The sequence below is a fragment of the Sporosarcina sp. FSL K6-1508 genome (assembly GCF_038007465.1).
Classification (GTDB): domain Bacteria; phylum Bacillota; class Bacilli; order Bacillales_A; family Planococcaceae; genus Sporosarcina; species Sporosarcina psychrophila_B.
Genome location: NZ_JBBOXF010000001.1, coordinates 3777123 through 3828544, shown reverse-complemented (window position 1 = coordinate 3828544; position 51422 = coordinate 3777123). Strand labels below are relative to the sequence as shown.

General features: G+C 42.2%; 90 protein-coding genes, 1 riboswitch and 1 other annotated feature (2 of these 92 cut by a window edge). Of the genes, 84 read left to right on the top strand and 6 right to left on the bottom strand.

Annotated elements, in window-relative coordinates:
• The 3 genes from MKZ11_RS19720 to MKZ11_RS19710 all read right to left on the bottom strand — a co-directional run.
• Window positions 1–287, bottom strand: the 5' portion of a protein-coding gene (locus tag MKZ11_RS19720; protein WP_340796058.1) for an ImmA/IrrE family metallo-endopeptidase. Its footprint begins 211 nt before the window's first position; only the first 287 of its 498 coding nucleotides appear in the window; its start codon is at window positions 285–287; its stop codon lies beyond the left edge, outside the window.
• Window positions 288–353: 66 nt separating this feature from the next.
• Window positions 354–1079, bottom strand: a complete 726-nt coding sequence (locus MKZ11_RS19715) for a hypothetical protein (RefSeq protein ID WP_340796057.1) — start codon at window positions 1077–1079, stop codon at window positions 354–356.
• 32 nt (window positions 1080–1111) lie between these two features.
• Window positions 1112–1525, bottom strand: a complete 414-nt coding sequence (locus MKZ11_RS19710; protein WP_340796056.1) for a helix-turn-helix domain-containing protein — start codon at window positions 1523–1525, stop codon at window positions 1112–1114.
• Window positions 1526–1697: 172 nt separating this feature from the next.
• Between MKZ11_RS19710 and MKZ11_RS19705 the strand changes: the two genes are divergently transcribed.
• The 4 genes from MKZ11_RS19705 (at window position 1698) to MKZ11_RS19690 (ending at window position 2806) form a co-directional block, all read left to right on the top strand.
• Window positions 1698–1937 (top strand): helix-turn-helix transcriptional regulator, encoded by a 240-nt coding sequence (locus tag MKZ11_RS19705; RefSeq protein WP_340796055.1) that lies wholly within the window; start codon window positions 1698–1700, stop codon window positions 1935–1937.
• A gap of 142 nt (window positions 1938–2079) precedes the next feature.
• Entirely contained in the window at window positions 2080–2385 is a 306-nt protein-coding gene (locus MKZ11_RS19700) for a DNA-binding protein (RefSeq protein ID WP_340796054.1), read from the top strand.
• Between the two features lie 84 nt (window positions 2386–2469).
• Window positions 2470–2613 carry a hypothetical protein gene (locus MKZ11_RS19695; RefSeq protein ID WP_340796053.1) on the top strand — a complete coding sequence of 48 codons (144 nt, stop codon included), beginning with the start codon at window positions 2470–2472 and terminating at the stop codon, window positions 2611–2613.
• Between the two features lie 16 nt (window positions 2614–2629).
• The gene (locus MKZ11_RS19690; RefSeq protein ID WP_340796052.1) at window positions 2630–2806 is read left to right on the top strand and encodes a hypothetical protein; all 177 of its coding nucleotides are present in this window, start codon (window positions 2630–2632) and stop codon (window positions 2804–2806) included.
• Here the strand turns inward: MKZ11_RS19690 and MKZ11_RS19685 are convergent.
• Window positions 2772–3026, bottom strand: a complete 255-nt coding sequence (locus MKZ11_RS19685; protein WP_340796051.1) for a hypothetical protein — start codon at window positions 3024–3026, stop codon at window positions 2772–2774. The two genes, MKZ11_RS19690 and MKZ11_RS19685, sit on opposite strands and share 35 nt — an antisense overlap.
• Before the next feature lie 69 nt (window positions 3027–3095).
• On the opposite strand from MKZ11_RS19685, the gene MKZ11_RS19680 reads away from it, so the two are divergent.
• The 74 genes from MKZ11_RS19680 (at window position 3096) to MKZ11_RS19315 (ending at window position 44213) form a co-directional block, all read left to right on the top strand.
• Window positions 3096–3851 (top strand): Rha family transcriptional regulator, encoded by a 756-nt coding sequence (locus tag MKZ11_RS19680; protein ID WP_340796050.1) that lies wholly within the window; start codon window positions 3096–3098, stop codon window positions 3849–3851.
• 5 nt (window positions 3852–3856) lie between these two features.
• On the top strand, window positions 3857–4048 hold the full coding sequence (locus MKZ11_RS19675; RefSeq protein WP_340796049.1) for a hypothetical protein: 192 nt from the start codon (window positions 3857–3859) through the stop codon (window positions 4046–4048).
• Between the two features lie 152 nt (window positions 4049–4200).
• Window positions 4201–4479 (top strand): helix-turn-helix domain-containing protein, encoded by a 279-nt coding sequence (locus MKZ11_RS19670; RefSeq protein WP_340796048.1) that lies wholly within the window; start codon window positions 4201–4203, stop codon window positions 4477–4479.
• A gap of 10 nt (window positions 4480–4489) precedes the next feature.
• Window positions 4490–4666, top strand: a complete 177-nt coding sequence (locus tag MKZ11_RS19665; RefSeq protein ID WP_340796047.1) for a hypothetical protein — start codon at window positions 4490–4492, stop codon at window positions 4664–4666.
• A gap of 48 nt (window positions 4667–4714) precedes the next feature.
• On the top strand, window positions 4715–4918 hold the full coding sequence (locus MKZ11_RS19660; protein ID WP_340796046.1) for a hypothetical protein: 204 nt from the start codon (window positions 4715–4717) through the stop codon (window positions 4916–4918).
• A 45-nt stretch (window positions 4919–4963) separates the two neighbouring features.
• Entirely contained in the window at window positions 4964–5173 is a 210-nt protein-coding gene (locus MKZ11_RS19655) for a hypothetical protein (RefSeq protein WP_340796045.1), read from the top strand.
• Between the two features lie 169 nt (window positions 5174–5342).
• Complete coding sequence (locus MKZ11_RS19650) at window positions 5343–5594, top strand: YqaI family protein (RefSeq protein ID WP_340796044.1); 252 nt, start codon at window positions 5343–5345, stop codon at window positions 5592–5594.
• Window positions 5595–5694: 100 nt separating this feature from the next.
• Complete coding sequence (locus MKZ11_RS19645) at window positions 5695–6630, top strand: YqaJ viral recombinase family nuclease (RefSeq protein ID WP_340796043.1); 936 nt, start codon at window positions 5695–5697, stop codon at window positions 6628–6630.
• 13 nt (window positions 6631–6643) lie between these two features.
• Complete coding sequence (locus MKZ11_RS19640; RefSeq protein ID WP_340796042.1) at window positions 6644–7510, top strand: recombinase RecT; 867 nt, start codon at window positions 6644–6646, stop codon at window positions 7508–7510.
• 52 nt (window positions 7511–7562) lie between these two features.
• Window positions 7563–8384 (top strand): phage replisome organizer N-terminal domain-containing protein, encoded by an 822-nt coding sequence (locus tag MKZ11_RS19635; RefSeq protein WP_340796041.1) that lies wholly within the window; start codon window positions 7563–7565, stop codon window positions 8382–8384.
• A gap of 17 nt (window positions 8385–8401) precedes the next feature.
• Entirely contained in the window at window positions 8402–9256 is an 855-nt protein-coding gene (locus tag MKZ11_RS19630) for an ATP-binding protein (RefSeq protein WP_340796040.1), read from the top strand.
• A gap of 11 nt (window positions 9257–9267) precedes the next feature.
• Complete coding sequence (locus MKZ11_RS19625; protein WP_340796039.1) at window positions 9268–9876, top strand: hypothetical protein; 609 nt, start codon at window positions 9268–9270, stop codon at window positions 9874–9876.
• A complete protein-coding gene (locus tag MKZ11_RS19620) occupies window positions 9869–10063 on the top strand; it encodes a hypothetical protein (protein ID WP_340796038.1) in 195 nt (64 codons plus the stop codon). Before MKZ11_RS19625 ends, MKZ11_RS19620 begins: the two co-directional genes overlap by 8 nt.
• A complete protein-coding gene (locus MKZ11_RS19615) occupies window positions 10060–10200 on the top strand; it encodes a hypothetical protein (RefSeq protein WP_340796037.1) in 141 nt (46 codons plus the stop codon). Before MKZ11_RS19620 ends, MKZ11_RS19615 begins: the two co-directional genes overlap by 4 nt.
• Window positions 10197–10373: a hypothetical protein gene (locus MKZ11_RS19610; protein ID WP_340796036.1), complete on the top strand. Its 177-nt coding sequence runs from the start codon at window positions 10197–10199 to the stop codon at window positions 10371–10373. Before MKZ11_RS19615 ends, MKZ11_RS19610 begins: the two co-directional genes overlap by 4 nt.
• The gene (locus MKZ11_RS19605) at window positions 10370–10834 is read left to right on the top strand and encodes a single-stranded DNA-binding protein (protein ID WP_340796035.1); all 465 of its coding nucleotides are present in this window, start codon (window positions 10370–10372) and stop codon (window positions 10832–10834) included. The genes MKZ11_RS19610 and MKZ11_RS19605 overlap by 4 nt, the downstream gene beginning before the upstream one ends.
• A gap of 60 nt (window positions 10835–10894) precedes the next feature.
• A complete protein-coding gene (locus MKZ11_RS19600) occupies window positions 10895–11482 on the top strand; it encodes a hypothetical protein (RefSeq protein WP_340796034.1) in 588 nt (195 codons plus the stop codon).
• Between the two features lie 37 nt (window positions 11483–11519).
• Complete coding sequence (locus tag MKZ11_RS19595; RefSeq protein WP_340796033.1) at window positions 11520–12038, top strand: hypothetical protein; 519 nt, start codon at window positions 11520–11522, stop codon at window positions 12036–12038.
• Window positions 12016–12657 carry a dUTP diphosphatase gene (locus MKZ11_RS19590; protein WP_340796032.1) on the top strand — a complete coding sequence of 214 codons (642 nt, stop codon included), beginning with the start codon at window positions 12016–12018 and terminating at the stop codon, window positions 12655–12657. The genes MKZ11_RS19595 and MKZ11_RS19590 overlap by 23 nt, the downstream gene beginning before the upstream one ends.
• Window positions 12657–12818: a DUF6011 domain-containing protein gene (locus MKZ11_RS19585; protein WP_340796031.1), complete on the top strand. Its 162-nt coding sequence runs from the start codon at window positions 12657–12659 to the stop codon at window positions 12816–12818. The genes MKZ11_RS19590 and MKZ11_RS19585 overlap by 1 nt, the downstream gene beginning before the upstream one ends.
• Complete coding sequence (locus MKZ11_RS19580; RefSeq protein WP_340796030.1) at window positions 12815–13297, top strand: DUF1064 domain-containing protein; 483 nt, start codon at window positions 12815–12817, stop codon at window positions 13295–13297. Before MKZ11_RS19585 ends, MKZ11_RS19580 begins: the two co-directional genes overlap by 4 nt.
• Window positions 13294–13584: a hypothetical protein gene (locus MKZ11_RS19575; protein WP_340796029.1), complete on the top strand. Its 291-nt coding sequence runs from the start codon at window positions 13294–13296 to the stop codon at window positions 13582–13584. Before MKZ11_RS19580 ends, MKZ11_RS19575 begins: the two co-directional genes overlap by 4 nt.
• Before the next feature lie 14 nt (window positions 13585–13598).
• The gene (locus tag MKZ11_RS19570; protein WP_340796028.1) at window positions 13599–13727 is read left to right on the top strand and encodes a hypothetical protein; all 129 of its coding nucleotides are present in this window, start codon (window positions 13599–13601) and stop codon (window positions 13725–13727) included.
• A gap of 140 nt (window positions 13728–13867) precedes the next feature.
• Window positions 13868–14158, top strand: coding sequence for a hypothetical protein (locus MKZ11_RS19565; protein ID WP_340796027.1), 291 nt, complete (start codon window positions 13868–13870; stop codon window positions 14156–14158).
• 36 nt (window positions 14159–14194) lie between these two features.
• Window positions 14195–14359 carry a DUF6877 family protein gene (locus MKZ11_RS19560; protein ID WP_340796026.1) on the top strand — a complete coding sequence of 55 codons (165 nt, stop codon included), beginning with the start codon at window positions 14195–14197 and terminating at the stop codon, window positions 14357–14359.
• Window positions 14360–14604: 245 nt separating this feature from the next.
• On the top strand, window positions 14605–14856 hold the full coding sequence (locus MKZ11_RS19555; protein ID WP_340796025.1) for a hypothetical protein: 252 nt from the start codon (window positions 14605–14607) through the stop codon (window positions 14854–14856).
• Window positions 14849–15145 carry an IDEAL domain-containing protein gene (locus MKZ11_RS19550; RefSeq protein WP_340796024.1) on the top strand — a complete coding sequence of 99 codons (297 nt, stop codon included), beginning with the start codon at window positions 14849–14851 and terminating at the stop codon, window positions 15143–15145. Before MKZ11_RS19555 ends, MKZ11_RS19550 begins: the two co-directional genes overlap by 8 nt.
• Window positions 15142–15372, top strand: coding sequence for a helix-turn-helix domain containing protein (locus MKZ11_RS19545; protein WP_340796023.1), 231 nt, complete (start codon window positions 15142–15144; stop codon window positions 15370–15372). The genes MKZ11_RS19550 and MKZ11_RS19545 overlap by 4 nt, the downstream gene beginning before the upstream one ends.
• 56 nt (window positions 15373–15428) lie before the next feature.
• Window positions 15429–15629: an XtrA/YqaO family protein gene (locus tag MKZ11_RS19540; protein ID WP_370570015.1), complete on the top strand. Its 201-nt coding sequence runs from the start codon at window positions 15429–15431 to the stop codon at window positions 15627–15629.
• A 173-nt stretch (window positions 15630–15802) separates the two neighbouring features.
• Window positions 15803–16246, top strand: coding sequence for a hypothetical protein (locus MKZ11_RS19535; protein ID WP_340796022.1), 444 nt, complete (start codon window positions 15803–15805; stop codon window positions 16244–16246).
• Between the two features lie 140 nt (window positions 16247–16386).
• Window positions 16387–17700 (top strand): hypothetical protein, encoded by a 1314-nt coding sequence (locus MKZ11_RS19530; RefSeq protein WP_340796021.1) that lies wholly within the window; start codon window positions 16387–16389, stop codon window positions 17698–17700.
• Window positions 17701–17837: 137 nt separating this feature from the next.
• Window positions 17838–18356, top strand: coding sequence for a sigma-70 family RNA polymerase sigma factor (locus tag MKZ11_RS19525; RefSeq protein WP_340796020.1), 519 nt, complete (start codon window positions 17838–17840; stop codon window positions 18354–18356).
• Between the two features lie 146 nt (window positions 18357–18502).
• Complete coding sequence (locus tag MKZ11_RS19520; protein WP_340796019.1) at window positions 18503–18715, top strand: hypothetical protein; 213 nt, start codon at window positions 18503–18505, stop codon at window positions 18713–18715.
• A gap of 83 nt (window positions 18716–18798) precedes the next feature.
• Window positions 18799–19026, top strand: coding sequence for a hypothetical protein (locus MKZ11_RS19515; RefSeq protein ID WP_340796018.1), 228 nt, complete (start codon window positions 18799–18801; stop codon window positions 19024–19026).
• A 202-nt stretch (window positions 19027–19228) separates the two neighbouring features.
• Window positions 19229–19990: a terminase small subunit gene (locus MKZ11_RS19510; RefSeq protein ID WP_340796017.1), complete on the top strand. Its 762-nt coding sequence runs from the start codon at window positions 19229–19231 to the stop codon at window positions 19988–19990.
• Window positions 19990–21270 carry a PBSX family phage terminase large subunit gene (locus MKZ11_RS19505; RefSeq protein WP_340796016.1) on the top strand — a complete coding sequence of 427 codons (1281 nt, stop codon included), beginning with the start codon at window positions 19990–19992 and terminating at the stop codon, window positions 21268–21270. Before MKZ11_RS19510 ends, MKZ11_RS19505 begins: the two co-directional genes overlap by 1 nt.
• Before the next feature lie 4 nt (window positions 21271–21274).
• Window positions 21275–22672: a phage portal protein gene (locus MKZ11_RS19500; RefSeq protein WP_340796015.1), complete on the top strand. Its 1398-nt coding sequence runs from the start codon at window positions 21275–21277 to the stop codon at window positions 22670–22672.
• A gap of 102 nt (window positions 22673–22774) precedes the next feature.
• The gene (locus tag MKZ11_RS19495; RefSeq protein ID WP_340796014.1) at window positions 22775–22912 is read left to right on the top strand and encodes a hypothetical protein; all 138 of its coding nucleotides are present in this window, start codon (window positions 22775–22777) and stop codon (window positions 22910–22912) included.
• Window positions 22913–22917: 5 nt separating this feature from the next.
• Window positions 22918–23088: a hypothetical protein gene (locus MKZ11_RS19490; protein ID WP_340796013.1), complete on the top strand. Its 171-nt coding sequence runs from the start codon at window positions 22918–22920 to the stop codon at window positions 23086–23088.
• Window positions 23089–23149: 61 nt separating this feature from the next.
• Complete coding sequence (locus MKZ11_RS19485) at window positions 23150–23344, top strand: hypothetical protein (protein WP_340796012.1); 195 nt, start codon at window positions 23150–23152, stop codon at window positions 23342–23344.
• On the top strand, window positions 23316–23882 hold the full coding sequence (locus tag MKZ11_RS19480) for a hypothetical protein (RefSeq protein ID WP_340796011.1): 567 nt from the start codon (window positions 23316–23318) through the stop codon (window positions 23880–23882). The genes MKZ11_RS19485 and MKZ11_RS19480 overlap by 29 nt, the downstream gene beginning before the upstream one ends.
• Before the next feature lie 86 nt (window positions 23883–23968).
• A complete protein-coding gene (locus MKZ11_RS19475) occupies window positions 23969–24595 on the top strand; it encodes a DUF4355 domain-containing protein (RefSeq protein ID WP_340796010.1) in 627 nt (208 codons plus the stop codon).
• Between the two features lie 14 nt (window positions 24596–24609).
• Entirely contained in the window at window positions 24610–24966 is a 357-nt protein-coding gene (locus MKZ11_RS19470; RefSeq protein ID WP_340796009.1) for a hypothetical protein, read from the top strand.
• Between the two features lie 17 nt (window positions 24967–24983).
• Window positions 24984–26027 (top strand): major capsid protein, encoded by a 1044-nt coding sequence (locus MKZ11_RS19465; RefSeq protein ID WP_340796008.1) that lies wholly within the window; start codon window positions 24984–24986, stop codon window positions 26025–26027.
• Window positions 26028–26072: 45 nt separating this feature from the next.
• Window positions 26073–26255 (top strand): DUF7210 family protein, encoded by a 183-nt coding sequence (locus MKZ11_RS19460; RefSeq protein WP_340796007.1) that lies wholly within the window; start codon window positions 26073–26075, stop codon window positions 26253–26255.
• Window positions 26256–26257: 2 nt separating this feature from the next.
• Complete coding sequence (locus MKZ11_RS19455) at window positions 26258–27172, top strand: phage minor head protein (protein ID WP_340796006.1); 915 nt, start codon at window positions 26258–26260, stop codon at window positions 27170–27172.
• The gene (locus MKZ11_RS19450; RefSeq protein ID WP_340796005.1) at window positions 27172–27483 is read left to right on the top strand and encodes a phage head-tail connector protein; all 312 of its coding nucleotides are present in this window, start codon (window positions 27172–27174) and stop codon (window positions 27481–27483) included. The genes MKZ11_RS19455 and MKZ11_RS19450 overlap by 1 nt, the downstream gene beginning before the upstream one ends.
• A complete protein-coding gene (locus MKZ11_RS19445) occupies window positions 27480–27914 on the top strand; it encodes a hypothetical protein (RefSeq protein WP_340796004.1) in 435 nt (144 codons plus the stop codon). Before MKZ11_RS19450 ends, MKZ11_RS19445 begins: the two co-directional genes overlap by 4 nt.
• Window positions 27915–28259 carry a hypothetical protein gene (locus MKZ11_RS19440; RefSeq protein WP_340796003.1) on the top strand — a complete coding sequence of 115 codons (345 nt, stop codon included), beginning with the start codon at window positions 27915–27917 and terminating at the stop codon, window positions 28257–28259.
• Window positions 28256–28771: a phage neck terminator protein gene (locus MKZ11_RS19435; protein WP_340796002.1), complete on the top strand. Its 516-nt coding sequence runs from the start codon at window positions 28256–28258 to the stop codon at window positions 28769–28771. Before MKZ11_RS19440 ends, MKZ11_RS19435 begins: the two co-directional genes overlap by 4 nt.
• Window positions 28768–29772, top strand: coding sequence for a DUF3383 family protein (locus MKZ11_RS19430; protein WP_340796001.1), 1005 nt, complete (start codon window positions 28768–28770; stop codon window positions 29770–29772). The genes MKZ11_RS19435 and MKZ11_RS19430 overlap by 4 nt, the downstream gene beginning before the upstream one ends.
• Before the next feature lie 13 nt (window positions 29773–29785).
• The gene (locus tag MKZ11_RS19425) at window positions 29786–30229 is read left to right on the top strand and encodes a phage structural protein (RefSeq protein ID WP_340796000.1); all 444 of its coding nucleotides are present in this window, start codon (window positions 29786–29788) and stop codon (window positions 30227–30229) included.
• 78 nt (window positions 30230–30307) lie between these two features.
• Window positions 30308–30574 (top strand): hypothetical protein, encoded by a 267-nt coding sequence (locus tag MKZ11_RS19420; RefSeq protein WP_340795999.1) that lies wholly within the window; start codon window positions 30308–30310, stop codon window positions 30572–30574.
• Window positions 30575–30779: 205 nt separating this feature from the next.
• Window positions 30780–33320 carry a phage tail protein gene (locus MKZ11_RS19415; RefSeq protein ID WP_340795998.1) on the top strand — a complete coding sequence of 847 codons (2541 nt, stop codon included), beginning with the start codon at window positions 30780–30782 and terminating at the stop codon, window positions 33318–33320.
• Window positions 33321–33333: 13 nt separating this feature from the next.
• On the top strand, window positions 33334–33891 hold the full coding sequence (locus tag MKZ11_RS19410) for a phage baseplate protein (RefSeq protein ID WP_340795997.1): 558 nt from the start codon (window positions 33334–33336) through the stop codon (window positions 33889–33891).
• Window positions 33891–34214 carry a phage baseplate plug family protein gene (locus MKZ11_RS19405; protein ID WP_340795996.1) on the top strand — a complete coding sequence of 108 codons (324 nt, stop codon included), beginning with the start codon at window positions 33891–33893 and terminating at the stop codon, window positions 34212–34214. Before MKZ11_RS19410 ends, MKZ11_RS19405 begins: the two co-directional genes overlap by 1 nt.
• Complete coding sequence (locus MKZ11_RS19400) at window positions 34201–35010, top strand: phage protein (protein ID WP_340795995.1); 810 nt, start codon at window positions 34201–34203, stop codon at window positions 35008–35010. Before MKZ11_RS19405 ends, MKZ11_RS19400 begins: the two co-directional genes overlap by 14 nt.
• Window positions 35010–35558 (top strand): Gp138 family membrane-puncturing spike protein, encoded by a 549-nt coding sequence (locus MKZ11_RS19395; protein WP_340795994.1) that lies wholly within the window; start codon window positions 35010–35012, stop codon window positions 35556–35558. The genes MKZ11_RS19400 and MKZ11_RS19395 overlap by 1 nt, the downstream gene beginning before the upstream one ends.
• Window positions 35555–35905: a hypothetical protein gene (locus MKZ11_RS19390; RefSeq protein WP_340795993.1), complete on the top strand. Its 351-nt coding sequence runs from the start codon at window positions 35555–35557 to the stop codon at window positions 35903–35905. The genes MKZ11_RS19395 and MKZ11_RS19390 overlap by 4 nt, the downstream gene beginning before the upstream one ends.
• Window positions 35883–37058, top strand: a complete 1176-nt coding sequence (locus MKZ11_RS19385; RefSeq protein ID WP_340795992.1) for a baseplate J/gp47 family protein — start codon at window positions 35883–35885, stop codon at window positions 37056–37058. The genes MKZ11_RS19390 and MKZ11_RS19385 overlap by 23 nt, the downstream gene beginning before the upstream one ends.
• On the top strand, window positions 37048–37707 hold the full coding sequence (locus MKZ11_RS19380) for a DUF2612 domain-containing protein (RefSeq protein ID WP_340795991.1): 660 nt from the start codon (window positions 37048–37050) through the stop codon (window positions 37705–37707). Before MKZ11_RS19385 ends, MKZ11_RS19380 begins: the two co-directional genes overlap by 11 nt.
• Window positions 37708–37709: 2 nt before the next feature.
• Entirely contained in the window at window positions 37710–38015 is a 306-nt protein-coding gene (locus MKZ11_RS19375; RefSeq protein WP_340795990.1) for a hypothetical protein, read from the top strand.
• Window positions 38008–38676 (top strand): hypothetical protein, encoded by a 669-nt coding sequence (locus MKZ11_RS19370; RefSeq protein WP_340795989.1) that lies wholly within the window; start codon window positions 38008–38010, stop codon window positions 38674–38676. Before MKZ11_RS19375 ends, MKZ11_RS19370 begins: the two co-directional genes overlap by 8 nt.
• A gap of 1 nt (window position 38677) precedes the next feature.
• A complete protein-coding gene (locus MKZ11_RS19365; RefSeq protein ID WP_340795988.1) occupies window positions 38678–40375 on the top strand; it encodes a glycine-rich protein in 1698 nt (565 codons plus the stop codon).
• Complete coding sequence (locus MKZ11_RS19360; RefSeq protein ID WP_340795987.1) at window positions 40372–40557, top strand: hypothetical protein; 186 nt, start codon at window positions 40372–40374, stop codon at window positions 40555–40557. Before MKZ11_RS19365 ends, MKZ11_RS19360 begins: the two co-directional genes overlap by 4 nt.
• A complete protein-coding gene (locus MKZ11_RS19355) occupies window positions 40557–40685 on the top strand; it encodes a CD1375 family protein (RefSeq protein WP_340795986.1) in 129 nt (42 codons plus the stop codon). Before MKZ11_RS19360 ends, MKZ11_RS19355 begins: the two co-directional genes overlap by 1 nt.
• A gap of 54 nt (window positions 40686–40739) precedes the next feature.
• Entirely contained in the window at window positions 40740–40964 is a 225-nt protein-coding gene (locus MKZ11_RS19350; protein ID WP_340795985.1) for a hypothetical protein, read from the top strand.
• Window positions 40965–41036: 72 nt separating this feature from the next.
• Window positions 41037–41441, top strand: coding sequence for a hypothetical protein (locus MKZ11_RS19345; RefSeq protein ID WP_340795984.1), 405 nt, complete (start codon window positions 41037–41039; stop codon window positions 41439–41441).
• Between the two features lie 16 nt (window positions 41442–41457).
• On the top strand, window positions 41458–41709 hold the full coding sequence (locus MKZ11_RS19340) for a phage holin (protein ID WP_340795983.1): 252 nt from the start codon (window positions 41458–41460) through the stop codon (window positions 41707–41709).
• A gap of 1 nt (window position 41710) precedes the next feature.
• The gene (locus MKZ11_RS19335) at window positions 41711–42418 is read left to right on the top strand and encodes a peptidoglycan recognition protein family protein (RefSeq protein ID WP_340795982.1); all 708 of its coding nucleotides are present in this window, start codon (window positions 41711–41713) and stop codon (window positions 42416–42418) included.
• A 129-nt stretch (window positions 42419–42547) separates the two neighbouring features.
• Window positions 42548–42599, top strand: a sequence feature (23S ribosomal RNA rRNA prediction is too short).
• A 407-nt stretch (window positions 42600–43006) separates the two neighbouring features.
• Entirely contained in the window at window positions 43007–43228 is a 222-nt protein-coding gene (locus MKZ11_RS19330) for a transcriptional regulator (RefSeq protein ID WP_340795981.1), read from the top strand.
• Between the two features lie 71 nt (window positions 43229–43299).
• Complete coding sequence (locus MKZ11_RS19325; protein ID WP_340795980.1) at window positions 43300–43593, top strand: hypothetical protein; 294 nt, start codon at window positions 43300–43302, stop codon at window positions 43591–43593.
• Entirely contained in the window at window positions 43559–43873 is a 315-nt protein-coding gene (locus MKZ11_RS19320; protein ID WP_340795979.1) for a YolD-like family protein, read from the top strand. Before MKZ11_RS19325 ends, MKZ11_RS19320 begins: the two co-directional genes overlap by 35 nt.
• A 1-nt stretch (window position 43874) precedes the next feature.
• Window positions 43875–44213, top strand: coding sequence for a YolD-like family protein (locus MKZ11_RS19315; RefSeq protein WP_340795978.1), 339 nt, complete (start codon window positions 43875–43877; stop codon window positions 44211–44213).
• Between the two features lie 43 nt (window positions 44214–44256).
• Here MKZ11_RS19315 and MKZ11_RS19310 read toward each other — a convergent pair whose 3' ends face one another.
• Window positions 44257–44490: a DNA-directed RNA polymerase subunit alpha C-terminal domain-containing protein gene (locus tag MKZ11_RS19310; protein ID WP_340795977.1), complete on the bottom strand. Its 234-nt coding sequence runs from the start codon at window positions 44488–44490 to the stop codon at window positions 44257–44259.
• A gap of 277 nt (window positions 44491–44767) precedes the next feature.
• Between MKZ11_RS19310 and MKZ11_RS19305 the strand changes: the two genes are divergently transcribed.
• From MKZ11_RS19305 to MKZ11_RS19290, 4 genes are all read left to right on the top strand, one after another.
• Window positions 44768–46552, top strand: coding sequence for an ATP-binding protein (locus tag MKZ11_RS19305; RefSeq protein ID WP_340797060.1), 1785 nt, complete (start codon window positions 44768–44770; stop codon window positions 46550–46552).
• 45 nt (window positions 46553–46597) lie between these two features.
• The gene (locus MKZ11_RS19300) at window positions 46598–47161 is read left to right on the top strand and encodes an RNA polymerase sigma factor SigX (protein ID WP_340795976.1); all 564 of its coding nucleotides are present in this window, start codon (window positions 46598–46600) and stop codon (window positions 47159–47161) included.
• Entirely contained in the window at window positions 47127–48365 is a 1239-nt protein-coding gene (locus tag MKZ11_RS19295; protein WP_340795975.1) for a hypothetical protein, read from the top strand. The genes MKZ11_RS19300 and MKZ11_RS19295 overlap by 35 nt, the downstream gene beginning before the upstream one ends.
• Window positions 48366–48441: 76 nt before the next feature.
• A riboswitch (FMN riboswitch) is annotated at window positions 48442–48574 on the top strand.
• Window positions 48575–48815: 241 nt separating this feature from the next.
• Entirely contained in the window at window positions 48816–49397 is a 582-nt protein-coding gene (locus MKZ11_RS19290; RefSeq protein WP_340795974.1) for an ECF transporter S component, read from the top strand.
• A 64-nt stretch (window positions 49398–49461) separates the two neighbouring features.
• Here MKZ11_RS19290 and MKZ11_RS19285 read toward each other — a convergent pair whose 3' ends face one another.
• Window positions 49462–49713 carry a ferredoxin gene (locus MKZ11_RS19285; protein WP_340795973.1) on the bottom strand — a complete coding sequence of 84 codons (252 nt, stop codon included), beginning with the start codon at window positions 49711–49713 and terminating at the stop codon, window positions 49462–49464.
• Between the two features lie 109 nt (window positions 49714–49822).
• On the opposite strand from MKZ11_RS19285, the gene MKZ11_RS19280 reads away from it, so the two are divergent.
• Entirely contained in the window at window positions 49823–50863 is a 1041-nt protein-coding gene (locus MKZ11_RS19280; RefSeq protein ID WP_340795972.1) for a helix-turn-helix domain-containing protein, read from the top strand.
• Window positions 50863–51422, top strand: partial view of a RecQ family ATP-dependent DNA helicase gene (locus tag MKZ11_RS19275; RefSeq protein WP_340795971.1) — the start only. Its footprint extends 877 nt past the window's final position; the window shows 560 of its 1437 coding nt (coding positions 1–560); the start codon lies at window positions 50863–50865; the stop codon falls past the right edge of the window. Before MKZ11_RS19280 ends, MKZ11_RS19275 begins: the two co-directional genes overlap by 1 nt.

Here is a 51422-nt window from a genome sequence, read left to right as displayed (position 1 = left end):
CACTCTTGATAATCTCGATGTAGAGGCGGCATTACAAGTTGGTTACCGGCATGCCATAAAACGTGACATAGTTCGTGCCCGAAATCCTGCCACTGCTCCATGTCCGAGAGCCGATTATCCAAGTAGATTACACTTCCGTAGTGCGTAGATTCCATCGGTGCATAAATGATCGTTAATCCTAGTCTGTCGGCGATTGTTTTAATAACCAGCTGCCTGGAATGGTAGACCCCGATAGATTTATACATTTTATTTACATAATCTTCGATTGAATTGTATGTGTATCTCATGTTATTACCTCCCACGGGAATGTACGTTTGGTCTAAGGAGTAAAAGAAAAGCCCTGGGCAGGGCGGTTACTTTTTGATGGCTGGATGTTCGAAATACGTTTTTGACACATCTGGGAATTTTTCAACATTGAAGTTTTCCCAATTGATTTTATCCAACGCATCTCTTTCTAGATTGATAGTCATTACCAATCCATCTTTGGTGTTCCCGTAGGAATCAATCAACGGTAGTTGCCACTGGAGGACAACTTTATTCATGTTCTTAATCTTAGAGATAGGTTCAAGTATCTCCTTTGAATCCATTAACATGGAGTGTCTAGTTAAATTGTTTGTTAAGTTTTCATTGGCATTCAGTAAAACTATGAAATATAGTGATTCATCATCTTCAGGTAACTGCTCAACGCTTACGATGCGTTCTTTATCCGTATTTGTCTTATTTTTTAGTTTATCTGTAACAATTTTTTCTATTCGTGATTTCGGGTCCATGCTTTCAAGCTCTTCTTTTGCTTTAGCTTTAGCAGCGGCTTTTTTGGCTGCCTCTTCTTCTTCAGCTTTTTTCATTTCGGTTGCCAATTCATCAATCTCTCTTTGTCGCTCTGCTGCATCAGCTTCAACATCCACTTCTGCTTTAACTGGAGCGGACGTCACGACCTTCGTCGGTTCATCCTTTGGTTCTCCCTTCACTTCGTCACCATCATCTAACTCTGCACCTATAAGTCCGATAACAAAGAGCGCGACAACCACAATAAACCACCACTTTTTATAAAACGGTTTTTGAGATTTCTTTTTTTCCATTCCGATACCACCATCCATACACATACCACCCCTTACTTATCTTTCCTAGCCATTTCGTATTCATAAATAATTTCTAATCTTTCCATCATATCTAGTACATTATCGCTTTGATTCTTAAAGTGGAAGTCATTTTGTGAAACAGCCCAATCTAATACTACGTGTTGGTAGGAAGTAAGTAGATCGTAGTCTTCTTTCGGAATTCCTAACCTCATGTATGTAGATGATTTATCGTCAGCGGGTTCGGTAGCTTCCATTGTTCTACCTAAAAGATCGTCAAGAGGAACGGCGAACATATCCGCTATTTTTACAAGCATAGCTAAAGACGGCTCGCTGTTGTCGTTTTCGTACTTCGCATAACCTTGTCTCGTTATCCCTAAATATTGCGCCATATCTTCTTGGGTGAGTTTCTTATTTTTCCTTAACTGCTTTAGCTTTACAGAAAACACCGCAACCACCTATTTCTATTGATTTATTTATGAATAGTATACCGCAACAAACAGTTGCGTAGGGAGAAAATATCACTAATGCAATTAAAAGTTGCATTTATTACTTGACGCAACTGGCAGTTGCGTGTAATATACAGTTATAAGCAACTTGAGGTTGCGAACGGAGGTGAGAATGATGTCCAAAGACTTACAAGCCACACTTATTGACAAGAGAAATATTCTTGGTTTTTCACACCAAGACGTTGCGGATCACGCAAACATTACTAGACAATTTTACGGCATGATTGAAAATGGGGAGAGAAGGCCATCGGTAGAAGTGGCCAAAAAAATCGGTTCATTTCTAGGGTTGGATTGGACCATTTTTTTTGAGGTAAAATGCAACCTTGAGTTGCAAAAAAGAGCGGTCGTTTAAAAATATATCTCACGTCCAGCAATGAAAGTTCGAACGAGCGGAGTCGGCCATGATCTTCTTATAGAAGGGAGCCACGCCAATTGGTTACGCGAAGACTTCGAACTTTGATTGGTGGACGTGAAGGAGAGAAAGGAGAAAGAACATGCTAACCATGGAATTTGACTACGAAAAACTTGCGGAAGCATTACTTCCAAAGCTTCGTGAAGAAATGCAGCAAATCATGAAAGATGCATCACCGATGCGCAACTTGCCACCATTGCTCACTCGAGCGCAGCTGATGGATTTGTTGCACATTGGTCCAACAACGACTTCGGAGTTACTGAAAAGACCTGGATTCCCTGTTTGTCGAGAAATTGGAGTGTTGGTTCGTACAGACAAACTTTTCGAGTGGATTGATCGCCATACTCAATGGGCGGAAGACAACACGAGTTATTTCAATGTTGGGTGAGGGATTCATAAATCGCAACTATCTTCATTGATAAAGCGATAACTAGGGAGCAATACAAATCATCTATATAGGGGGGGAAAGAAAATGGAGGAGCGTATTGAACAACTTGAAAAGGAAGTTGAAGAGTTGAAATTAGTGGTCGCCGCTGTAACGACGACCGGTGTTGCATCACAGGTAAAAGCAGAATTAGAAAATGCATTTACTCGTTTGAATAAATATCTTTCGTAAAGGAGATGGAATGGAAATGGAAATCACAGTAAGCCACCAAAAAAATCTAATTGCTGCGGCTGATCAGATTATAACAGTACTGGTCAAGCACAACATACGGATTTTCGAAACAGAACAGGTAGTCGAAATTATGAAAGCGAAATTATCTAAAGAAAAGATTACCGGTCTTCGAGATACCATAACCCTTCGTTAGTCAATTTTGGATCTTGAAACGAAACGGTGAGTCCTTCATCAGCGCCGACCAACAACGTGAATCCCGTTGCTAAACGGAAATTCAGAGCGTGTTTCAATACTTCAGTGAAAGCTAATCCTGATAAATCATTGTGCCAGAAATCAATATCTTCGGGCTCGTCGTGAATGCCTTTTAGAGCAACTAGCAAAGCTTGATTGAAATCAATATCGTTTTCAAACATGTTTACACCCCCTTCATTGTCACTGTTCGACAGCGAGGGACAGAATACCTACTAAAAGGAGGAAATTCAATGGATAAATTACTGACAAGCAGCATTGAAATAACAAGTCTGGATATTGCGGAAATCGTAGGTAAGAAACATTTCCACATCATGCGAGATATTCGCAATGAAATTGATGAATTAGGTGATGAAGTGGGTGCATCCATTTTTGGATTGACCTCATACGCCGATTCTCAAAACAAAGAACAGCCCTGCTACACATTCGGTAAAGATGGCGCTATGCAACTAGCTTTAAAATATGACGCTATGACTAGATTCAGAGTTATTAAGCGTATAGAAGAGTTGGAGAATCAGTCAAGTCAACAGACGATACCGCAAGTTTCGTCTGCGGAGTTAATCGCGATGATCGCACAGCAAGGTTTAGAGCAAGAAAGACGAATAACGGTAGTAGAAGAAAAACAAGACAACATTGTAAGCATTCTTTCAATGGATGTTAAGGACTGGAGAAACCAAGCGAATCGGATCATCAATGCAATCGTAATGAAGCTTGGTGGTGGTGAATATTACCGAGAAGTCCGAAACGAAAGCTATCAACTGCTAGAAAGCCGAGGGGCATGTAATTTAGATATTCGACTTGAAAACAGGCACTCGAAAATGGCGTTAAGAGGATCTTCGAAAACGGCAATCAATAAGGTGACTAAATTGGATGTCATTGCAGAGGATAAAAAGCTTATCAGCGTTTATATAACAGTCATCAAGGAATTGGCGGTTAAGTATCAATTGAATCTAGCGAAATACCAACTAACTGAAACGGCGGGTGTGTAAGGATGTTGAAAAAACTAAGCGTAATCTCAGAAGGATACAGCTTCAATGCCGACGTTGAGGGGAACGAGATCGCAATAATTAATCTGCGAAGTTTTATAAGTGAAGACAGAGTGGATGTAGCAGAGATCGTTGCTTCTCGTGAAGCAATTGCCGAAATCATACGGATGTTAGAGCAAGTATCCGATTTGTTGGTGTAAAGCGAAGAGGGGCGGGCAAGCCCCTTGTTACACGGAGTTTTCGAAGCGCAGTATTTAGAGGTTGTAGGAGGGGTCTCACCTACAAGTTAACTATATAACAAGATTAGTTGAATCCATATTCCAATTCGGAATAACTGAACGGGGGAGAAATAGTGAATTACGGATCAATCTTAAAGGCATGCCGAGAACGGTCAGGGTTAAGCCAATCGGAACTGGCTTTCCGGCTGTTCATCAATCAATCGGATGTGTCTAAACTCGAAAACGGTTCAAAGGAACCGTCAATGTCAACCTTTCAGAAGTGGTCAACGGCGACGTCATCACCGGATGTATTAGTAGCATTCATCGCCGGAATGGACGGGTTGACAATACTAGCAAACGTATTAAGCACGATGGGTAGCGCAGTAACAGGATTTATCAATTTATTAATCTAGGAGGTTCATAGTGGACAACATCGAAATCGAACTAAAATTCATCCATCTAAATTTACTACTAGTCGAAAAACATCTGAATAACAACGATGTAGTACTAGCTGCAAATCGATTACAAGCTGCACTGAAACTCTTGAAAGAATTACAAGACACAAAAAAACCGACAGACACGGGAATGTCAATCGGCTGATGAATTAAAACTACTATCGTAATTATACCACAAAAGGGAGCGAATAACATGGCGAACAAACGAAATAGACAAAAGCAAATGAATTCATCTAAAACGATTGAAGGATTTGAAAGACACCTTCTTCAGCAATTGAAAAAATGGAATGATGTCCAAACGGCCGCAGGTTCGGTGAGAAATCAAGAAGCTATAAATAATATCTACTATTACAAACGAGTCCACGAAAACCTAAGGAATTTCTACTTTGATCTATAAACGACTGGAGCCTTGGCTCCTATCAAGAAGCCTGGGAGTCATTGAATGATTTCCTCCCAATCGAGCTGGTTACTCGAACCCGTTCCCGGGCTTCTTGATGGGATTCAACCATCTATTACAGAAAGGAGAATCAATATGCTGACATTAGCGGAAAAAGGTCAAATTGTACTCTACTTTGCACCAGTTCTTGCGTTTGTACTCGGGACGATGTGGCAGTATGCAACATGGCAATTAGAACAGGGTGATAAGGAATGAAGAAATCACTCAGCAAGTATTGCGGCGAATGCGAGAAAGACTTCGTACCCGGCGAAATTGTTTACTTCACTTGGTTAGAGAATCATTCGTTCTGCGGCAATTGCAAACGAAAATTGGTTCTAATCAATGATTGGGAAACAAGGCAGATACCGAAGCGAGGTGAGGAGTAATGGATCATCCAGACATCTTAAGCGCAATGCAATTCGGTTATCCAACAAACGATTACTTGGAACACGAACGTGATTACAACAGCGTCAATCATCCGGTAGTCGACGGTCATCCCAATGAAGATATATTCGGTTCTGAAATCAAGAACACTTCATCATACTTCATGGATGAAAAAGGACAAGCAGTCCACATCGAAAACATCCGGGACTATCTAACAGAAGTGGTCGGGGTTGTATTCTACGAAGCAAAATAAAAAACCCGCTGTTTGCGCAGCGAGTCAAATGTGGTCCCTATGAAATTCTATTACTCACATTGTACATAGGGACCACGAAAATTACAAGGGAGGGGCTAACATGCAAGCGGAAGTTTTGATTAGCACGGTAGACATGAATCGGCAGGAGTGGCTCGATGCACGAAAGAACGGTATTGGCGGTAGTGATGTTTCTGCAATCGCAGGACTGAACAAATGGAAATCTCCAGTCGGTGTTTATTTAGATAAGATTGGCGCATCGCCGGACGAAGATTCAGCTGGAGAAGCCGCATATTGGGGCAACGTTATGGAAGACGTCGTTGCACAAGAATTCAGCATCCGTACAGGGTTAAGAGTCAGGCGTCGAAATGCAATCCTTAAGCATCCTGAATATCCTTTCATGCTCGCCAACGTGGACCGTCTTATCGTCGGGAAGCGTGAAGGACTTGAATGTAAAACAGCGTCAGAGTATCTGAAAGGCAGTTGGGAAGACGAAGAGATCCCTGCAGCTTATCTATTGCAGATACAACACTACATGGCCGTCACTGGTTACGATGCATGGCATATCGCTGTATTAATCGGTGGCAACAAGTTTCTATATAAAAAGGTTGAACGGGATGAAGAGTTAATCAACTACCTAATCACGATTGAAAAGAATTTCTGGAAAGAAAACGTACTAAAACAAATACCTCCAATGTTCGATGGTTCGGATGCTTCGGTTGATTTATTGAAAGCACTGTATCCGGAATCAGTACCAGATTCAGAAGTACAGCTACCGGGTGATGCAGGAACCTTCATTGAAGCACTTGACGAAATTAGCGTCGAATTGAAGTCTATGGAATTACAAAAAAAGGAATACGAAAACCAAATCAAAGACATGATGAAGGACAACGAAAAAGCTTATTCCGGCGAACGTACTATCACATGGAAGTCCTATGACACAAATCGATTTGATTCTAAGCGCTTCAAAGTGGAGGAGCCGGATCTTTACAAAAAATACGTGAACACAACTACAGCTCGAAAATTCGTAATCAAATAGGAGGAAATCAATTATGTCGACAAAAGAAAACGTGAAGAACCAATTAGCTCAACGTGCTGCAGGTGGAGTACAGAAACAAGTTTCCCCAGAACAATCACTGAACTCTCTATTGAAGAGAATGGGACCAGAGATTCAAAGAGCCTTACCAAAACACTTGGATGCGGACCGTATCGCACGAATTGCTATGACAGCTGTTCGGACAACTCCAAAGCTTCTCGAATGTGATCAAATGTCTTTCATTGCAGCTATCATGCAATCGGCTCAACTTGGAGTCGAACCAAATACAGGACTCGGTCAAGCGTATCTGATTCCTTACGGCAAGCAAGTTCAGTTCCAGTTGGGATATAAAGGCCTCATTGATTTAGCGGTCCGTAGCGGTCAATACAAAGCTATCTACGCACATGAAGTTTACGAGGATGACGAATTTGAATTCACTTATGGTTTAACGAAAGACTTGATTCATAAACCGGCATCTGTCCCTACTGGCGAACCGGTCGGCTACTACGCTGTCTATCACCTCCAAAATGGCGGTTACGACTTCGTGTACTGGACAAGAGAGCGTATTGACATGCATGCCAAGAAGTTTAGTATGGCAGTGCAAAAAGGATGGACAAGCCCTTGGAAAACGAACTTTGATGCAATGGCGAAAAAGACTGTTCTGAAAGAAGTTCTGAAATATGCGCCTAAATCGATTGAGTTCCAAAAGTCGGTTGAAGCAGATTCAACGATTAAGAATGAAATTGCGAGAGATATGAGCGACATTATCGACGTTACGGATTATACGGTAATTGATGATGAGCCTGTAGTTGAGCAAGCGACCGAAGTGGAAACGAAGGGTAATAAGAAGTCGGTTGAAGAAGTAGCAAACAGCTTGGTGTGAGGGGGTAACCCCCTTCATGCTTTATGAAAAAATTAAGGAGAAGTGATTAACCATGAGTAATGTTAAATGGATAAAGCTAAGTACGCAGATGTTTGAGGATGAAAAAATAAAACTGATAGAACATATGCCGGACGCTGATACCATCCTCATTATCTGGGTTAAGTTGCTCTCGCAAGCAGGAAAAGCGAATGCGAACGGCTACATTTATTTGAGCGAAAACATCCCTTATACAGAAGAGATGTTAGCAACTATTTTTGGCAGACCGCTCAATACAGTCCGTATGGCTTTAGGTATTTTCAAGCAGTTTGGCATGATCGATATTGATGATAATCACTTTATAAATATAGAAAACTGGGAGAAGCACCAAAACGTTGCGGGGTTGGATAAAATCCGTGAACAAACTAGAAAAAGGGTTGCGAAACATCGTGAAGGTCAGAAATTAGAGTTACCGATACGCAATGTAACGTTACCTGTAACGCCGAGTAACGCAACAGAACTAGAACTAGAACTAGAACTAGATTTAGAACTAGAGAAAGAGAAAGAGATATTGTCCGATTCTCCGAATCAGGACGACGCCCCTCTCCCATATTCTGAAATCATTTCTTACTTGAACACAAAATGCATTACGAGATTCCGAGATACGACTGATAAAACCAGAACGTTGATTAAAGCAAGAATGAAAGAGAAGTTCACTCTTGATGATTTCATGAAAGTCATTGACAACAAATCTGCAGAATGGCTTGCAGACGAAAAGATGAATAAATTTCTTAGACCAGAAACATTGTTCGGGACAAAGTTTGAATCTTACTTGAATGAAAAGTGCGTTAGATCCGAAACGCCTACAACAAATCATCCAGACGGACTTGATTGGTGAAAAAGGAGGAAGGAATAATGCGGGCAGTAGCAGACGTAATGGGCCGTGTAAGTAATGCACGGATTGGAACAACTTCTGAAATTTGTTATGAGCACGAAGTACAGGCGAACGGAAAAGAATACGTGAAAGAGATTAAAAAGATTTCTTTTGACGGCGAAGTCTTCTGTCCTCTGTGCGAGAGGAATCGGACCACGCAAGAGCTAAGCGACCACGAAGACATGAAAATCAAGCAATCCATGAATCGACGTAATTACAATGCATTTCACAATCAAAGCGTGCTGACTGACATCGGGTTGCTTGATGCGTCATTTGGAAGCTATGAAGCTGGCGAACCCGAAACTGAAACAGCAGTAAATAAAAAACGAGCATTGGACGCATTCGACAATTATAAGCAAGGCAAAATGTTTAACACATGGTTCACTGGCGTCCCTGGTGTCGGCAAAAGCCACTTGGCCATGTCGATACTACGAAACTTGAATGAATCTGGTGAAAAGGACAAGAGTTGTTTGTTCGTGAGTGTCGACGAAATGCTTTCACGGATCCGTAACAGTTTCGATGATAAAGAAAGCCGATACACAGAACACTATTTTTCGAACTTGCTTTCTAGCGTCAATTTCCTAGTACTTGATGACTTAGGCGCTGAAACGGGAGCAACAGGAACAGATAAACGAGCATCAGATTTCACGATGCGGGTTCTCTACGCAATAGCTAACGGACGGCGCGATAAGTCAACAATCGTTACTAGTAATCTTTCAAAAGCTGAATTGGTGAAAATGTATGACGGGAAATTGGTATCACGCTTGATGGGTGCCATGTACAAGATCCATTTCAAAAATACCGTGGATAAGCGGATTCGGGAAGTTGAATTTTAGGAGGAATTTGAATGACTGAAAAAGTGAAATTGCCACAAGCGGTGGCTGAAGCGATTACAAGTATGCGAGATAGTGAAATATCGGATTTTGGAATTGTTGCTTTCGTTTCAAGATGGAACGGTGCAGAACCGGATGGAGCGAAAGTGATTCGGGATTGGTCCTTCCAAAATGATAGTGCAGGTAAATTGCTGAGTGCACTTGTGAATGGTTATGAAGTCGATCCGGAGTACAAGGTCGGGGATTGGGTTGCGCGAATAGATGGAAAAAACATTTATCCTAAAGGTGAAATCAAGGTTGTAGAAGTATTTGCGGGAATAGAGCGACTTGGAAAAAGGGAAATGGTAAGGCATGGGACAGATGGAGAATGGGGGATTCCTGTTGCTCAATTACGTCATGCTACTCCGAAAGAAATCAAAGCCGAACAGGAACGTCGAGTGTGGGCGGGGATTGGACGTGAAGTTGGGGAGTTTCGAGATGGGGATTTCGGCGAACACGTTAGCGGCAGGGAACAGTCAGAATCTCAAGAGTATTTAAGTGATTGGTATAAACGTGGAAGATTAAAAGGTTTCTACCCAGCCGAATCATTCATCAGTTTTGAGGAGGTTGAATCCAATGCCTAACCACATCATCAACAAACTAATCCTAACAGCTGGCGCGTGGAACAACACAGGATGCAAGGACAAGCATTTGGAACGACAATTCAACTCATTGCTCAACGAATTGCGGATCACGACAGGAACGACACCGGAGGGCGCAGTGAACATGCTCCTTTCGGAACTTGGCGAAGTGGAGGCGATGACGGCATGAAGATTGAAAGGGAAATCATTATACAGGAACTTCGGGCCATGAATGTGCAGTACGGACCGTTTGGACAAACGTTGCACCAAATGGACTATCGCTCTCTTGTTAGTTTACTAGCGGTGCAAAGGGCGGTGGCGGAATGATCATCCATAAACTCGAATGCACTGGCGGTCACATCTTTTTCCTGCCATTGCTGCCAATCAGTCTGAAACACTTTTCGAAATTAGAAGAAACATTATGCTGTCCACTTTGTGGCAGGCGTAGCGATCAAATTGTATTGCACGCACAAGAAATGAAAGTTGAGGCGACGGAATGAACTCGGTAAATCTAATCGGCAGATGGGTACGCGATAACGAAATGACGACAGTCGGGCAGCAAGGTACGCCGTTAGTTAAAAACACAATCGCAGTGGATCACCCGTTTAAAAAAGACAGCCCAAGCTTTTTGCGGGTTGTTATGTGGGGCAAAACGGGCGAACTTGCTAATCAATACACAGGTAAAGGCTCACAAATAGCGATTGAAGGGCATTTGGAGACAGGCAGCTACGACGATAAGGACGGTAAAAAAGTATTCACTGTCGAAGTCGTAGCAAGTCGCATCAAATTCCTTGATTCGAAAAACGAGTCTAGCAATCAATCTAACGGCTCTAATCAATCGGGACAGACAAATACTCAGAATCAACAACAGGACGCTCAGAATCGACGGGAAACACCACCGAACGACCCGTTTGATGCAGGTGGTGGACCGATAGACCCGTCTGATGATCTTCCTTTCTAGTTGCACGAAGCCATTGTGAACCGTTACGTCGCTATAAATATGCGTAGGAGGGTGATTGCGATGAGACAAAGAACTATTTGGTCGAACGAATTGGTAAGGTCCGAACTACTAAAATCTATAAAAATACTAGGCATAAAAAGAATGCCGAGTGCTGAAGAATTAAAATCTATCGGCAGGAATGACTTACATTGCAAAATTTCTAGGACTAAAAAATACAGTGGGTGGGCTGACAACCTTGGTTTAGAACTAAAAAGCTCTGAAACTAATTTAGGCCAAGAATTTGAAAAAGAAGTATCGAGATTGATTGATAATTTAGGGTTTGATGTCGTGAGAATGAGCACGAAGCACCCTTACGATATTTTGATTGAAAACAGCGTAAAGGTTGATGTGAAAGTAGCAAACCCTTATCTGTTAAGGGGTCAAAGTAGAGTGCACACATTTAATTTATCGAAAGTGAACCCTACGTGTGATATATACATTTGCGTGTTATTGGACGAAGAGGGGGACGACGAAAGAATATTGGTTATTCCGAGTCACCACGTCCGAAAACCGATGTTGAATATGGGTCGAAATAGTAAGTACAACGTGTACAATGGCAAGTTTGATTACATCCGGCAGTATGTCGATTTCTTTAAAGCTATTAGTTAAAGTTCTGAGTCTATGAAACTTTGAAAGGGTGAGTGGATTGGAAAAACGATATCACTACATCACGCCGAATGATTATGAAACAGCTGAGCAAAACGGAATAAATTATGTTGCATTAAGTCAACGGGTGCGGGATTACGGATGGGATATTGATAGAGCGATTACCGAGCCTTTAAAAGTTGGAGTCCCGTTTCAGCCGGTTTGGGAACAGTGGGAGAAAATCGCGACTGAAAACGGCATATCGAAAGACTTGTTTTATCAGCGAATCAAAGTTAATAAATGGGATGAGAAAAGGGCTGCAACTCATTCATTAATGGCAGGCAAGCATTTGCGTATTGGGTGGACGAAAGAAGAACGCGAAATTGCAGAGCGTAACGGTTTATCTGCCAATCATATGAACCTAGTAATCACTCGAATTAACAAGCTTGGATGGTCGAAAGAGCGAGCGTTGAACACTCCCAAAATATCGTTAAAAGAACAGGCTAAACGGATTGCGGAAGGCACTAGGAAATATCACAGGGAACGGGGCGTAAATAGTGAATCTAACAAAACTGTTTGAAATGCAGAAGGTGCTTGATGAACGGATCGTACGTGAAAAAGGGCTAGAAGGACGTGACACGCTTCCCGAGAAGATCCTTGCATTACAGGTTGAATTAGGCGAATGCGCGAATGAATGGCGTGGGTTTAAGTTTTGGAGTGAGGATAGGGAGCCGAGGAAATTCGTTCCTAATCCAGATGATAAGTGTGCATCTTGCGATGGCACAGGTTTATCAAAACCAGAATTAGGTTTCGAAGAACAACCATTCTGCCATGGTTGCGATGGATGCGGGGTTCACTTTCACAATCCACTCCTCGAAGAATACGTTGACTGTCTGCACTTCATCTTGTCGATTGGAAATGATTTGGGGTTAGGTGATAGAGGTTACACACCGAACGAAGGCTATTGTGAAATTATTAAAAGCTTAGGAATTAAGAAGATATTGATTGGTCTAATGTCGACACCCGTGAAATTAGTCAATGGCCTTCATGAGAAAAGAGAGTTCCAATCAATTTATTCAGAGATCATTATAGGATTTCAGATGCTTGGGGAACTGCTCGGCTTCACTCCAGATCAAATCGAACAAGCTTACTACGCAAAGAATGAAATCAATCACGTCAGGCAGCAGGAGGGATACTAATGGACGCATGTAATCGTTGCGGCAGAGAACTTAAAACGCAGAAGTCGATTGATGATGGTTATGGTCCTGTCTGTAAGAAAAAACAGGCTGCAGAAGATGCGGAGTTTGAAAGAATTCAAATCACGCTTGATGAGGTTGTTGAGTCGGGGGTGGCGATTTGAGGAATGTTCAAAGGGTTCCTAGTAGACCAAGGGCGCCGAAACAACCGCGTCAATACAATTCAAAGACTACTGTAATCGACGGCATTACGTTCGATTCATTGACCGAGGGAGCTTATTACGTTCACTTGAAAAAAGATCAGTCTATCAAACTGATTGAGGTTCAACCGGAGTTTCAGATTATCAAGCCGTACAAGGTTGCTTGTAAACGTTGTGCAGGAACTGGTAGGCGTCCGAGTCCTAAAACGGGTAATCCTATCAATTGTGATTTATGCAACGGAAAATGCAAGCGTGTGAAGTCTGGGGCTAAGTATACTGCGGACTTTAGGGTTACTTACTTCGATGGATTTGTTGAGGTGATTGATATTAAAGGTGGTCCTGTTGGGCGGGATTTCCCTTTGCGACAGAAACTGTTCGAACTGAAAACTGGCATGGAATTGATTGTTATACGGTTGAAAAATAAGGAATGGGTGAGGGAATGATAAAGGGTTATGTTGTATCGGAAAATGTGGGTTATGAAACAAGCGTATTGGTATTTGCGGAAACGGCAAATCAAGCCAAAAGCATAGCTAACGCAAGAGAAGAAATGGATTCCTTTGACTATATTGACTTGAGAGCAAATCGAGCGAAATTTGCGGATGGTCACGAAAATGACGACGAAAGTGATTTACAGATGCTGCTTATCAGAAACGGTTGGTGGTTTGAAATAGACGGTCATATTATCGATTCTGAAAATGTTGACGAAATGATTGCGCAAGGGATTATTTAAGGAGGATGAGGGCAATGAATCAACGTCCGTGGTGGTTGTTGACTCGTTTAGAAGGTGTGCAGCGTGCTTGGGTGTATGACCAGTTTTGGGGGAAAGAACTGAATCGGATGTTGAAACAAGGATGGAAGGTTGTGCCGGAATGAGTTTAATTACATTTCCAGAAGGTATCGTGGTCATCGTAACGGGTGTGCTGTTGATGCTGTCGGGTTATGCGTATGGGCGGTTGAGTAAGTGATTGGTAGTAACGAGTTGACACAAACTGTGAAGTGAGAGGGTTGTATTTATGCCGATAATTAAAAACGATGACGGAACAGTATCTGTTGAATTTGGCACAGGTGATATTAAAATCGGTTCTGGGATGATGTTCGATGAAGAACGTGGATTAGTAACTTTCATCGAACAAGAACCTAAGCCTATAGGATATTACGAAAAGCAAGCAGAAAAACAAGTTGATTTGGCTGTATATCCTGTACATTTAGTTTTCAAAAATACTGACAGTTTGGATGTTTTAATTGAACGATTAATTAAAACACGTAAATATATGACTGGAGAATTAGACGTCTGGAATGACTGATACACAGTACGACCATAAGACGAAGGAGATAACCGAATGACTGCATATCAAGAAATAATCAAGCTATTACCCCAGTTACCGTTTGAGGTGCTGAAAGATATTGAAAGGCGTACCGGTGATTGGATGTGGAGCGGTGGCAATGAGGATGATCCGTATATTCATCAGCAGTTAAGGTATGCCAAACGATTTGTTAAGGAGTGACGGAGTAGATACAAAAGGCGAAGCAGGAAGGGGATTATTATGAGTGGTGTAATTAAAGAAGTCGTGCAAACAGCAAGGCGAGATTATATTTGTGACGATTGCCTAAAGCCTATTGTTAAAAGGTCTAAATACAATTATTTGTTTGGCTCAGCTTTCAAAGGAGATAAACCATATAGCATTAGAATCTGTCAAACATGTAAGCCAATTACTTCGTAGTACGGATAAACAGTTAAGGAGTGATAATCATGGTGCAGCAACTTACTATTTTTGATGCGGTGCCAACAATAGCGTTTGAGCTTGGTGACATGGTTGAGGTCGTTGTGAATGTTGAAGAAAAAGAAGTTGAGGATTATTACTATCTCAAATTGTATGAGGGGTCGAAGGGACGAATTGTGAAGTTTTTACCTAAACGGCAGTATGAGGTTTTGTTTGCGAAGTCTAATCAGATTAGGATATTTCGGCATGGTGAATTGAGGAGGAGTGAGTGGGATGAATAATGATCATGAGCGAGAAAAGTTTAAAAGATTGATGGAGGGCTTTTCGTTCGCTGTGTATGCGAATGCTTTAGCGGAAATGGGGAAAATCAACTCTCGAAAAAATATGTCTGAAATGTCTGGAGAATCTAAGATGTCTCGTCAATATTTAGAGCATCATCCGAGCATTGAAACGGATATTACGGACGAGGACATGCTGCTGTTGCAGATTGATATGGCCCTTGATTCGGGGGATATGGAGATGTTCATGCAGTTGACGAATGAGTTGAAAGGTATGGGGGTGCTGGTGTGATTCACGCAAAAGAACAAAAGCGTGTGTTACTTGATGACGTTGATATTGATTGGGTGTTTACTGAGCGAGAAACGGAAGTATTCAAAGCAATGTGGGAAGCGGATATGGGCATGGATAGCATCGCGGAAGAGTTAGGACGCAAGCCTTTGGAAATCGGGTTGCTGATTATTGAACAGGCTGAACTTGGGGAAATACAGATTCGGCAGCAGGGGATATTTGGGCAATAAAAAAAGACAGGATTCCTCCCGTCCTTGGCAGACTGATTATAACACAAGGAGGGGTCCTGGTGAATAAAGACATTACTTTTAATACGGATGCATTATTGTTAGGAATTGGTATAATGGAACTACCAATGAACTGTGTGGTGGTTATTTCGGAGGGGATTGCTAAAGTTAGAGAGCTACCAGAACATGGTGAATATAGGATTGTTACGCATCAAGGGAAGATTAAGAGGATGCGAAGGGAAGAAGGGGAAGAGTTCTGATAAAGGTTTTGATAGCTATTCTATTAGTATATGGAATATTAATATTGCTATCATTTGGCAACAACACTATATCTAAATTTATGTGGATACCTTATCTTATTTTATTTTTCAGAATGATTGAAGTGTCTTCTGGAAAAAGAAAGAAACGTGTGAAGGAAAGAGGGAAAGGAATTTTGAGTTTTTTTAAAACGATGTTTGTGAGAAAGTCTAGCGTGCTTAAAGGTCCATTTTTAATAGGGCACGATAGAGATAAAATAGAACAGATGATAGATATATTAATCCGAGAAATCGACCAAAAAGAAGATCTAACTAAAAAAAGGGTAGCAGATTTTAATGAACTGGATTTAGAAGTTATGATGGCGCATATTACGGCTAAATCAGAATGGATGAAGGCGATACAATTCGCAATTGCATGTATAGCGATCTTGTTTGTTTCTCTGACTGGATTCTTCAGGGTGATTGATGGTGATGTCATTAAAGTGTATATCCTTATCGGTTTTACCGCTATTATAAGTCTCACGTGTATCGAATTCACTTGGAGAAATCGATTGATGAATTACGCATATTTAAAAGAATTATTGTTAATTTATAAGAACGAAAAGTTTAAAGTGAAATAATTAGAACCCCTGGCCAACCAGAGGACAACGATGATTACAGCATTACGTTGTGTCACTTGTTGTCCCCTGAAGCATTGGGAGAAGATTGTGACGCATCAAGGGAGAGTTCGGCGGATGCGGAGGGAAGAAGGGGAAGAGTTTTGAGTAAAATTGAAAACAATACTTCGATAAGTGAGTTAAAAGCACAACTTAGTGAAATGAAAAAATTACTAAGTAACAAAAAATTACTTCAATCACTAGGAGTTAAACCAATTCAAAAAGCGAAACTTACTAGTGATGTAAGAAAGTTCGAAAGGGAATTTGAATCCATTTTCGCTGTACCAGACAATTTCAATAGAGCATTTAAAGATACAGGTTGGATTGCTTATGAGTCTTTGAGCGTTGAAATAATGGAAGAAAGCATAAGAATAGCTGGCGATAGTGGAACTGATAATGCCGAGCAATTTCTAGCTGATTATTATACTGACAAAGAAAAAATAAATTACTTATGTATGAGAGCTAAGAGAAGATTAGGAGAAAGATCAACGTTATTCAAAGATGCATTAAGCGATCATTTTGACAAGAATTATTATTCGTGTATCCCGCTTTTTTTGATGATAATTGATGGATTTGTTAACGAAGAAGAGGCTACAGGATTTTTTGCGGAAAGTACAGATTTTATTGCATGGGATTCGATTGTTGGCCATGAGACTGGACTAAAAGAAGTGTCAAAATTGATGTCCAAAACTAGAAGAAAAACCAATGTTGAGGAAATTAAAATTCCCTATAGAAATGGTATTTTACACGGTAGGGATTTGAATTATGCAAATCCCTTTGTTTCAAGTAAATTATTAGCTGTAATTTTTTCTCTTATGGATTGGATAGAAGCTAAAAAGAAAATGAAATCTGGAGAAACAAAAGAGGCGTATACACCCCCTACTTTTGAAGAAACTTTTTCTTCACTATCGAAGTTTGCTGAAACTAGAGTGAAATTGAACGAGCAGCAAGTCCTAATTGATGAATGGAAGAAAAGAGATATTGAAGTCGGAGTTTCGGTTCCGAAGAACGGGGAAGTTGAAGAATTTGAGGAAGGCACACCCGAAAAATGTTTGATTGAAGTATTCAAATACATTAATGATAACAACTTTGGTTATTTAGTGGATAGAATATTTTATGATTCGAGACAAACGACAAAGGCTAAAAAGGCTGGCGAAATAAAGGAACTGTTAAAAGATATTGTCATTATTAGTTACGAGATACAAGAAATACAGGATGAGGCTCCTGCGGTAACTGAGATTACAGTAAAGGTTAACTTGGAGGTCAACGGCAATATCAAGTCTGTAGATGAGAAGTTCAGACTTATTTACTCAGATAACGAGCAAAATCCTTTTGTTCGGGGGGGAACAGAAGGCACTTGGAGAGTAATTGATAATTTTCCATTTCGATGGGAGCTAATTGAACACGGAATAAAATAGTCCCCCTGGCCAACCAGAGGACAACGATTGATTACAGCATTGCGCTGTGTCATTTGTTGTCCTCTTTTTTGTTGCCTTTTAATGATTACAACTTTTGCACCTGAATAGCGGAAATTTCACAACCAGGAGGGGTTTTCATGTTGAGTTGGGCAGATAAGATGATTCCAGAATATATCAAGGGCAGGCAGGATTTAAAGAAGCGAGCGGATCAAGTAGATAGAGATAATTCGATTGAAATGAATGATTTAAAGCAGCTCAACAGCATGATTGATAGTATGACATATTCGCTTGAATGGATGACTACCGGACGACAGCCGAACACTTATCGAGGGGTCGATGAAAAGGCTGTTTATCAGAGGCGTTCGTATGAGAATATTGATTTGATTCCGGATATAGCAGAGCAGTTGGAAGAGAATGATGTAAATAAAAAGCATCTGTTTATGACTAGGGAAGAGAAGGTTATTTTAGCAGATATTCTTTCTTCTTTTTCGTTGAGAGAACGACAGTGTTACATCCTCCATGTTGGGCAAAAGAAGAGTATGTCAGAAATTGCATACGAGCTAGGAGTTAGCAAAAGCATGGTCCAACAATCCATACGCAGAGCCAAAAGTAAGATTGAAGAAAGAATGGATAAAAAGTCTATGATATACGCTTGATATACGAAGTCTGCATATATGAGGGGGAGAATTAAAGAGGGGGTGCGTGCGAGCGACATAACCCCTCTTACCAGCCCCGATACATACGAGTGATAAAATAGAGGTATATCCCCTTTTATGATGAATAATGTCATAGGAGGTGCATAATGGACGTAATTATTGAACCGTTGAAAGAAGCGTTTACAAAGATGGGTATGCAGATTATCAGTCTCGCATTAATTATCACAGTATCCTATGTTGTTGTGTATTTGCTGTTAAGCGTTATTAAAGCACCGGTGGTACTGAGGAAATCTGTTTCGTTGTTAGTTACAGCTGCAGTGTCGTATTACGCATATGTGGAAATATTTTTAACAGTGTGAGTGCCATCGTTTCGATGGTGCTTTTATTTATTAAAGGATTTATACCTTATTTGGCGAATGTTGTCAGTAGGAGGTGAAGGTTCATGACTAAAGAATTGCATGTAACATATGAATATGCAAACGGTAATGCTGATAGTTTCACCATACAATCCGACAATATAGACGTCGACAAAATGGAGTACTTAATTGCTACGAAAACCAACGAAAATGATTGGACGAAATTCACAAACCATAATGGGGTAGAAGTACACATTCGTAATTCTGCGGTAATCAAAATAGAAATCGAAGTGGTTGATTCTGGTGATGAATAAATACTAATCAGATATTTATTCGGCATCTCTTCGGAGGTGCTTTTTCTATACTTAATCGGTGCAGGCTTGCCAAGGATACTAATTCTGGGTGGAAACATTTGAAACAAATTCCTGGTGGAAACGACAGCGAGGTTCGATTCCTCGGCCGATTATATAAGGTGAACTAAGTAATTAACATAAGCGGGGTGTAGGTGATATGTAGATGCCAAATTGGGAAGAGATTCAGAAAGAATGGGAAACAACAAAAATAACGCTTGCTGCATTAGCTGAAAAGCATGATGTGAAACTTGGTACATTGAAGAGCAGGAAAAGTCGTGAAGCTTGGGTAAGAGGTCCATCTAAGAAAGATGCAACCAAAAAACAAAAGGATGCCAAAAGGATGCAACCGAAAGAGGCCATTGTAGAGTCGGATGATTTAACCGATAAGCAGAGGCTTTTTTGTATTTACTACATTAAGTATTTCAATGCGACTAAAGCTTATCAGAAGGCTTATGAGTGCGACTACATGACAGCTCAATCAATTGCTTACAGGGTGATGGGGAATGATGGAGTGAAAGCGGAAATTCAGAGGTTGAAAGAACACCGATTGAATGAAGCTTACTTCGATAAATATGATGTGCTTCAAAAGTACAAAGACATCGCATTCGCTGACATCGGTGATTATGTTAAATCGGATGATGGTTATCTCGTCTCACTTAAGCCGTTAGAAGAAGTTGATACTTCAATAGTAAGTGAGATTAGTAATACCGAGAATGGCCCGAAATTGAAGTTGGCTGATAAAATGAAGGCTTTGGAGATGTTAGCGAAATACACTGATCTTCTATCTGATAACGATAAGAAGCGATTGCAAGAAGAGAAACTTAAAGCTGATATTGCTAGAACGAAAGCTGAAATCGAGAAGCTAAGTGGCGATAACGACGAAGGTCCAATCGAAATCATGATCAGCCGAAAGGGTGGTCGCTAATGGTTCAAATAGAGAAAGAAGTGAATCCTCATTTCGAGGATTTTTTGTTTGACTGGAATCAAAAGTTTCAGTTCTTGGTTGGCGGTTATGGTTCATCGAAAAGCTATCACGTTGCATTGAAGCTAATCCTAAAGCTATTAAGTGAGAAGCGTACTGCCTTGGTTGTTCGCGAAGTCTATGACACTCACAGGGATTCGACGTTCTCTCTGCTAGAAGAAATCATAAATGATTTGGGATTAGACCATAAAATACGTTGCGTGTCGTCTCCTATGCAAATACGCTTCCCGAATGGCAGCAAGATCATCTTTAAAGGAATGGACAAGCCCGCAAAGCTGAAATCCATTAACAATGTATCTATTGTCTGGATTGAAGAATGTTCAGAGGTTAAGTATGACGGCTTTAAAGAGTTGATAGGCCGCTTAAGGCACCCGACGCTAAAGCTTCACATGATTCTATCGACTAATCCCGTCAGTAAAGGGAACTGGTCGTATAAGCATTTCTTTAAAGATGAAATGAATAAATTCTTTGTGCTGGATGACGAGGATTTATACAAAACTAAAACCATTGTTGTCGGCAACACTTATTATCATCATTCAACAGCTGATGATAATTTATTTTTGCCTGAAAGCTATATAGAGCAACTGGATGAACTGAAAATACATGACCCAGACCTCCACAGGATTGCCCGTAAGGGGCGATTCGGTGTTAACGGTAAGTTGGTATTGCCGCAGTTCGAAGTGCATTCACACGACAAGGTCATGGATGCTATCAGAGCAATCGACGGTCCTGTCATGAAGAATGGTATGGACTTCGGGTTCGTGGATTCCTACAATGCACTAATCAGAATGGCAATTGATCATAAGGAAAAGTATCTCTATATTTACTGGCAGTATTACAAAAACGATATGACGGATGATAAAACCGCTGAGGCCTTAAAGGATCTCAAAGATGTATTGATAAAGGCTGATAGCGCCGAACCGAAGACCATCCGTTTTTTCAGACAGCTAGGATTCAGAATGAAGGCAGCTAAGAAATTTGCCGGTTCAAGGCTTCAATACACGAAAAAAGTGAAGCGGTTTAAGAAAATCATTTGCTCTGATGAATGCCCGGATGTGATGAGGGAATTAAAGGACCTAACTTTCAAGGTCAGTAAAGATGGGGAAATAATTGAGGATGAATTCAATATTGATCCCCATACATTTTCCGCTATCTGGTACGGGTTAGATGACTATGAAGTCGCTACTTTAAAAGGGCATGGAGTTACAAGGAAAGTGAGGTGAGACAATGCGCGAATACATTCCATACATCAGAGATAACGGCATGGACGGCGACCTACTTGCTGATATCATCGGTCGACACAAAACAGAGCGCGAGCGAATGATGAATCTTTATGAACGATACAAAGCGGCTGTTGAAGGCGTGCCAATCTTGAAACGTAGCGCTATTAAGTACGATAGCTTCGACAACGACTCTATCAAGCGAATCGACGACAAGGTAAACAATAAATTAAACAACTCGTTTGATGCTGAAATTGTTGATACGAAGGTCGGGTATTTATTCGGTCATCCGATTGCCTATCATATTGATGATGATAAAACACTGGAAGATACGATTAGCCAATTCGCCAAACGAAACAACCTAGAAGATGCAGATTCAGAAGTCGGTAAGAAGGCAGCGATTTGCGGTTATAGTTCCCGTCTCTTGTATATCGGTAAGGACGGTAATGAACGAATGAAGAATGTTGATCCTTGGGAATCCATTATCTTATCAGAATCAGATATTTCCGAACCGACCTACGGCATTCGTTATTATCAATCAACTTCCGTTGAAAAGGGCGAGCGAAAAACGACGTGGGAAGCAGAGTTTTATGACGATGAATACACCTGGTTCTTCCGACAAGGTGGTAAAGGGAGTTATGAGCTGTACGATCTTCAAATTCATTTATTCGATTACTGTCCGCTATTCGGTATCCCGAACAACGAGGAAATGCAGGGTGACGCCGAGAAGGTATTGAAGCTGATTGATGCATACGACAGGACCTTTTCTGATGCGTCGAATGAGATTGAGCAATATCGATTGGCTTATCTTGTATTGCGCGGTGTAGGGCTCGATGAAGAGGGCAAGGAAGAGCTCAAACGGTCTGGTGTATTCCAACTGATGGACAAAGAAGAAGACGTAAGTTACTTGACCAAAGACGTGAATGGCCAATTAATTGAGGACCATCTGAATCGATTGGAAATGAACATCTTGCGGTTTGCAAAGTCAGTTAACTTCTCGGACGAAGCATTCGGCGGCAATGCAAGTGGGGTTGCACTTAAATTCAAGCTCATGGCTCTAGAGAATAAATCAATCGTTATGGAACGTAAGTTCAGCGCGGCATTGAGGTATCAGTTCAAGGTGTTGTGCAGTGCTTGGGCAAAGCGGATGGATATCCAATTAGACGATTACCTTGATATCATTTTCCGGTTTAAACGAAATCTACCTATGAATATTCTTGAAGAAGCGCAGGCTTCGTTGCAATTGAAAGGCATCATATCTGAGTCCACACGGCTTTCAATGCTGTCGTTTATTGATGACATTGCGCATGAATTGATGCACATGGAAGAAGAACGCAGTCGGTATATAGATCTTGATAATATTCCGGATGATGAATCGAAAGGGGAGAAAGTCCATGAATCTTAGAGGTTTAACGGTAAGAATCATTTATCGCGATGGACGAATTGCATACAAGTGTCCCTTAACGAGACGTTGGTCAATCAGAGGTCTGAGGGAGGGGAGTTGTAAATGAAAGGTGCAGTAACGATACCTAAGTGGGTATATGTCATCTTGATGGCGGGAGTGATTTTAAACACCTTGAATTTCGTATACAAAAATGTGAATGACGAGCCTAAAATCCATATCCATTACTACGATGAGAGGTGAATCTGATGAATATTGAAGAGTTTAAGAAAAGGTATGTTGCGAGTCTTAAAGGTGTCACTTGGGATGGCGAACAAATAGAGGTAACGGATCTCGAATTAATTAAACTGTTTGCCTCGAATGTAGTTGTTTCGGAATTCTATGAAGAAGAGGCGAGGAAAGAAAAAGGAAGGATTTGATCCTATCTCGGTTCGCTACTCCGTTATGTAGCTACAATCCAAATGAAAAGGAATGATAATGATGGAGAATTATGAGGTGTTACATTACGCCATTGAAGCGCTGGAAAGTATCAGGGCGGAAGACGCTGAGATTGTACAGATGGAAAACACCAAGTACGATGACGGTTCTGTTTGCTTCACTGTTAGCGTGACGTTTCCGGCTAAAATAAAGGTTAAGGAGGATGGAAATGAAGAATCTAGCGGAATTGAAGGATAAAGAAAATATCAAGACAGAAATATACGCTCTCTCTTCAATAAGAGAAGCACTTCATGGAGATGGCAAACACGCTGAGGGGACCGTCATTACGAACGTCCAAAAGCGACTACAAGACTTAGTAAATGAAACGAACAGTGAAAAGGAAACGACTTCGAGTTTACGTAACACAACTGTAAAAGTTAATTTCGAAAGTCTTGGTACTGGTATTGATAAATTCAAGGCAGAAATTAATAAGTATCTGTACGAAGCGGCAGGAGTGGCATTTCCGGCAATTAAAAAAGATGAAGAACTCACTGAAATGGTGAAGGAAATGAGTAAAACGGGTGCAGTGACAATTGTTGAGGCGGTTCCCCTATTAAAAGTAGGTGTCGGATTTGCTGATACGCCTCGCGAACAACTCAAAACTGTATTGCATGTGATTGCGGATAGGGTGGCAAGTGAATGTCAAGACCTTGATAAACTTAATGACGAGGGAAGGCTTCGTGAATTATCTTACTTAATCGACGCGTATGGCAGCCTATATAGCAAGTTACTTTAACTGTCGTTAAGCACCGACATTAAATAGGCTTATTTATTTTGCACTTATAGGGCGATGAACTGTAAGGGCACAAGGAGGAATTATCAATGACATTAGAAGAAATTAAAGCGTTTCTAGCGGCAAATAAAGACACGGCGGATGTTAAGGCCTATCTTGATGAACTTTCGGCGGTATCGGCAGATAAAGTCAAAGGGTATCTAGAACAGCCCGAAGGTAAGCAATTGATCCAACCGATGATTCAACCACTCGTTGATGCACAGGTAACAAAAGGGATTGAGACGTTCAAGACGAACAATCTCCCGACGTTGATAGAGGACGAAGTGAATAAACGCAACCCATCGAAATCACCTGCTGAAATCGAATTGGAGAAACTACGTAATCAGTTTGAAGACTCGGAGAATGCGCGTACTCGCGAAACGCTTAAAAACAAAGCGTTATCAATTGCGGGAGAAAAGAAGCTTCCGACAGGCTTGCTTGATTATTTCCTTGGGAAAGACGAAGAAACGACAGTTGCTAACCTCGCTGCGTTAGAAGCTGAATTTACTGCCGGTATCCAAGCGGGCGTTGATGCGAAGTTTAAGGCAGGCGGTCGAGACTTTAACGCAGGCGGCAGCAGTAGAGCAAACGCGGGAGAGTACGGCAAGAAAATTGCAGAAGGAATGGCAAAGAGTAACGAGGGTCTTGAAGATGCTCGCAAATCTTATTTTGAATAAGGAGGAAATCATAAATGAGTAAATTTGTTGAAACGAAGTATACGAATACAAAAGGAATCTTGAAATTCCCGGACCATTATGTGAACGTGTCTGTCACGGTGAGCGATGCAGGCGTTACAGCAGTTGATGGCAAGAAAATTGTTCCTGCAGGCACTATCCTTGGTGGTGGGTTTCTAGCGGATGATACTGCTAAGGCGGTAAAAGTAAATGATGGAACAGCTGAGGGTGTTCTGTTCAACGATACGGACGTTACTTACGGTCCGGCTCCTGGTGCAGCAATGCTTCACGGTTTTGTGGCTCTCGGTAAACTACCAGAAGCACCAACTGTAGAAGCAATCGCGGCACTAACACAAATTACATTTTTGAAATAAGAGAGGATTGATGATAAATGCCGACAATTTATGACTTGGTCAATGCAGAAAACATTGCAACTTACTATGAAAATAACCCTTCAAATAGCGTTCCGTACCTGGGAGCTACACTGTTCCCAGCGAAGAAACAACTAGGTCTAGACCTAAGTTGGATTAAAGGTGCAAACGGCTTACCCGTCGCGCTGATGCCTTCTGAATTCGATGCAAAAGCTACTGTTCGTGATCGCATTGGATTTGATAAGATTCAAACAGAGATGCCGTTCTTCAAGGAATCAATGGCAGTCGGAGAAAGAGACCGTCAAGAGTTGAATCGCCTGCTTGCTTCTAATCTTGACGGTGCAACTCAGGTAGTCATCCAAAACATTTACGACGACGTTTCTAATCTTGTGAAAGGTGCAGATGTTCAACCAGAACGAATGATTATGCAATTACTTTCTAAAGGCAAAATTGCGATTCGTGCTAACCGTCTTGATTATGACTATGACTACAAAATGAAAGACGAACACAAAGAAGAGCTGCTTGCGGGAGCGAAATGGAGCGCGGCGGATTCGACTCCAATCCAAGATATCATGAAGTGGCAGGATACTGTTGAAGACGATACAGGAGCACGTCCAACAAACGCTATCATGACGCGTAAGACATTTGGGTACCTGCTTAACCATAAGAGTATCCGACTTGATATGAATCCCCTTGGTGGTCAGAACATCATCATGACGGATTCAATGCTGAAACAATATTTACAGACCAAGTTTGGTTTGTCTATCGCTGTTTACAATAAAAAATACCGCGCGGAAGACGGGTCTCTTCACAATTTCTATCCAGACGACTACATTACTCTTATTCCAGACGGTAATTTAGGTAACACATTTTACGGGACGACGCCGTCAGAAAGTGACTTAATGACAGGCGGAACATCAGCTGATGTCCGTATCGTTAATACAGGCGTCGCAATCACGACTGTTAAAGAGACGGATCCCGTGAACGTTATGACCATCGTAAGCGAGATTGTTATGCCGAGCTTCGAAACGTTAGACAACATTTTCGCGGCAAAAGTTAACTAAGAGGGGACTTGTTCCTCTCTATTTTTATTGAAAGGGGTCAATTCGATGCCTGACTACAATGTTACATTCACCAGACACGTCAAATTTAATGAAGATCGTTATAAGACCGGTGATTCGCTGATTGTTTCAGAAGATGAATATACCGAACTATTAAAGGTTGGAGTCATTAGTGAAGCGGAAGCAATTGCGAAACCGGATGCGCCAGCTAAAAAGAAAACAGGTAAGTAATCATGGCCAATCTTAATAAAACGCCAGAGCAGATCAATCGGGCGCTCGGTCAGCGTATTAAAGGTTCTGACCGGGCCATCGCTAAACGCTATGCTGTAATGCTAAATGAGGTCCGTGCTGAAATAGCTTCGCTGTATGAGAAGTATGAGGTAGGCGGCGTCCTCACGTATGCTGAGATGGCGAAATATGACCGTCTCAATAAATTCACCGGCAAAGTGAACGGATTGCTTAAAACCAATTACGCAGACATCAAGGACACCATCTACGATGTTCTGGGTGAATCGTATAAAGACGGTTTTTATATGACGGCATGGGCTGTTGAAACAGATACGTTGAGCAAGCTTGCTTATTCGGCTGTTTCTGCAGAAGTAATCACAAAATCAATCGAAAATCCAATCAGTGGATTAACGTTGAATCATCGGCTCGAAAAATCACGCAGCAATGTTGTATATGCGATTCAAGAGCAAGTAACGCTCGGACTCGTCCGAGGCGACACATACGGCACGATGGCGAGTCGCTTGAAAGGGGTGTTAGAGGGCGATGCGACTAAAGCTATGGCGATTGTGCGAACTGAGGCACATCGTGTTTCACAGGCATCCCAATTCGACAGCGCGGTCCATGCTAATCGTAATGGCATTATCATGACGAAGGAGTGGGGTTCGGCGAAGGATGAACGGGTTCGCAGTTCGCATGCCGAATTGAATACTGGAGAAAAGATTCCGGTCGATGAGGATTTTCATGGCAAAAGTGGTAGTGGTCCTGCACCTGGGCAATTAGGTTCGGCGGCGTCTGAAAATATAAATTGCAGATGCGTATTGTATTACTCAGTCGAATCAATCGGCAGACCAAACGCCCGGGAGCTTGAAGGTATGGCGTTTGATACGTGGCAAAACGAAAGGATTAGAGGTGAAGGTTAATGGATCTCGATGATTTGAAAGTCAGAATGGGAATCCCGCTTGATAATGTTGACCCCGTTCGTGATGCGAAGTTAGCGGCTGATTTAGAAGATGCTATCGATTACGCGAAAGAATGGTGCAATAATCAATTCGAGAACGGACTTCCTCCCGGCGTTAAGCGGGCGATTGTTGCAATTATCAAGTCATATAGCGAAAGTAAGAACGTCCAGTCACAACGTCTTGGTGACATGTCTAAATCATTCTTTGAAGGCGGCTCCATAGTTTCTGCTCATGGTGATTTGCGTCCGTGGAAGAAGGTGAGGTTCACATGACTGTCCATTTGCAAGACAGGAATAACATTCCCGAGCTTATGCGGACGTTGCGACGGATGAAAGGTAAGGATATTCAGGTGGGTGTCCACGAGGGTGATTCGGAGATGTCGATGATTGCAGCGGTACACGAGTACGGGGAACCGAAACTCAACATACCAGAACGTTCATTTATTCGTAGCGGTTTCGACGAACACGTTGACAAGGTGCAAGAAAAGATAGTGGAATTGATGCCAGCCGTCATTCATAACAACGTAAACCCCGATGTATTCCTGGATGCTATAGGGATGGAGTTTGCGAGTCTGATTAAGAAAAAGTTAATAGACTTACAAGACCCACCAAACAGTGAAAAGACGATTAAAATAAAAGGCTCATCGAACCCGTTGATTGATACTGGTAAGCTACGTGATTCGATAGTTCATAAGGTGAAGTAGATGGCTAAACCATTTGAGTTTGCTGATTTCGTCGATGAATTCCAGGTACCGTTTGTTTATTTCAATCATCAAGATGGTTACTGGAATGATGAAGGTGACTACATTGAGGAGAAGGACGACCCTATCCCTATGACCGGAATCATTCTTCCGTTAACCGAAAACGATTTGAGGTATGCAGAAGCGGGGACGTATTCGCAGAAAGAAAAGAAACTCTATACAGTTGATCCACTCGAGGAAGGTCGGCTTATTGAGTACAAAGGCGATAAGTACACCATTCAAGCATTCAAAGATTATACCGATTATGCAGACGTTTATATCTATTTGGCAAGGTGGCGTGAAAAATGATTGAAGTCATTCGGAAACAAATTTATAAAGATTCCGGCGTCCTGGTTGTTCCGTCCAATACGACGGCAAAGATGCCCCCGTTGCCGTTCGCCACAATCAACACCACGTCCCCCCACATCAAGGATGTAGGACAAGCGGACATTCATATCGTCGAGGATGCGGAAGGCATCAAAAGGCGGCGCAGTGAGTCGTATCAGTTCGTTTTCTCGATTAACGTTTACGCAACTACTGACACCGAAGCTATAAGGTTAGCGAAAGTTGTGAGGAGTTGGTTCTTCCTTGCCGGCGAAACTCATTTAGAAGATATGGATATAGTCGTCACGAATCTCAGAAACGTTGAGAATCGGACGACTTTTTTAGTGGATTCATATGAGTACAGGCATGGATTTGATGTGCAATTGCGCGGGTCTGACGATCAAACCTTTAACCGTGTCCATCAAGACGGCACGAACGTACATTACGACTGGATTGAAACAGTCGAATTAGAATTTGAAGGAGTGAATGTTGAATGAGATACGTAGACGTACAGATTACTAGGGAGACGAAGCCTATCAGCGAGAAAGGTTTCGGACTCCCTTTAATTATAGGAACAACGGGAGATAAACCGTATAAAGTTTATCGTGAAATTGAGGATGTTGCTACAGATTACATTGAGACGACAAAAGAATATAAAATGGCGTCGCGTATGTTCGGACAAGAGCCACGTCCACAGGAAATCGCAATGTTTAGCTTTGATTACGACAGTGTTTCGGATGGTCCTACTGCACTTGTGGCGGCGATGAATGAACTTGTGAAGAAGCATAAGGACTTTTATTATCTAACGTGTGTCGAGCAAGGTGATGAAGAAATCACGGCGCTTGCGGATTGGGCGTCTACATCTGATCGCATCTACGGCGCAACTACGCCGAACATCGCACTAGCTGAAACGTTGAAGGGGCAATATGACAACCTGTTCATTGAGGTTCATGACCAACCGGAGTTTTATGTTGCGGAGGGATTGATTGCCACTTGTGCGCCACGCGAAATTGGGTCGTTCACATGGACATTCAAAAACGTTAAAGGCGTACCGGCTGTTGGATACGATAACTCAGAGATCAACGCTATTGAGGCGGCTAACGCATCTACTTACATCGAAGAGGCGGGAATCTTGATGAACTCTCATGGAGTTGTAACAAGCGGCGAGTATATCGACATCATCCAAGCAACGCATTTCTTGAAAGCGCGTATGGCTGAATCCGTATTCCGTTTACTTGCACTGAAAGAGAAGGTTCCGTACACAGACGCCGGTATCGCATTGGTTGTCGCTGAAATCGAAGGCGTTCTTAATCAAGCATTCAAAATGGGGATCGTTGCTGATGAAGTAGGTATCCCGTTGTTCTCAATTACGCCACCAAGGCGCAAGGACATCCCGAAAAACACTATCGCGAAACGCATCCTACCTGATCTAAGGTGGAGATGTGTCGTTGCGGGTGCTATTGAAAATGTTGAAATTCGCGGCGTTCTGTCGCTATAAGGAGTGATTCGAATTGGATAAAAGTAAATGGTTAAAGCTTGATATACAGCATTTCGGAAATGAAACAACAACATACGACTTCAAGAAAGTTTCCGTCATTGCGGCGGGGACAATCATTACCGGATGGATGGACGGCGACGCCATTCAGTCCGAGAAGAACGAAGATGATGTAACTCCTCACGTTGGAGCAGGCGGCGATGTGACCTTTGCTGAATCGACTGACGAGACGGGAACAATTACATTGACACTCAAATCAACATCGTCGTCCATCCCGATATTAAAGGCGTTGCGTGACTCGAAAGAAATGTTCCAGTTGCAAATCGTCGACGTGAATGATAATGCGTTTCGTGCCGGTGGTTCGGAGTGTCGCATCGTGAAACCCCCTGCACGCACATACGGCACCGAGGTTACTGGTACCGAGTGGGCAATCTATGTTGCTGACTATAAAGAGGCATGACAAGCAATCGCCTAACCTTAATCGGTTGGGCTTTTTAAATACAAAAAAACTATGAATTGAAAAGGGAGAGATTTTATTATGGGATTCAAACCAAGACAAGAAGATTTTACAAGTGAAGCGGGCAACAAATATACATTTCAAACGGTGCTACCATCCGTTTGGGCGAAAATTGCTGATCAGATTACGGACAAGCATGGAAAACTATTAAACGTTAAAGCCATGCCGGCTATTCTCGATAATATCGTTGCGGTTCCAGGTGGACTAAAAATGGATGATTTCACGGATTGGGGAGAGTTAGAGGAAGTCGTCGAGGCTGGATTCCGATTTCAGCGCGGACGAGCATAATCCTCTTTTTACATTAATTGATGTCCACGAAGTTCCTCCACACTTTCGCAAGAAGGTAAGGAAAGAGTGGTGGAAGTATACGATCCCTCAATTCTTCACGGCTTATAAACCAGAAGAAATTGAAGAGTGGGCAACAGATAAAATACTCGAACATTTGGCAGCCATCAGCGAAATAAAGCTCGCGGAAAAAGGCGGTGGTAAATAAATGGCTTTAAGGGATTTAGTCGTTAGTGTCTTATTTAAAGATAATGCGTCTCAAAGTCTTAACGATGTCGACAGAAACGCGACCGGCTTAGGGAAGTCGTTGGCTGGTGTAGCGGCTACGTTAGGCGGAATCTTCGCGCTAGGTAAGATGAAAGACCTCGCTACTGACATGGTTGCGGCGGCGGGTGAAGCAGAGGCGCTTAACGCGCAGTTTGAAACCGTGTTTGGTACGTTGCAAGACGAAGCAAATGCATCTATAGATGCCATGGCAGAAGATTTCGGCATGTTGCCCTCAAGGTTATCACCGACACTTACGAAAATCACCTCGATGTTTAAAGGTTTCGGGATGTCCGTGGAAGATTCTATGGAAGCGTCGGGGGTAGCTGTTGAACTGGCGGCAGATGCAGCGGCCTTCTATGATGTCGCGATGAGTGATTCGACCGGAGCTTTGACATCGTTCCTTAAAGGTAATACAAACGCGGCTGAATCAATCGGGATCTTCGCGACAGCGGCCGGCATGGCAAGTTTTGCATCTGACGAACTCGGACTGAATTGGAAGAAACTTGATGAAGGCGGAAAACAATTGGTCCGTCTGAAATACATCCAGAAGATGCAGGAAGCGGCAGGAGCTACAGGTCAAGCCGCGCGAGAGGCGGATGGATACGAGAACGTGCTCGGAAACTTGCAACAGTCATGGATTGATTTGAAAGCTAAACTAGGGATGGCTATATTCGATGTCGCAATTGATGGCATGAAGGGTATGGCTACCTGGATGAGTAGCATTAACACGGATTCGATTGTAAAGAACTTGAAAGCGTTCGGTAGTTATATGAACGATACGTTTGGTCCTGCATTTAACACGATAAAAAACGTGGCAGGTGCGGCGCTCGGCGTTGTAAAATCGTTCGGAAAGACCGTCTCTGACAGTTGGGGTTCGATAAAAGGCGTGGTTACGCCGGTTATCAAAGCATTTGCGCTGTTCGGGGGCGTGGTTACTACTATCGCGGCTAGCTCGATGATTCTATCGGTGGTATTTGCGGGAATAGTAGCGGCAATCTCGTTTCTGCTTTCTCCAGTTGCGCTCGTAGCGGCAGGCATTACAGCGCTCGTGATCGGGTTCCAATCGGCGTATAAACATTCAGAGCCGTTCCGAAAAGCTATTGACGGCATTGTCGGAGCAGTTAAAGGATTATTTCAAATACTATCGGGAAATAGTCAAAAAGGCTCTGACATCATGAGGGCTGCCGGATTAGATGTGGAGCAGATTCGGGGTATTTATGACTTCGCTAAAGGAGTAAAAGGTGCGGTTGGGAAAGTTAAAGCGGTATTCGGCGGACTTTCTAAAATATTCGGTGGTCAACACAAGGGCGCTATCGACATACTTGAAGGTGCCGGCTTATCAGTGGATCAAGTTGAAGGGGTTCGAGCGTTTGGATACGGTTTAAAAGCGGCGTTCGACCATGTTAAGACGATATTCGATGGGCTCGGAACAATGATTTCTGGGGGAGGTTCAGGTGACCTGCTCGAAGCGCTAGGATTCTCACCGGAGATGATTACAACAATTACGGGGTTTGTGAACTCAATCAAAACGATGGTCACTGGATTTGTGACGACGCTAAAAGAAAAGTGGGCAGAAATACAGCCGTCAATCGAGACGCTTATCGGAAACTTTATGTCCATGAAAGATACGGCAGTTAGCATATTTACGACGTTAATGAGTGCGTTACAACCAATATTCTCAGCAATAGGAACAGCATTCCGAATCATCGCAGACATTGCGGTGATGGTGTTTAATGCGATTATTGCACCGGCAATTCAGTTCGTAATCACGATGTTCCAAGCGCTGTGGGTTGTAGTCGGTCCGATATTAGAATTAATCGGCGCGTTGATTGGGACCACATTTGCGGTATTACAAGTTGTTTGGGACACGATATTGAAACCTGTCGCAGAATGGTTACTAACTTCATTCGTAATGGCGTTCGAGGCGATGCAGGATCAGCTTGCTACAGCTACTGAGTCATTCGGTTGGCTCGGAGATAAGATTAGCGGGGTTGTTGATTGGTTCAAGTCAGTCACGGATGCGGTCAAGAACTTCAAAGTACCGAATTGGCTATCAAACTTAGGTGGAGGCGGTACGGTTAAGTTTGAAGAAACTACGAAAGTGGTCGGGAAGGGCGTTGACGGTTCTAACTTCAACGGCTTGTCACGAGTGCCATTCGATGGCTACATATCGGAACTCCATAAGGATGAGTCTGTATTAACCGCACAACAATCCGATGGCCTGCGCTCGATGGGAGTGTTAGGGAGCCGAGGAGAACGACCAGTACTAAATCTTCCGAATAGGGAAGGTCCGCCGATGGATTCGCCTGTATCACCGACCAGGAATGTAGTGGTCGAGACATCGCAACCAGCCGGCACGATGATTCAGCAACAGGATATTCATATAACCATTAATGGTGCGACTGATCCGGAGTCTGTTGGTCGAAAAGTGCGCCAAGCGATTGATGATGTCTTTGCGGGATTAAATGCTGCAACACCATAGGAGGTGATGAGGAATGCCGTATCTCGGCGGTATATTGATTGATGTAATAACAAGTGAAGACTTAAACGAGTCATCTACAACGACTGACCATGCGCTTGAAGATGGTGAACAAATCACGGACCATGTTGAGAGTGATCCAATTATACTAAGCTTAACGGGTGTCATTTTGGACCCAAACAATGAAAAAATATTGAAGTTACGGGAGTTCCGACAAAAAGGGGAGCTCCTTTCCTACAACTATCGGAGTCGGCTAGAAACCGTCCTCATCACCTCGTTTAATAGTAAACATGACGCGAAGACAAAGGACGGCTACACCTTCACGATGACGCTAAAACAGGTTCGTTTGGTGAAAGCACCTAACGTCATCCGTGTCACTGTGCCTGTTAAAAAGCAAGTCAAAGAGGTATCTAAATTAGGCAAGAAAAAAACCAAGAAATCCGTCAACAAAACAACGAAGAAAAAAGTTACAACGAAAGCGAAAGCTAAGGTTCCGAAGAAAGCGGATTCTACGAAAAAGACGACAGTAAACTGGTCGCAAATAAACGCTGCATATGACAAGAAGGTGAAGTAATGGATTATATCGAGATTGAAAAAGACTTGATACCGTATCGTTTTGAAATGGATTTGCCGGATGAATACGAGTTTGAAATTGGCTATAATGCTAGATTCGACTTCTTCACCGTCGATTTATATAAAGATGGGAATGCGCTTGTTGTTGGCGAGAAATTAATACTTGATAGACCATTATTCGAGGACTTGGCAAGTGTTGATTTGCCTAAAGTGAAAATCATACCGATGGATCGTGCTGGAGAGGAAGTTCGTATCACTTACGAAAACCTTGAAAGGACGGTTTTTTTATATGTAACCGATGGTGATGGCGATGGATCTATTTAGAAGGAAAATAGAATTGAATGCAGGCGGTAAGCTATTACGTCCACCACTCACTATTTACTTTGATATCGATTTTGACGACACCGAGAAAATCGATACAGCAACTATCAAAGTCTACAACCTTTCGGATAGCACTATTTCCGGCATCATTGTCAATAGCGTGGTGACGTTATCAGCGGGATATGAAGGTGACATGGGCGTTATATTCAAAGGTGTAGCAAAGAACGTTAAAACAACGTGGCAAGGCCCAGACAAGATAACCGAAATTGGTTGCATCGACGAAACGGGCAGTTACTTAACGAAAAAAATAACAAAGACATTTGCACCAGGTACAGCTGCCTCAGTCGTCTTGAAATACTTGGTCGGCGAGGCGGGATTAAGCATGGGTGATTTTTCCCCTCCCACTGATTTTATCTATCGTAAAGGAAAAACGTTGAAAGGTAATGTGAGTCCATTACTTAAAGCGGTCGCTAAAGACACTAAATCAAAAATGCGAATCGGTAGCGGTAAGATGTTTATCCGTGATCCCAAAAAAGGTGATGCAACTGGATTCGTGTTGAATAAAGAAAGTGGCCTAATCGACCATCCAGAGCCTATCGAAACCGAAGAAGAAACAAAAGATAAAGGCGAAAAGAAAAAACGCTCAGGTTACAAGCTGAAAATGTTGCTGAATCATCGTGTGAAAGCTGATTCAATATTCGTCGTGCAATCAAAAGCGGTTAACAAACAATTGAGAGCTGTTAAAGGCACGCATACATGTAACGGAAGTTCATTCTATACGATTTGCGAGGTGTATTGATGAGTGCGGAAGTCGAACGATATTTTGAAAGACAAAAGAAAAACACGGCAGACAACTTGTATACGTGCACAATAGCAGAAATCATAAAAGTTGAACTTAAGTACATGCGCGCGGATATCAAGTTGTTAACAGGCGATGAGAATATGATCATGCAAGTCCCGATTGCGCCACAGCAAACAGGTGAATTCATTATCCGGATACCTTATAAGGTTGGCGACAACGTGGTTGTAATGTTCGCGCAAAGCGATATCGCCCCATTCTTATTCGGTGGCGGTGCCTCATCCGAAGGGCAACACACAATTGATGACGCGATAATCGTAGGTGGTATTCGCTCATTTAATGAACTGCTGCTAGATGAATTCGCGGAACACGAAGAGGACTTGGTTATTGCGAAACGCGACTTTTCTGCTCGAATTATCATCAAAGAAAATAGTGAAATCTTAATAGAGTCGGATGAAGATATCAATATCGCATCAAAGAAAAATATTAATATATCAGCACCTAACGGCGTCGTAACAACAGCAGATTCAAGGGGTGGTACATCATGAAGACATTTGAAATTGATGACAGTGGCGATTGGACACTTGAAGTCATTGAAGGTGACGATGAACTAATCCAGTCGATTAAACATCTGATCTATGAACGTGTCGGGGAATGGTTTTTGAATGAAGACCATGGCTTTCAGCGTGAAGTCCTAGAAGAAAAGGGTTACACGGAAAGCGAAATCGTGCAGTCAATTTATGATGCAATCTATCAAGAACCTCGTATCACAGAAATAATTAAAGTGGATTACAATTTCAATCGGATGACCCGGCTACTTTCATTATCTTTGCGATTACGAACTGAAGACAGGGAAGTAGGAGGTGACTTTGATGTTAACTTCGGAAGGGTTTAAGCGGAAACGATATGTGGACTTTTTCGAGGAGATGAGTGAAGTGGCCCGTGAGCTATGGGGCGATGACGTAAATCTATCAGAGAGGTCGCCAGTCGGGAAATTCACATCGTTGATTGCATACGCGCGTGCGGAAGACAATGAACTGGCAGAGGAAGTGTATAACAGCCGATTCGTCGATACGTCAGAGGGTGTGTCGCTTGAAAATAACGTCAAACGTGTAATCAAAAAGAAAGGATGGCTTAAATCATCTGGCATCATCCAACTAAATCTTAACCGTGGTGCAACTGTACCCGCAGGCGATTTATTCAGTACCAATTATGGCGTCATGTACGAAACATTGTCAGAAGTTAAAGCGCCAAATGACGGTATCTACACAGTCAATGTAAAAGCGATTGAATACGGACGTATCGGAAATGTAGAAGCCGGAGAAATCACGAAGATCATTAATCCGGTTGTTGGTCTGAATTCAGTTACAAATAAAGAGCCATTTCGAAATGGACAGGACGAGGAAACGACTGGCGAACTTCGTGGTCGTTACTATGATTCACTTGGTAAGGCAGGAAGTAGACGTGTTGAGTCTATCGAAGCTTATGTTTTAGATGAGGTTGAGGGCGTCCGTTCTTGTCTTGTTATAGAGAATGATTCAAATGAATTTGATGCTGACGGTCGTCCACCACATTGTTTCGAGACCATCGTTTTAGGTGGCGAAGCTGATAAGGTTGCCCAAAAGATATTTGAAAAGAAACCAGATGGTATTCGTGCATTCGGTTCGACTGTCGAACAGGTGAAGGATTCAAAGGGGGCATTACGTTCGATTGGATTCACCTACGCAGAAACTGTTCAGGTATATGTGAAAGTGTACGTCGACAAGCGTTCTGATTATCCGATTGATGGCGATGAACAGATTAAAGAACAGATTGTCCGTTTCATCGGTGGGACGGGTGATAACGTAACCTACAACGGTCTCGGTATGAGCAAAGACGTTGTTGTATCTCGTTTAGAATCCCGTCTATTCGCAGTTGAAGGTGTGGAAGATGTGAAAATCTCACTATCCACAGACGGATTTATTTATCTCGAAGAAAATATTGAAATCGGATTACAAGTTGCCGAAACAGATTTCTCAAAAATTGAGGTGAGTGATCTTGTCGCTTGATACAATTCTTAAACGGCTACCATCACACTATGACAAGAATCCATCCAGTAACAACTACAAAGCCCTATCACTTGTCGCTAAGCACATCGATGACAGTGAGGAGCTTTACGCAACTATCCAAAAGTTTTGGGACGTTGATCAAGCGGTTGGAAAGGGACTCGACAGACTCGGTAAAGATGAAGGAATCAGTCGCGGTTCTTATGATGATGACACCTATCGGAAGTTAATCAAAATAGAATTCATCGTCAATATGAGCGAAGGTGATGGAGAAGTAATGAACACCATCCTCGAGGCTTATATGGGCGATGATTTTTTATATACCGAAGAGGGTTGGAATAGCTTTCTTAAAGAGCCGGCATCACTCATTTTAAACATAAGTAAGGATGCGGAATCGATACCCTTTCAATTGGTGAAGCGTATTAAACCGGCAGGAGTAAGGGTTTATTATTCGGCTGAGGTAGACCGTTTCACAGTAATTGTCACACCAAAAGAATATACATTTCCCATTCCGTACCCGATCACCGGAACATTCACAACAACATCTATCCACGGAGTTGCTTCAAAGGCTACTCCTACAATTGAAGCAAAAGAATACACTTTCCAAGTCCCGTATCCAATTACAGGGACTTTTTATTGCGAGGAGGATTAATAATGGCGATATCCCTTTTAGAAGATGAAACATTGAAATTTTGGGACCGGCTTATTGTTGGCGCCAAAGTAACCATAGATAATATCGAAAAGGAATTCCCGATTTTCTTGAAAGAGATTCAGGGTAATACCCTAAAAATATTCGTTGAATTGGAATCGGAAATCGGTCATGTCACACATGCCGTAATTATTGACATGCATGGTCGAGAAATCCGTACTAAGACAATGAACATTAATAATGGTGAGCATGGGTTAATGGTGACATTCTTTCTTGCCATTGAAATAAAGGAGGAAACCACTAGTGGCTGAACCATATGTATACGTCCAAACCAAATGGTTGAATGACATCATCGAGATCGATGAATTTGGTCGCCCCGTCCCTTTGAAGGATGGACAGGGGAATATCGTTTATGAAACGGACTTCAACGGCATCACTGTTTTACATCCAATTACGAAAGAACCTATTCCAAAATATAGACGATTGCAACATGGTACAGGTCATTCAGCTGCAAGGGATAATAATCAAGAACAAGGCATCCTAAAATCCCACCAACGCCTTGACGGTCATGACAACGACATCATGCGCATGCGTGTACAACTTGAATTAGACGGTCGAGCGCCAGGCAATAGCGGTACCTTCGCAGACACCTTCGACGGTGAGCCGAATAAGTTGATACGTCAATTGGCGTCAGCGGTACTAACCGCGCCTCGTTCGGCAGGAACAACCGTGTTAAATGTGGACGTATCAGTCGGCTTTGTGGCGTTTACCGAAGTCACTGTATACGACGGTACAAACAGCGAGGACGTGCTAATTACAGACATCACGGCGTCCACGATTACCGTACAGCCACTGGTTAATGACTATGTCAAGGGTGCAGTCATTGCCCAGAGTAACGCGAAGATTGTGGACGGACAAATGGTAGCTGGTAGCTGGAGTACTTACGGAGTTTCAGTAATGGAGGTAGTTTGATATGGTGGTTGTTGGTAAAGATGCGCAAGGAAGATTGACATACACGTTTGCATATACAAAGAGTATTGAAAGTTGGACAGTACCCGTCGGTGTGAAAGAGGTGCGAATAAAGGCAATTGGAGGAAGTGCAAAGGGCGGAACTTCTCCGGGAGGAAAAGGCGCGGTGATTGAGGGTGATATTACACTAGTTCCAGGAGAAAAAATTAAAGTGCTTGTTGGACAAAACGGAACAAAAGCGACAGGGCGCTTACCGTCGCCAGGAGCGGGTGGTACTTATGTCGTAAGGGGTACACAGACGCCGTTAATTATTGCGGGTGGAGGCGGAGGTAACAACGGTTACGCTTCAAGCGCTACGAGTGATGCCCTTCTTATCCCGGGCGCGGGGGCGGGCGTTGGAGGCAAAAGAACTAGTTCAGATGGTTCCACGTGCGGAGATGGTGGCGGTGGCCTAATTGGTAACGGCACAGGATATACAACGACTCAACAGGCCATGTCATTTATTAACGGCGGACAAGGCGCAGGGAATAACGTTGGCGACGGATTGTACGGCGCGTTTGGCGGCGGCGGTTCCTCCAATCCGGCGGGGGCCGGTGGGGGTGGTGGCTACAATGGCGGAAATGGTGGTTGGTTTGCCGATGGCGGGAACGCTAATAAGTACGGGTTGGGCGGTAGTTCATACAATGCAGGAACAAATGCAACCGCGGTATTGAGTGATGGACTAGGTGACGGAGTTGTAATAATAACGGCGCTTAATGCAGCACCAACGCTAACGCTAAACACGCCAAGCAATGCAACCCTATACGAAAACGACACGTTCAAAATCGATGGCAACGCAAAAGACACCGACATCGGCAACGTAGTCAACGTCTACTATCGCATCAACAGCGGCACATCCCGAGCGATTGCGACAGGCATTTCGACTGGTGCGGCACTATCGTTTAACGAGCAGCTGACGATTAAAGGTGGCAAGCTATACAAAGGTGCAACGGCAATTACCGGGGCATTGGCGGAAGGTACAGCGCATCGCCTAGAAGTATGGTCCGAAGACAACCAAGGCGGTAAATCAGTAGTAGCGGAACGCACTTTTTACGTCGTACCTAACCGCGCGCCAGCATTAACCGTCGACCCATTTACTGACCAAGCCGACATGATTAACAACGACAAGATAACATTGTCCGGCACATCAAGCGACCCTGACGGCAACGACGTTACAGTTAAATACCGAATAAACGAACAAGCAGCGGTGCAAATTCATTCGGGCGTAGCGGGTCCGTGGTCGTTTGATTTATCCCTTAAATCGCTGAAAGACGGAGAGAACACAATAGTTGTTGAAGTAACCGATACTTATAATTTTAAATCATCCAGAACCATCAAATTGAATAAACACGCAAACCTAACGCCTTTAGCATCATCCACACAGCGGTACACAATCGTACCTCCAAGCGGATCAGCACAGGGCGTTTTATTGTGGATTCAAAGGGACGCAGACCAAGAAGTTACAGCTGAAATCTCCATGACAACGGGAACTGAGCAGGAACAATTCGTCCCTCTACCACTTGAAAATTCAGCACCAGTAGGCGAGGACGTTGAAGATTACTTCAAGTTCCGAGCCGATACGCCAGCTGAACATATTGCACTAAAATTTTCATGGACAGGTGATAAACCAATCACGTTGATATCGGGGGCGTTATTACAATGAATACACCACAAGTAAGATTAAGATTGCCAGACGGTTCACTTGGCCCATTACAAGATGCATTCCCAGAAGTAGTTAATATTGACCCGATTGTATTGATGCTATTGGAAGCAATCGCAGGGCTTCAAGAACAAGTAATGTTACAACAAGGCGAAATAGATCAATTGAAAGGGGGTGGCGAGTAATGGTATTTCCATACATGGTGCCAGTTTACGGTCTATTGGTTAAAGCAGGAGCGCGTGAGATTGGTAGTTTACCTGAGCAGTATCAGATTCCGGTTGCGGAGTATTTGGCTGGGCAGGTTGAGAAGTAATTGAAGGATTCCTTCCTCTTTTGTCGAATGGTGGATAAAAGGGGGAGTGTTATAATGATTCTCGGTAAAGAAGATTTATCGCAATACAACTCGGCAAAATCGCCATGGTTCAATGTAGCGACTAACGGTAAAGTTGATATCGGTATTGAACAAGGGCATATCCAAAAAATCGGCTTGGCTTCCGAAGGTATGTACAAAATAGTGGACGAATGGTTAAATAGCTTCCACGGGTTGACAAAAGAACAGAGGGAAAATCTTATCAAGAAACTTGAAAAGTAATATCCAAGGACGTCCACACCAGGGCGTTCTTTTTATTTACCCATAAACAGTGAAAGGGGAGTGAAGCGAAGGATGCCGGATGTAACAATAGGATCATCTATGTTTGAAACGGTTAGACATCAAGGCGAACAAATTGACGTCCACGCCATAAAGATTGCGGCACTAGAAAAAGCAGACCAACACCATGATGAACGCTTAAAGAAACTAGAAGACAATGCGATGAAACTGGAAAATACGGTTATGTCGGAAAGTCGAGAAACGCGTACGACAATGAAAGAACAGGTAGAGAAGCTATTCGTCATCGTCGAGAATGCGATGGGATATCAATCTGCACGTACAGCGCAAACACATGAATTGCGCATGGCTAAACTCAATACCTGGTCTACTGTCTTCTTAAAAGTGAGTGGAGGCGTCGTGGGTCTGTTGAGTTCTGGCGGTGCGCTTTATTATGTACTGCAACACTATATAACAAAATGATGGAGGATGATTAATAATGGATAAAGATAAAATTTCTCAATATATAGCACTATTTGGGGGATGGCTATCAGCTGTCCTTTTATTTTTGGGAACACTTAATGTAAAATTCGAGTGGTTTAATGCAGCAAGTATCGAAGCTTTTGTTGCAGTGTTGATTGCTTTTATCCCGTTTGCTTTGTTGCTTTATGGCGTCTATAAAAACACGTACAGGTTGACTGAAAAAGCAAAGAAGCAGGAGCGAGCACTTAAACAACGGGGGTTGAAGTAAGATGGCATACACAATCGTCAACAGCTATATCCCAGAATCACTTTACAAACTAAAAGCACCGTATCCCATGAAACCGGAATACGTGACCATCCACAATACTTATAACGACGCTACGGCAGCCAACGAGATTGCTTATATGACTCGCAACAATACGGTGGTAGCTTATCACGTCGCTATCGATGACAAGCAAGCCGTACAAGCCATCCCGTTTAGTCGAAGCGCTTATCATGCAGGGGATGGTCAGGGCAAAGGTAATCGGGCATCTATCGGAATTGAAATCTGTTATTCGAAATCTGGCGGGCCGAAGTATGTTGCTGCAGAAGAAAATACCATCGAATATGTAGCTCACGTGCTGAAGCAATACGGTTGGGGAATCGATCGCGTAAAATGGCATCGGGATTGGTCGGGTAAGAATTGTCCGCACCGAATAATTGAAGAAGGACGCTTACAGTCAGTTAAAGACCGGATAGTGGCAAAATTGAAAGAGTTGAATAACCCAGCACCACCAAAAGAGGGAGTGAGCAAATTGTACGAACCTACATCAAAGGCGATTAAAGATTCTACAGAAGAGGTATTGAAACAGTTAGAAGCGGGCGACAATGGACTGTCTAGCATCTGGCGCAAGAAGTTGAACGACGTTTCGTTGACGGACTCGGATGCTATCGGATTACTCTTTGTGGCTGTTAGCCGAGGATTGTTAAGCAAATAAGACGAAAGTAAAAAGCGGCTCTTCCACAGATTAGATTGTAGGTAGGTCGTTTTTTCATTTGTCTAAATTTGTCGAAATATTAGTGTATCTATTGTGCTATTTAACAGATATAATTAAAATTGCCTACAGCGGATGTTGGCTTAGAAGCAGCCATCACTTAAAGAGTGCGTAATAGCTCACGTTAGGAAAATCTAACGGGGAGTGATAGTATGAAAAGTTTTAATTGGGTAGTGGTGTTGGTTTTGGTGATTATCGGAGGTATTATTGGATTAATTATACCGGGTATACCCACGTGGTTTATTTCGTATTTATTTTTCGCAACTTCGATAACGCATAATCAGTGGTTAAATGACAGACGCCTTAGGGCGAAAGGAGTTGGCTAAGGGGTAGATTCCTACCCTTCCCACTACTGGGTTTACCCAGTTCTCATTTTTGTGAGTTCCGAAAGCTCTAAACAAACGTGAATTTTAAAATTAAAATTAGTAGTACTGCGCTCCTTGATAGTAGCCATCCGAATTTGGGTGGTTTTTTATTTGCTTGCAATACGAACATTCATTCTATATACTAATTCAAAAGGAGGGAACAAGTGTGCGTAATAAATTAACCAAGTCAGTGGAATACAACGAGCCCTTAGATATGATGTACATAGCTGCAGACGGTTCAATCAGCAAACGAAGAATCAATGTACTGCAGGTCGGTGAGGTATCGTTCCGTGCATATTGTTTTCTACGTAAATCCAAGCGAACTTTTACAATTGATAACGTTTTAGCACTTGTTCCCATCGTACATAAAGAAAGCATGGTGATCTAATGCCGTTAATCCCAGGAGATGCATTACCGTATTTCGAGAACATGATCTACCTACCAATAATTATAAGTATCTTGGAGAGAGACCGAGAAGTGATTGAAACGAGTTCGTTCAAATTAAAAGGGCCTTATATCAATATCGTTGAAAACACATTAAAGACTGTACGAGCTGAATTGAAAGATACAAATACTTATGCAAAAAACAGAAATTTGAAGTTGATTAAAAAGGGGAAAGACGGTTCGTTCACCGAATATGCATTTATCCATAATGGCTACGAAGACATAAGACGTTACATGAACATACGGCTACGCAACAGGACGGAAGAATTGATAAATGAGTACTTCGCTAAGTCAGAAACCCAAAACTGAAAGGATGATGAAATTGACGACAATTCCTAAACCGAAATCAAAGTCAACTGCAGTGGCAGGACCTAAACTATCCGAAACCGATTTTCTTGAAATTGGCGAGAGAATTGGTGAATCAAAAGAATTCAATATAGAAGTAGACATTACGATTTATGCTCAAAAGCGGTATGAGACAGTTACAGGGATTGTTACAGAAGTCGATGGCCAACAAGGTAGATTATCGTTGCAAGTGGGTTACGACAGAATAAAAATCAACATGAATAATATTGTGAGCGTGAAATGAGTTGTTAGATAACAATCGCGATAGAGGTATGCAGAAGTGGCAAGGTTTGATGTTACCAGAACACGTTAAACTGATCCGCGAGTTGAGTGAAAATGAAAACTACATACAGCAGTCGTTACTCGACGATTGGGAGCTTCAGCAAATTCAAGATGAATTAGAAGTCGCATATAAACGACAATGTATGGCGGAGGTCACAGCATGGCGCAAAGGGAAACATATAACGTACATCGGTAAAGTTTCGGAACTCGACCACCGTCTTAATTTAATTTCGGTAGAGGGGCCATTCGGTGAAGATAGGATACCAGTTGTGGATGTCGTTAAAGTGCAGAGTATGGATTAAAAAAACAACGACCAATCCGTTTAGGGAAAGGTCGTTGTTTTTGTTATTCAGTTTCCGATTTAATCTCGTAATACACTTCCAATAATTCATTTCTTAACACAGGGCCAATACCAGGTAGTGTGCCAATATCCTTAACGTTTCTTGATATCAAATCTCGCAGTGTATGTATGTGGTTATTCTTCAATATATTATATAGTCGCACATTCAATTCTAGCATCTCAATTGATTCGTTTAAATATTTTTCTTTGTCAAAGCGGATGATAATGTGATTAGTCATAATAAATACCTCCAATATTCTGATATTTTAATGGTACGACATTTTGGTGGAATTAGCTATAGGAGGAGGGAGTGAAAACAGCCACCTTCTATATAAATAGAAAATGGCTGTTTTATTTATTGGGTTTCTTAGATAACTCACGAAACTAACACAAAACTAACATTCATTCCGAAAGTAAGTGAAATTAAATGGTTTTTAGTTTACAATGACACTAACAAACCTTTTAGGTGCAATCGGAATCGAAACGTTTTGGAACGGAGTGAAAAACCATAATTATATGAATAGAATATGGAATTCAATTGTCGGGAAGCTATGGGCAACCATATTGCTTCTCGTTTCATTTGTCCTCTTTATCGTGACAGCTCTACTTCTTGAATTCCTTGATAATTTCCATACGCAGCAAGCTGAAGATTCCTTGCGCAGGGAAGCAACGACAATAGGGAAAATCGTTCAGGACCATGAAAGTGAATCGTCAATGCAATTGATTATTCACGACATTCTCGATAAGGAAACGAATGCAATGATTGTAGGACCCGGTCGGGAAGTTACCTATTCTTTCCATAAAGGATTGAATAAGGACAGAATTGAGAACAAAATCCTGAACGAATCCATCTTTCCATTTGATCAAAAGATGGATACCCAGGTCGTAAAAGAAATGATTCTTCCTTCGAATACTGAAGACGATGTTATGGAACAATATCTTGTTCTGTCATATCCGTTTGAAATAGAAAATGAAATGGCCGGGACAGTAATCATTTACCAAAGTCTTGAAGCTGTTCATAGGACTACAAAGAGAACAACACATATCGTATTTTTATCAGCACTTATTGCATTTATATTAACGACATTTTTTGCATTCTTTCTGTCTACAAGAATCACGTTACCACTGAGAAGCTTAAGACAAGCCGCTTTTGAATTGTCCAAAGGGAATTTCGATACACGGTTGCCTGTTTCGCAAAATGATGAAATTGGTCAGCTCGCCACTGCATTTAATCAGATGGGAAGGCAGCTTAAATACCATGTCGAACTTATTAATCAGGACAAAGAGCAATTATCAAGTATTCTAACATCAATGACGGATGCTGTTATTACGTTCAACAGGGATTACACGATTTTGGTAAGTAATCCGCAGGCTGAACGGCTATTGCAAAATTGGTATTTCAAGGACGCTGCGCAAGAAGGGAATCACCATATACCACCCGGGATTTTTCATATGCTCGAACATGCTATTACGTTCGCTGAGGAAGTTGACGATGAATTGGAACTGGGCGGTCAGTTTTATGGGATTTCAATCAGTCCACTCTATAGCGGTAATAGTATTCGCGGCGCAGTTGCCGTTTTAAGGGATATGACGGATCAGCACAAGCTCGAAAAACTCCGCTCCGATTTTATTGCAAATGTTTCCCATGAACTTCGGACGCCTATTTCCATGCTTCAAGGATACAGTGAAGCAATTATCGACGGTGTAACGAAAAATGACGAAGAACGGGATGAAATGGTTCAAATTATACATGATGAATCGAAACGAATGGGCAGACTTGTCACCGATCTTCTTGATCTTGCACGAATGGAATCAGGTCATATGCGGCTTTACAAAGATGATTTATCGATGATCCCATTTTTGGGTAGGATTATCAATAAATTCATGCAGGTTGCGCGTGAAGCGAATGTTGAGTTGTCATTTGATTTCCCGGAAGAAAAAGAATTGATTTCAAATGTGGACGAGGATCGTATGGAGCAAGTATTTACAAATTTAATCGACAATGCAATTCGTCATACTCCTGATGGTGGAAGCGTCAGGCTTAGTATCGAAAAATTTGTCGATATGCTTGAAATAAAAGTTACGGATACAGGTGTCGGGATTCGAGAAGAGGATTTACCGTATATCTTTGAACGTTTCTACAAAGCGGATAAAGCAAGAACCAGGGGGAAAGGCGGAACTGGCCTTGGTTTAGCAATTGCCAAAAGTATTATTGACTCACATGGCGGCAGGATCACCGCTGCAAGAGGTGAAATTGAAGGCACGATTTTTAGTTGCACCCTGCCGTTAAAAAAGATGTAACTTAATAGCTTGAATAACGACTAATTGATAGAACGGGGGAATTTCATGGACGACTCCGTTTTCCATCGGCTCTACGAACAGTACCATCAGGATGTATTCAAGTTTCTTATCTATTTGACGAGGGACCGTGATCATGCTGAAGACCTTATGCATGAAGTCTATGTGAGGGTACTGCGCGCTTACGCCGGTTTTGAGGGGAAAAGTTCCGAGAAGACATGGCTCTTTTCAATTGCTAAAAATGTAGCAATCGACCATTTCAGGAAAAATACTGTTCGTAAAAAGCATCTGTTCGATAAATTTGACTGGGAAAAGAGTGAACTTGTATCGACAGGTATCCTGCCGGAGGAACTCCTAACACTCAGTGAAGAGATGCAAGAGCTTCTACAAGCACTAAATACGTGTACTGGTGATCAGAAAATGGTTATCATCATGCGCTATTTCCAGGATCTTACCATAGCTGAAACAGCTGCTATTCTTAGCTGGACAGAAGGCAAAGTGAAGACAACACAACATAGGGCGATCAAAGCTTTACAAAAGAAATTGAATGCTCTTCCGACAGAAGGGGGGAAACTAGATGACCCACAAAGATTGGAACGACAACAAGATTGAAAATCTCCTCGGTGATATGCCCGATATACAAGATAATCGTCCTGAGTCGGAAATACTAGCACGGCTAAAGCAAGACGAACGGCTGAATGTACCCCGCCGTAAAAAGGCAAAGAAGTGGATGCCGGCGTTAGTTGCTGTGGCCGCTCTGCTTGTAATTGGCTTGCTGATCCCATCCATGTTCGGAGGGGAAGATACTGCAACGCAGATGGATAATGCTGCAGAATCTAAAATGATGAAAAGTGATAAAAGTGCCGATAGTTCAGCAGCAGAGGCGGAACCGGAAACAGCATCGCTTGCTGAAGAAAACATGGATATGGGAGCAATGAATAGATCCTCTATTATGGCGGCAGATGAAACAGGGGGGATACGTCATTTTGCCGTTTATCCTGAAGATGTAATTGACAGTACACTATTCCATTTAGGTCTTGCTGGAGATCAAGCATTGAGCATACCTGTTACATTCATCATTCCGAACAGCCGAATCAAAGACGACTTTGGTTCTATGAAGCCAACGAGTTATGATTTGTACAAAAAGTATGCAGATCGCATTGATGAAAGCGCGCTTGGTTTTCAGGAGTATCATCCTTTTAAAGGCGATCTAGCGGCGGATAATCATATAATTATCCACCAGCTGCCGAAGGATCATGGCTATGATATTTCTGCAGCTTCGATGGAAGTATATAAAAATTCTTTGCAGGATACTTTTTTCGGTTATCAGGAGGCCCGCTTTGAGAACGAAGATGGAACGGCAGCCATATTCTCTGAGGTAGGTCAACCGAGTCCGCCATTGACTTTGAAAAGTGGCCTCAATCACTCAAATTACTATATGTTTGAACAGCAAGATGGCCAGCAGTTTCTGTCATCGAACTTTTCGCAGCCCCAGCCAACACTGGATAAGGCACTGCAGCAGATGAAAGAGAACTTGAATGATGTTTTTTTGCCAGTTATCCCGAGGGATATCGATTTTGAAGTAATCTCAGATGGTGAAGTGACACTCATTAAATTTTCACGACCACTGGATTTGGATGCAATGGAATCGGAAAAAGCTATGCAGTTGGTTGATGGAATGCTTCTCACAGCCGCAAGTTTTGGCGAACAGCTGCAATTCGAGAACGTTGTCCAGGAAGAATGGAACGGTTTTGACTTCAGTCAGCCGCTACCGATTCCTGTAGGCTCTAATCCAATGCCTTTTATTTTGGAGTGAATAGTAAGCGCTTTGTAAACAGGACTGTTTACAAAGCGCTTCTGTTTGTATAGAATAGGGTTGTAACATAATATTGATTCATCTTCGGGGCAGGGTGTAATTCCCGACCGGCGGTAAAGGAAATTCATTTTTCCAAGCCCGCGAGCTTAACAGCTGATACCGGTGTAATTCCGGAGCCGACAGTATAGTCTGGATGGGAGAAGGTGAAGGTGCGGCCATCTTTTTGTGTTGTTCACAAAAAGGGTGCTTATTTAATCATGGGTAAAATGGAAAAGTTATTTTCTTTATACCTGTGTGGATTTCGAGACACCGCAATGCGTAGTGTGTCGGAAGCTGAATGTGCCTTTCAAACCCCTCGAGCCTATTTGCTTTAGGGTTTTTTTGTCGACATATATAGGATGGAACGGCCTTTCCTCTTTTGAAGTGAATCGCAAAAGGAGAGAGGAACAAATGAATAACAAAAAGTTACGAAAGATGATTCTCATCGCAATACTTGGGAGTATCTCAACTGTTTTGATGCAGTTTAACTTTCCGTTACCTGCGTTGCCCGGATTCCTGAAAATTGATTTCAGTGAGATTCCCGCGGTGTTAGCGATAATGACAATGGGGCCGGTTGCCGGCATCGGTGTTGAGCTTCTTAAGAACGTGCTGCATTGGTTCTTTTCGGGAAGTCCTACAGGTGTTCCTGTTGGTGAAATTGCAAACTTCATGACAGGTATACTTTTCATTATGCCGATTTATTTTATTTTCAATAAGTTCCGGACAACTAAAGGTCTTACGACCGGTCTGATCGCCGGTACAGTTACTATGGCTGTCGGAATGACAGTATTGAATTATTTCGTGTTTTTACCAATGTACACATACTTCCTTAACTTCCCGCCTTACACAGGTGATGCGTTATTTACGGTAGTGGTACTTGGGATTTTACCATTTAATCTTATTAAAGGTGTAATGCTTTTAATGATCTCATTGCTTCTCTATAACAGCATGAAAAAATGGATAGCCCAACAGCGTACTCAATTAGCATCTTAATAAAAGTATAAATATAAAGAAAGGTCGTCTCGGTATTTTCCGGGACGACCTTTCTAGATTCTAATTAATCTTCGTATTTTAGCGCATCACCATCAAATGGTGCGTCGGCAGTTTTGATTGAATCAGTTGGACAGCCATCGAAAGCGTCTTCCAAATCTTCCATCAGTTCTTCTGGAACTTCAGCTGTACCCGTGTTATCATCGAGGATAACATAAGCGATTCCTTCGTCGTCATAATCGTATATGTCCGGGGCGGCAGCTCCACAAGCACCGCACGCTATACATGTATCTTGATCAACGATTGTATATTTAGGCATAGTCGTTCTCTCCTCTTTTCTCCGTACAAACAATTTACTTCATCTTTCATTCTAATGATGTTGACAAGAGTTTTCAACAAAAAACATTTGTTAATCGGAGGAATTCAAAATGAATCTATCTTCAATACTATTAACCATCATTAGCAGAATAGATGGTGAACGAACAATCTATGCCGGACTTCACCTCTTACGCGGCAAACGATCAGGACAAACATTGCAAGATGTTGAATACTATGGTTTGAAAGAATTCTTTGGTATTTTACCGAAACTGTCAGCTGAACGATTTGACGAGTCCTCTCAACAATTAAAAGATAGGGGATTCATATCAACAATGCATGATTCGTTTGTCAAACTAACGGAGCAAGGTCGAACGGAAGCAACCAAAGTACCTTCCTACCGATTTAACGGCTGGGATTATAGAGGCAGGGAAGTGATATTCTTTTACAGGTTATCGCTTGCAGTACAGACTGTTTCGAATTTCAAAGCAAGAGAAAAATTGTTTATGCCCGCTCAAAAAGACCGAGATATTCAGTCTTTTGTCAAAATGGTACTACAAAATCAGCCAATCGGTGATCCTGCATTTGCAAAAGGTATCAGCGAGGAGCTTCGGCTATGCATTACTCGAAGCGGGATGGAAGAGATACAAAGAACAATCATCACCCATCGCTTGAGCGGTTATGGCCTGACTGGCTGGACGTGGGATCAATTAGCGGATAAGTTGAAACTAAATCCATTCGACATCCGTCTACTATTTATAGAAAGCCTACATATGATGTTGGCTGTTATTATCTCGTCTACCGATTTGCCTTTTTTGCGAAAAATAGCCGAAAGTGTCAAGGTTTCGACATACTTGACGGATTCGTCTGTAAAAACGAAACAGCTATTCGACCGAGGTTTTTCTCTCGAAGAGATTGTGACGGCGCGCAACTTGAAAAAGAGTACAATTGAAGATCACTTCGTTGAAATGTCTATTAACGATACAGAATTCCCCCTAATACAGTTCGTTTCCTCGGATGATGTTGAGGCAGTGGTTGAAAAAGTGCGAGAAATCGGAACCCGTAGACTTCGCCTGCTAAAGTCTGAATTCGAAATGCTATCCTATTTTCAACTCCGCCTCATCCTAGGTGCGCGAACTGGAGGAGATAACTAATGACTATTCATCAATTATTGAAAGACAAGTTTGGATTTGAACAATTCAGGGCAGGTCAGGAAGATGTCATCCGTGATGTGATTGCGGGCAAGGACACGATTGCCATTTTACCAACTGGCATAGGGAAGTCGCTTTGCTATCAATTGCCAGCCTATGTTCTTGGAGGCACTGTCTTAATTGTTTCACCGCTTGTTGCATTGATGGAAGACCAGGTGGCAATTATGAAACGGAACGGTGAAAAAAGTGTCGTTGCGTTAAATTCATTTCTATCATACTCTGAGAAAAATAGAATAATGAGGGAATTGGAACGCTATAAATTCATTTTCATATCACCCGAAATGCTGTTGCAAAAAAATGTGGCCGCTCATTTTCGAAACATTCAATTGTCGCTACTTGTAGTCGATGAAGCACATTGTATTTCTCAATGGGGATTCGATTTCAGACCTGAATATTTACGAATAGGGGAATTTTTCGAAGGGCTGAATCGACCGGGTATTCTTGCACTTACTGCAACAGCAGACGATAAAGTAAAAGCTGATATTTGCCATTACCTGCAACT

Bases quoted from the DNA above. Each gene is read 5' to 3' on its own strand.
- MKZ11_RS19605 (WP_340796035.1), top strand. From the start codon at position 10,370: ATGAACTCGGTAAATCTAATCGGCAGATGGGTACGCGATAACGAAATG.
- MKZ11_RS19410 (WP_340795997.1), top strand. From the start codon at position 33,334: ATGCCGTATCTCGGCGGTATATTGATTGATGTAATAACAAGTGAAGAC.
- MKZ11_RS19655 (WP_340796045.1), top strand. From the start codon at position 4,964: ATGATTTCCTCCCAATCGAGCTGGTTACTCGAACCCGTTCCCGGGCTT.
- MKZ11_RS19570 (WP_340796028.1), top strand. From the start codon at position 13,599: ATGAATCAACGTCCGTGGTGGTTGTTGACTCGTTTAGAAGGTGTGCAG.
- MKZ11_RS19660 (WP_340796046.1), top strand. From the start codon at position 4,715: ATGGCGAACAAACGAAATAGACAAAAGCAAATGAATTCATCTAAAACG.
- MKZ11_RS19340 (WP_340795983.1), top strand. From the start codon at position 41,458: ATGGATAAAGATAAAATTTCTCAATATATAGCACTATTTGGGGGATGG.
- MKZ11_RS19505 (WP_340796016.1), top strand. From the start codon at position 19,990: ATGGTTCAAATAGAGAAAGAAGTGAATCCTCATTTCGAGGATTTTTTG.
- MKZ11_RS19320 (WP_340795979.1), top strand. From the start codon at position 43,559: ATGAGTACTTCGCTAAGTCAGAAACCCAAAACTGAAAGGATGATGAAA.
- MKZ11_RS19450 (WP_340796005.1), top strand. From the start codon at position 27,172: ATGGATCTCGATGATTTGAAAGTCAGAATGGGAATCCCGCTTGATAAT.
- MKZ11_RS19310 (WP_340795977.1), bottom strand. From the start codon at position 44,490: ATGACTAATCACATTATCATCCGCTTTGACAAAGAAAAATATTTAAAC.
- MKZ11_RS19680 (WP_340796050.1), top strand. From the start codon at position 3,096: ATGGATAAATTACTGACAAGCAGCATTGAAATAACAAGTCTGGATATT.
- MKZ11_RS19300 (WP_340795976.1), top strand. From the start codon at position 46,598: ATGGACGACTCCGTTTTCCATCGGCTCTACGAACAGTACCATCAGGAT.
- MKZ11_RS19625 (WP_340796039.1), top strand. From the start codon at position 9,268: ATGACTGAAAAAGTGAAATTGCCACAAGCGGTGGCTGAAGCGATTACA.
- MKZ11_RS19460 (WP_340796007.1), top strand. From the start codon at position 26,073: ATGCCTGACTACAATGTTACATTCACCAGACACGTCAAATTTAATGAA.
- MKZ11_RS19620 (WP_340796038.1), top strand. From the start codon at position 9,869: ATGCCTAACCACATCATCAACAAACTAATCCTAACAGCTGGCGCGTGG.
- MKZ11_RS19455 (WP_340796006.1), top strand. From the start codon at position 26,258: ATGGCCAATCTTAATAAAACGCCAGAGCAGATCAATCGGGCGCTCGGT.
- MKZ11_RS19375 (WP_340795990.1), top strand. From the start codon at position 37,710: ATGGCGATATCCCTTTTAGAAGATGAAACATTGAAATTTTGGGACCGG.
- MKZ11_RS19550 (WP_340796024.1), top strand. From the start codon at position 14,849: ATGAATAATGATCATGAGCGAGAAAAGTTTAAAAGATTGATGGAGGGC.
- MKZ11_RS19290 (WP_340795974.1), top strand. From the start codon at position 48,816: ATGAATAACAAAAAGTTACGAAAGATGATTCTCATCGCAATACTTGGG.
- MKZ11_RS19695 (WP_340796053.1), top strand. From the start codon at position 2,470: ATGGAGGAGCGTATTGAACAACTTGAAAAGGAAGTTGAAGAGTTGAAA.
- MKZ11_RS19395 (WP_340795994.1), top strand. From the start codon at position 35,010: ATGAGTGCGGAAGTCGAACGATATTTTGAAAGACAAAAGAAAAACACG.
- MKZ11_RS19420 (WP_340795999.1), top strand. From the start codon at position 30,308: ATGGGATTCAAACCAAGACAAGAAGATTTTACAAGTGAAGCGGGCAAC.
- MKZ11_RS19510 (WP_340796017.1), top strand. From the start codon at position 19,229: ATGCCAAATTGGGAAGAGATTCAGAAAGAATGGGAAACAACAAAAATA.
- MKZ11_RS19465 (WP_340796008.1), top strand. From the start codon at position 24,984: ATGCCGACAATTTATGACTTGGTCAATGCAGAAAACATTGCAACTTAC.
- MKZ11_RS19435 (WP_340796002.1), top strand. From the start codon at position 28,256: ATGATTGAAGTCATTCGGAAACAAATTTATAAAGATTCCGGCGTCCTG.
- MKZ11_RS19445 (WP_340796004.1), top strand. From the start codon at position 27,480: ATGACTGTCCATTTGCAAGACAGGAATAACATTCCCGAGCTTATGCGG.
- MKZ11_RS19390 (WP_340795993.1), top strand. From the start codon at position 35,555: ATGAAGACATTTGAAATTGATGACAGTGGCGATTGGACACTTGAAGTC.
- MKZ11_RS19480 (WP_340796011.1), top strand. From the start codon at position 23,316: ATGAAGAATCTAGCGGAATTGAAGGATAAAGAAAATATCAAGACAGAA.
- MKZ11_RS19650 (WP_340796044.1), top strand. From the start codon at position 5,343: ATGGATCATCCAGACATCTTAAGCGCAATGCAATTCGGTTATCCAACA.
- MKZ11_RS19685 (WP_340796051.1), bottom strand. From the start codon at position 3,026: ATGTTTGAAAACGATATTGATTTCAATCAAGCTTTGCTAGTTGCTCTA.
- MKZ11_RS19630 (WP_340796040.1), top strand. From the start codon at position 8,402: ATGCGGGCAGTAGCAGACGTAATGGGCCGTGTAAGTAATGCACGGATT.
- MKZ11_RS19500 (WP_340796015.1), top strand. From the start codon at position 21,275: ATGCGCGAATACATTCCATACATCAGAGATAACGGCATGGACGGCGAC.
- MKZ11_RS19515 (WP_340796018.1), top strand. From the start codon at position 18,799: ATGACTAAAGAATTGCATGTAACATATGAATATGCAAACGGTAATGCT.
- MKZ11_RS19485 (WP_340796012.1), top strand. From the start codon at position 23,150: ATGGAGAATTATGAGGTGTTACATTACGCCATTGAAGCGCTGGAAAGT.
- MKZ11_RS19700 (WP_340796054.1), top strand. From the start codon at position 2,080: ATGCTAACCATGGAATTTGACTACGAAAAACTTGCGGAAGCATTACTT.
- MKZ11_RS19565 (WP_340796027.1), top strand. From the start codon at position 13,868: ATGCCGATAATTAAAAACGATGACGGAACAGTATCTGTTGAATTTGGC.
- MKZ11_RS19645 (WP_340796043.1), top strand. From the start codon at position 5,695: ATGCAAGCGGAAGTTTTGATTAGCACGGTAGACATGAATCGGCAGGAG.
- MKZ11_RS19705 (WP_340796055.1), top strand. From the start codon at position 1,698: ATGATGTCCAAAGACTTACAAGCCACACTTATTGACAAGAGAAATATT.
- MKZ11_RS19640 (WP_340796042.1), top strand. From the start codon at position 6,644: ATGTCGACAAAAGAAAACGTGAAGAACCAATTAGCTCAACGTGCTGCA.
- MKZ11_RS19495 (WP_340796014.1), top strand. From the start codon at position 22,775: ATGAAAGGTGCAGTAACGATACCTAAGTGGGTATATGTCATCTTGATG.
- MKZ11_RS19280 (WP_340795972.1), top strand. From the start codon at position 49,823: ATGAATCTATCTTCAATACTATTAACCATCATTAGCAGAATAGATGGT.
- MKZ11_RS19365 (WP_340795988.1), top strand. From the start codon at position 38,678: ATGGTGGTTGTTGGTAAAGATGCGCAAGGAAGATTGACATACACGTTT.
- MKZ11_RS19305 (WP_340797060.1), top strand. From the start codon at position 44,768: ATGAATAGAATATGGAATTCAATTGTCGGGAAGCTATGGGCAACCATA.
- MKZ11_RS19520 (WP_340796019.1), top strand. From the start codon at position 18,503: ATGGACGTAATTATTGAACCGTTGAAAGAAGCGTTTACAAAGATGGGT.
- MKZ11_RS19335 (WP_340795982.1), top strand. From the start codon at position 41,711: ATGGCATACACAATCGTCAACAGCTATATCCCAGAATCACTTTACAAA.
- MKZ11_RS19285 (WP_340795973.1), bottom strand. From the start codon at position 49,713: ATGCCTAAATATACAATCGTTGATCAAGATACATGTATAGCGTGCGGT.
- MKZ11_RS19295 (WP_340795975.1), top strand. From the start codon at position 47,127: ATGACCCACAAAGATTGGAACGACAACAAGATTGAAAATCTCCTCGGT.
- MKZ11_RS19345 (WP_340795984.1), top strand. From the start codon at position 41,037: ATGCCGGATGTAACAATAGGATCATCTATGTTTGAAACGGTTAGACAT.
- MKZ11_RS19355 (WP_340795986.1), top strand. From the start codon at position 40,557: ATGGTATTTCCATACATGGTGCCAGTTTACGGTCTATTGGTTAAAGCA.
- MKZ11_RS19610 (WP_340796036.1), top strand. From the start codon at position 10,197: ATGATCATCCATAAACTCGAATGCACTGGCGGTCACATCTTTTTCCTG.
- MKZ11_RS19475 (WP_340796010.1), top strand. From the start codon at position 23,969: ATGACATTAGAAGAAATTAAAGCGTTTCTAGCGGCAAATAAAGACACG.
- MKZ11_RS19415 (WP_340795998.1), top strand. From the start codon at position 30,780: ATGGCTTTAAGGGATTTAGTCGTTAGTGTCTTATTTAAAGATAATGCG.
- MKZ11_RS19360 (WP_340795987.1), top strand. From the start codon at position 40,372: ATGAATACACCACAAGTAAGATTAAGATTGCCAGACGGTTCACTTGGC.
- MKZ11_RS19555 (WP_340796025.1), top strand. From the start codon at position 14,605: ATGGTGCAGCAACTTACTATTTTTGATGCGGTGCCAACAATAGCGTTT.
- MKZ11_RS19715 (WP_340796057.1), bottom strand. From the start codon at position 1,079: ATGGAAAAAAAGAAATCTCAAAAACCGTTTTATAAAAAGTGGTGGTTT.
- MKZ11_RS19430 (WP_340796001.1), top strand. From the start codon at position 28,768: ATGAGATACGTAGACGTACAGATTACTAGGGAGACGAAGCCTATCAGC.
- MKZ11_RS19690 (WP_340796052.1), top strand. From the start codon at position 2,630: ATGGAAATCACAGTAAGCCACCAAAAAAATCTAATTGCTGCGGCTGAT.
- MKZ11_RS19585 (WP_340796031.1), top strand. From the start codon at position 12,657: ATGGACGCATGTAATCGTTGCGGCAGAGAACTTAAAACGCAGAAGTCG.
- MKZ11_RS19400 (WP_340795995.1), top strand. From the start codon at position 34,201: ATGGATCTATTTAGAAGGAAAATAGAATTGAATGCAGGCGGTAAGCTA.
- MKZ11_RS19575 (WP_340796029.1), top strand. From the start codon at position 13,294: ATGATAAAGGGTTATGTTGTATCGGAAAATGTGGGTTATGAAACAAGC.
- MKZ11_RS19440 (WP_340796003.1), top strand. From the start codon at position 27,915: ATGGCTAAACCATTTGAGTTTGCTGATTTCGTCGATGAATTCCAGGTA.
- MKZ11_RS19525 (WP_340796020.1), top strand. From the start codon at position 17,838: ATGTTGAGTTGGGCAGATAAGATGATTCCAGAATATATCAAGGGCAGG.
- MKZ11_RS19490 (WP_340796013.1), top strand. From the start codon at position 22,918: ATGAATATTGAAGAGTTTAAGAAAAGGTATGTTGCGAGTCTTAAAGGT.
- MKZ11_RS19615 (WP_340796037.1), top strand. From the start codon at position 10,060: ATGAAGATTGAAAGGGAAATCATTATACAGGAACTTCGGGCCATGAAT.
- MKZ11_RS19470 (WP_340796009.1), top strand. From the start codon at position 24,610: ATGAGTAAATTTGTTGAAACGAAGTATACGAATACAAAAGGAATCTTG.
- MKZ11_RS19560 (WP_340796026.1), top strand. From the start codon at position 14,195: ATGACTGCATATCAAGAAATAATCAAGCTATTACCCCAGTTACCGTTT.
- MKZ11_RS19635 (WP_340796041.1), top strand. From the start codon at position 7,563: ATGAGTAATGTTAAATGGATAAAGCTAAGTACGCAGATGTTTGAGGAT.
- MKZ11_RS19405 (WP_340795996.1), top strand. From the start codon at position 33,891: ATGGATTATATCGAGATTGAAAAAGACTTGATACCGTATCGTTTTGAA.
- MKZ11_RS19600 (WP_340796034.1), top strand. From the start codon at position 10,895: ATGAGACAAAGAACTATTTGGTCGAACGAATTGGTAAGGTCCGAACTA.
- MKZ11_RS19385 (WP_340795992.1), top strand. From the start codon at position 35,883: ATGTTAACTTCGGAAGGGTTTAAGCGGAAACGATATGTGGACTTTTTC.
- MKZ11_RS19350 (WP_340795985.1), top strand. From the start codon at position 40,740: ATGATTCTCGGTAAAGAAGATTTATCGCAATACAACTCGGCAAAATCG.